Origin of the sequence: Pseudomonas sp. A2 (assembly GCF_023100865.1) — a bacterium.
GTDB lineage: Bacteria > Pseudomonadota > Gammaproteobacteria > Pseudomonadales > Pseudomonadaceae > Aquipseudomonas > Aquipseudomonas asiatica.
The window spans coordinates 5,242,791-5,300,461 of record NZ_CP039127.1; the positions used below are offsets into that span (position 1 = coordinate 5,242,791).

General features: G+C 62.3%; 41 protein-coding genes and 3 rRNA genes (2 of these 44 cut by a window edge). 17 read left to right on the top strand and 27 right to left on the bottom strand.

Annotated elements, in window-relative coordinates; translation table 11 throughout:
- The 18 genes from E5221_RS24315 to mrcB all read right to left on the bottom strand — a co-directional run.
- Positions 1 to 368: the 5' portion of an OmpA family protein gene (locus tag E5221_RS24315; RefSeq protein WP_247846567.1), read on the bottom strand. The gene continues 124 nt to the left of window position 1, outside the view; only the first 368 of its 492 coding nucleotides appear in the window; its start codon is at positions 366 to 368; its stop codon lies beyond the left edge, outside the window.
- Positions 369 to 372: 4 nt separating this feature from the next.
- The gene (locus tag E5221_RS24320; protein WP_247846568.1) at positions 373 to 1,644 is read right to left on the bottom strand and encodes a diguanylate cyclase; all 1,272 of its coding nucleotides are present in this window, start codon (positions 1,642 to 1,644) and stop codon (positions 373 to 375) included.
- On the bottom strand, positions 1,641 to 2,207 hold the full coding sequence (locus tag E5221_RS24325) for a YfiR family protein (protein ID WP_123085736.1): 567 nt from the start codon (positions 2,205 to 2,207) through the stop codon (positions 1,641 to 1,643). Before E5221_RS24325 ends, E5221_RS24320 begins: the two co-directional genes overlap by 4 nt.
- A gap of 195 nt (positions 2,208 to 2,402) precedes the next feature.
- On the bottom strand, positions 2,403 to 4,478 hold the full coding sequence (recD, locus tag E5221_RS24330) for an exodeoxyribonuclease V subunit alpha (RefSeq protein WP_247846569.1): 2,076 nt from the start codon (positions 4,476 to 4,478) through the stop codon (positions 2,403 to 2,405).
- Complete coding sequence (gene recB, locus E5221_RS24335; protein ID WP_247846570.1) at positions 4,475 to 8,152, bottom strand: exodeoxyribonuclease V subunit beta; 3,678 nt, start codon at positions 8,150 to 8,152, stop codon at positions 4,475 to 4,477. Before recB ends, recD begins: the two co-directional genes overlap by 4 nt.
- A complete protein-coding gene (gene recC / locus E5221_RS24340) occupies positions 8,149 to 11,631 on the bottom strand; it encodes an exodeoxyribonuclease V subunit gamma (protein WP_247846571.1) in 3,483 nt (1,160 codons plus the stop codon). Before recC ends, recB begins: the two co-directional genes overlap by 4 nt.
- Before the next feature lie 303 nt (positions 11,632 to 11,934).
- Positions 11,935 to 12,050, bottom strand: a 5S ribosomal RNA gene (gene rrf / locus E5221_RS24345).
- A gap of 131 nt (positions 12,051 to 12,181) precedes the next feature.
- A 23S ribosomal RNA gene (locus tag E5221_RS24350) occupies positions 12,182 to 15,073 on the bottom strand.
- Positions 15,074 to 15,390: 317 nt separating this feature from the next.
- Positions 15,391 to 16,927: ribosomal RNA gene (locus E5221_RS24355) — 16S ribosomal RNA — on the bottom strand.
- Together the 16S, 23S and 5S rRNA genes form the textbook arrangement of a ribosomal RNA operon.
- 681 nt (positions 16,928 to 17,608) lie before the next feature.
- The gene (msrQ, locus tag E5221_RS24360) at positions 17,609 to 18,220 is read right to left on the bottom strand and encodes a protein-methionine-sulfoxide reductase heme-binding subunit MsrQ (RefSeq protein ID WP_061551399.1); all 612 of its coding nucleotides are present in this window, start codon (positions 18,218 to 18,220) and stop codon (positions 17,609 to 17,611) included.
- Complete coding sequence (gene msrP / locus E5221_RS24365; protein WP_247846572.1) at positions 18,220 to 19,233, bottom strand: protein-methionine-sulfoxide reductase catalytic subunit MsrP; 1,014 nt, start codon at positions 19,231 to 19,233, stop codon at positions 18,220 to 18,222. The genes msrQ and msrP overlap by 1 nt, the downstream gene beginning before the upstream one ends.
- Positions 19,234 to 19,312: 79 nt before the next feature.
- Positions 19,313 to 20,164 (bottom strand): CDP-diacylglycerol--serine O-phosphatidyltransferase, encoded by an 852-nt coding sequence (pssA, locus tag E5221_RS24370; protein ID WP_009685387.1) that lies wholly within the window; start codon positions 20,162 to 20,164, stop codon positions 19,313 to 19,315.
- Between the two features lie 150 nt (positions 20,165 to 20,314).
- Positions 20,315 to 21,331, bottom strand: a complete 1,017-nt coding sequence (gene ilvC / locus E5221_RS24375) for a ketol-acid reductoisomerase (RefSeq protein ID WP_247846573.1) — start codon at positions 21,329 to 21,331, stop codon at positions 20,315 to 20,317.
- Positions 21,332 to 21,386: 55 nt separating this feature from the next.
- The gene (ilvN, locus tag E5221_RS24380) at positions 21,387 to 21,878 is read right to left on the bottom strand and encodes an acetolactate synthase small subunit (RefSeq protein WP_003250040.1); all 492 of its coding nucleotides are present in this window, start codon (positions 21,876 to 21,878) and stop codon (positions 21,387 to 21,389) included.
- 1 nt (position 21,879) lies between these two features.
- Positions 21,880 to 23,604 (bottom strand): acetolactate synthase 3 large subunit, encoded by a 1,725-nt coding sequence (locus tag E5221_RS24385; RefSeq protein ID WP_015271834.1) that lies wholly within the window; start codon positions 23,602 to 23,604, stop codon positions 21,880 to 21,882.
- Positions 23,605 to 24,012: 408 nt separating this feature from the next.
- Positions 24,013 to 24,345, bottom strand: a complete 333-nt coding sequence (locus E5221_RS24390; RefSeq protein WP_031324603.1) for a YqcC family protein — start codon at positions 24,343 to 24,345, stop codon at positions 24,013 to 24,015.
- Positions 24,345 to 25,163: a tetratricopeptide repeat protein gene (locus E5221_RS24395; protein WP_039615235.1), complete on the bottom strand. Its 819-nt coding sequence runs from the start codon at positions 25,161 to 25,163 to the stop codon at positions 24,345 to 24,347. Before E5221_RS24395 ends, E5221_RS24390 begins: the two co-directional genes overlap by 1 nt.
- Before the next feature lie 15 nt (positions 25,164 to 25,178).
- Positions 25,179 to 27,500: a penicillin-binding protein 1B gene (gene mrcB / locus E5221_RS24400; RefSeq protein ID WP_061551398.1), complete on the bottom strand. Its 2,322-nt coding sequence runs from the start codon at positions 27,498 to 27,500 to the stop codon at positions 25,179 to 25,181.
- A gap of 116 nt (positions 27,501 to 27,616) precedes the next feature.
- On the opposite strand from mrcB, the gene E5221_RS24405 reads away from it, so the two are divergent.
- Positions 27,617 to 29,179 (top strand): bifunctional aminoglycoside phosphotransferase/ATP-binding protein, encoded by a 1,563-nt coding sequence (locus tag E5221_RS24405; RefSeq protein WP_023661649.1) that lies wholly within the window; start codon positions 27,617 to 27,619, stop codon positions 29,177 to 29,179.
- A 177-nt stretch (positions 29,180 to 29,356) separates the two neighbouring features.
- Positions 29,357 to 29,635: a TfoX/Sxy family protein gene (locus E5221_RS24410; protein WP_013974260.1), complete on the top strand. Its 279-nt coding sequence runs from the start codon at positions 29,357 to 29,359 to the stop codon at positions 29,633 to 29,635.
- A gap of 178 nt (positions 29,636 to 29,813) precedes the next feature.
- Here the strand turns inward: E5221_RS24410 and E5221_RS24415 are convergent, their stop codons facing one another.
- The 4 genes from E5221_RS24415 to E5221_RS24430 all read right to left on the bottom strand — a co-directional run bounded on the left by E5221_RS24415 (position 29,814) and on the right by E5221_RS24430 (position 33,548).
- Entirely contained in the window at positions 29,814 to 30,695 is an 882-nt protein-coding gene (locus E5221_RS24415) for a ChaN family lipoprotein (protein WP_247846574.1), read from the bottom strand.
- A gap of 167 nt (positions 30,696 to 30,862) precedes the next feature.
- Entirely contained in the window at positions 30,863 to 31,630 is a 768-nt protein-coding gene (locus tag E5221_RS24420; RefSeq protein WP_182330300.1) for a heme ABC transporter ATP-binding protein, read from the bottom strand.
- Positions 31,630 to 32,613 (bottom strand): iron ABC transporter permease, encoded by a 984-nt coding sequence (locus tag E5221_RS24425; RefSeq protein ID WP_247847763.1) that lies wholly within the window; start codon positions 32,611 to 32,613, stop codon positions 31,630 to 31,632. The genes E5221_RS24420 and E5221_RS24425 overlap by 1 nt, the downstream gene beginning before the upstream one ends.
- Positions 32,614 to 32,663: 50 nt before the next feature.
- Complete coding sequence (locus tag E5221_RS24430) at positions 32,664 to 33,548, bottom strand: ABC transporter substrate-binding protein (protein WP_061551394.1); 885 nt, start codon at positions 33,546 to 33,548, stop codon at positions 32,664 to 32,666.
- A gap of 148 nt (positions 33,549 to 33,696) precedes the next feature.
- On the opposite strand from E5221_RS24430, the gene E5221_RS24435 reads away from it, so the two are divergent.
- Complete coding sequence (locus E5221_RS24435; RefSeq protein WP_061551393.1) at positions 33,697 to 34,014, top strand: Rieske (2Fe-2S) protein; 318 nt, start codon at positions 33,697 to 33,699, stop codon at positions 34,012 to 34,014.
- On the opposite strand, the gene sfsA is transcribed toward E5221_RS24435, so the two are convergent.
- Both sfsA and E5221_RS24445 read right to left on the bottom strand, forming a co-directional pair.
- Positions 34,004 to 34,717 (bottom strand): DNA/RNA nuclease SfsA, encoded by a 714-nt coding sequence (gene sfsA, locus E5221_RS24440; RefSeq protein WP_061303601.1) that lies wholly within the window; start codon positions 34,715 to 34,717, stop codon positions 34,004 to 34,006. The two genes, E5221_RS24435 and sfsA, sit on opposite strands and share 11 nt — an antisense overlap.
- Positions 34,717 to 35,889 carry a pyridoxal phosphate-dependent aminotransferase gene (locus tag E5221_RS24445; RefSeq protein WP_061551392.1) on the bottom strand — a complete coding sequence of 391 codons (1,173 nt, stop codon included), beginning with the start codon at positions 35,887 to 35,889 and terminating at the stop codon, positions 34,717 to 34,719. The genes sfsA and E5221_RS24445 overlap by 1 nt, the downstream gene beginning before the upstream one ends.
- A gap of 210 nt (positions 35,890 to 36,099) precedes the next feature.
- Between E5221_RS24445 and dksA the strand changes: the two genes are divergently transcribed.
- From dksA to E5221_RS24510, 13 genes are all read left to right on the top strand, one after another.
- Positions 36,100 to 36,543, top strand: a complete 444-nt coding sequence (gene dksA, locus E5221_RS24450) for an RNA polymerase-binding protein DksA (protein ID WP_003259209.1) — start codon at positions 36,100 to 36,102, stop codon at positions 36,541 to 36,543.
- Positions 36,544 to 36,608: 65 nt separating this feature from the next.
- Positions 36,609 to 37,496, top strand: coding sequence for a tRNA glutamyl-Q(34) synthetase GluQRS (gene gluQRS / locus E5221_RS24455; RefSeq protein ID WP_024087757.1), 888 nt, complete (start codon positions 36,609 to 36,611; stop codon positions 37,494 to 37,496).
- Between the two features lie 245 nt (positions 37,497 to 37,741).
- Positions 37,742 to 37,918, top strand: coding sequence for a hypothetical protein (locus E5221_RS24460; protein WP_003250005.1), 177 nt, complete (start codon positions 37,742 to 37,744; stop codon positions 37,916 to 37,918).
- Complete coding sequence (locus tag E5221_RS24465; RefSeq protein ID WP_023661523.1) at positions 37,902 to 40,877, top strand: sensor histidine kinase; 2,976 nt, start codon at positions 37,902 to 37,904, stop codon at positions 40,875 to 40,877. Before E5221_RS24460 ends, E5221_RS24465 begins: the two co-directional genes overlap by 17 nt.
- Before the next feature lie 4 nt (positions 40,878 to 40,881).
- A complete protein-coding gene (locus E5221_RS24470) occupies positions 40,882 to 42,324 on the top strand; it encodes a sigma-54 dependent transcriptional regulator (protein WP_061551391.1) in 1,443 nt (480 codons plus the stop codon).
- Between the two features lie 891 nt (positions 42,325 to 43,215).
- Complete coding sequence (locus E5221_RS24475; RefSeq protein WP_015271847.1) at positions 43,216 to 44,604, top strand: polynucleotide adenylyltransferase PcnB; 1,389 nt, start codon at positions 43,216 to 43,218, stop codon at positions 44,602 to 44,604.
- Positions 44,601 to 45,080: a 2-amino-4-hydroxy-6-hydroxymethyldihydropteridine diphosphokinase gene (gene folK, locus E5221_RS24480; RefSeq protein ID WP_013974273.1), complete on the top strand. Its 480-nt coding sequence runs from the start codon at positions 44,601 to 44,603 to the stop codon at positions 45,078 to 45,080. Before E5221_RS24475 ends, folK begins: the two co-directional genes overlap by 4 nt.
- Before the next feature lie 262 nt (positions 45,081 to 45,342).
- Positions 45,343 to 46,143, top strand: coding sequence for a 3-methyl-2-oxobutanoate hydroxymethyltransferase (panB, locus tag E5221_RS24485; RefSeq protein WP_061551389.1), 801 nt, complete (start codon positions 45,343 to 45,345; stop codon positions 46,141 to 46,143).
- The gene (gene panC, locus E5221_RS24490) at positions 46,140 to 47,003 is read left to right on the top strand and encodes a pantoate--beta-alanine ligase (RefSeq protein WP_013974275.1); all 864 of its coding nucleotides are present in this window, start codon (positions 46,140 to 46,142) and stop codon (positions 47,001 to 47,003) included. Before panB ends, panC begins: the two co-directional genes overlap by 4 nt.
- A gap of 227 nt (positions 47,004 to 47,230) precedes the next feature.
- Entirely contained in the window at positions 47,231 to 48,895 is a 1,665-nt protein-coding gene (gene pgi, locus E5221_RS24495; protein WP_061551387.1) for a glucose-6-phosphate isomerase, read from the top strand.
- A 198-nt stretch (positions 48,896 to 49,093) separates the two neighbouring features.
- A complete protein-coding gene (acs, locus tag E5221_RS24500; RefSeq protein WP_182330298.1) occupies positions 49,094 to 51,028 on the top strand; it encodes an acetate--CoA ligase in 1,935 nt (644 codons plus the stop codon).
- A gap of 42 nt (positions 51,029 to 51,070) precedes the next feature.
- Entirely contained in the window at positions 51,071 to 51,940 is an 870-nt protein-coding gene (locus tag E5221_RS24505; protein WP_061551385.1) for an oxygenase MpaB family protein, read from the top strand.
- Positions 51,941 to 52,018: 78 nt separating this feature from the next.
- Positions 52,019 to 54,955, top strand: coding sequence for a DUF748 domain-containing protein (locus E5221_RS24510; RefSeq protein WP_247846575.1), 2,937 nt, complete (start codon positions 52,019 to 52,021; stop codon positions 54,953 to 54,955).
- A 121-nt stretch (positions 54,956 to 55,076) separates the two neighbouring features.
- Here the strand turns inward: E5221_RS24510 and E5221_RS24515 are convergent, their stop codons facing one another.
- Positions 55,077 to 55,490 (bottom strand): VOC family protein, encoded by a 414-nt coding sequence (locus E5221_RS24515; RefSeq protein WP_010955354.1) that lies wholly within the window; start codon positions 55,488 to 55,490, stop codon positions 55,077 to 55,079.
- A 60-nt stretch (positions 55,491 to 55,550) separates the two neighbouring features.
- Here E5221_RS24515 and E5221_RS24520 point away from each other — a divergent pair, with 60 nt between their 5' ends.
- Entirely contained in the window at positions 55,551 to 55,853 is a 303-nt protein-coding gene (locus E5221_RS24520; RefSeq protein ID WP_061551382.1) for a putative quinol monooxygenase, read from the top strand.
- Between the two features lie 78 nt (positions 55,854 to 55,931).
- On the opposite strand, the gene E5221_RS24525 is transcribed toward E5221_RS24520, so the two are convergent.
- Positions 55,932 to 56,282, bottom strand: coding sequence for a BON domain-containing protein (locus tag E5221_RS24525; RefSeq protein ID WP_013974282.1), 351 nt, complete (start codon positions 56,280 to 56,282; stop codon positions 55,932 to 55,934).
- Positions 56,283 to 56,546: 264 nt separating this feature from the next.
- Positions 56,547 to 57,671, bottom strand: the 3' portion of a protein-coding gene (gene pnp, locus E5221_RS24530; RefSeq protein WP_013974283.1) for a polyribonucleotide nucleotidyltransferase. The gene runs 981 nt beyond the window's last position; the window shows 1,125 of its 2,106 coding nt (coding positions 982-2,106); its start codon lies off the right edge, out of view — the gene reads right to left on this strand; it ends in the stop codon at positions 56,547 to 56,549.

A 57,671-nucleotide genomic window follows, 5' to 3' on the forward strand; every position in this document is an offset into this window, starting at 1 on the left:
ACCCCGACCAGCGCCCTGGCAACGCTCTGTGCGCGGCGCTCGGACAGCTGCTGGTTATATGCCGCCTTGCCGGACGAGTCGGCATGCCCATCCACCCGCACCCCCTGGATGCCAACGCCGAGCAGCGCCTTGCCAATGCGTTCGACAATCGCCTGGCTCTGGCTGTTGAGGCTGTCCAGGTCGCTGCCGAACAGCACCTTGCCGGACAAATCGTAGGCCCAGCCTTCGTCGGTCGGGGTAAAGCCTTCACGCTTGAGCACGGCAATCTGCTCGGCGGACAGGCCTTTGGGCGGAGCGCTCTGGCAGCCGTTCAGCGCCAGCACGGCGAGCAACAAGGCCCAAAGGGGGAAACGCAAAGCCTGTATCACGGGTTCAACTCCTGTTCTTGATTTCGCTGGCGGACCGTTCCGTCTGCGCCACCTGCCAATGGCCACGGCGTTTGCGCTTGGCCTGGTACATCGCCGCATCGGCGGCATTCAGAAGACTGGCGGGGTCGGCGCCGTCATCCGGGTAATAGGCAATACCGACACTCAACGAGGTGGCGATGCTACGGCCACTGTCCAGCTGCACCGGCAACTTCATGCTGGCAACGATCTTCTCGGCAATGTGCTCGGCGTCCTGGCGCGAATGCAAAGGCGTCAGCAGCACGGCGAACTCATCGCCACCCAGGCGCGCCACAAGGTCGTGCTCGCGCAGTTGGGCACGAACGCGGTCGGCCACGCTGATCAGCACTTCGTCGCCCACCGCATGGCCGAGGGTGTCGTTGATCTGCTTGAAGTGGTCACTGTCGAGGAACAGCAGCGCCAGGTGATCCTTCTGCCGTTCGGCATTGCGCACGCTGCGGCTCAGGCGCCCCTGGAAGAAGGCGCGGTTGGGCAAGCCGGTCAGGCTGTCGTGGCTAGCCTGGTGGGCCAGGGTCTGGTTTTCGTTCTGCAGGTGGCTGTGCCATACCTCCAGCTCATCCAGCAGCGCGTTGAAGTCATTGCCCAGTTCGTTGAGCTCGGCAATCGGCGCCTCCGGCACGCGCCGGTCGAAACTGCGCTCGCGGCGGGCGGCGTGGGCAACACTGGCCAGGCCGCGCAGCGGGCGGACGATATCGCTTAGCAGACGCCGCGACAGGTACTGGGCAGCCAGGGCGCTGAGCACCGTGCAGAACAGGATGCCGGCCAGCCCGCTGAACAAGAACAGCAACAGGCTTCGCCCCTGGCCAACCAGCTCGATGCGCCCGACCTGCTGTTGCTGGTGCGTGATCGGCAGGTTGATCGGCTCATCCAGCAAGGCGGTGGCCACCTGTGCCTCCAGCCGCGCGAGCACGCCGGTATCACTGCGCTGCCAATGCGCCAGCTGCTCGCCTTCGTTGTTGAAGACCCTGGCTTCGGCCACTTCCTCGGTACTGGCAATCAGCGCCAGCGACTCATTGGCCGCAGCGCTGTCGTCAAACACCACCGCCGCTTCCACGGTGTAGCTGATCGAGCGGGCGATCAGGTGCAGGTTGTCGTTGGCGTAGACACGCAGGGCGAGCACGCCCAGCAGGGTCAGGGATATGCCGGCCAGGCCCACGGCGAGCAAGGCGACGCTGAGGTGGCCACGGCCCAGCACCGAGCGCAGGGTCGGGCGCACGCCGCGCTTGCGCGTTGGTTTCATGGTTGCACCGCCCGGCGCCGCGACAATTGCAGCACGCTGGGATGAATGTGCACGCCGGAGCGAGCCACCGAGTCCAGGTTGACTTCAAAGGCTACCTGCTGGTCGCTGACCCGCAAGCAGAACAGGCTACCGACCGTGCACGGGTCGTCTGCCTCGCTGATGCTCAGCACCGGGTGGCCACTGACGCGCTCGAACAGCCGGTCGCGCTGGCCCTGGTCGAGTTTGCCAATGTAGATGGCGTCGCAGGCCTGGGCGACCTGGCTATCGTCTGCCAGCAGCCGCCGCACCTGCAGCGGTCGGCCAGACTCCTGCACATGGCCTTTGATCAGGTCATCGGCGTATTCGGTCGGGCCGACCAGGCACAGGCGCAAGGGCGAAGGTTCGACGGGCCAGCGGGCGTAGCTGAAGATGCCCAGCACCACTTGGGTGACCGCCTTGGCACGTTGCTGCACCTGGGCGGCAGTCATGGCGGAGTCTGCCTGGGCCGGGCCTGCGGAAAGGAACAGGGCGGCCAGCAATAGCGAAAGCACACAGCTCGTCACTCGCCTTGCGGCCACGTTCATGTGGGAAATCTCTTAAGGCCCTTTCCGATATCGGCGCAACGATAGCACATGGCCGCATCAATGTAGGTACGAGCAGCTTTGTGCATGGGGATTGATGGCCCCATCGCCGGCAAGCCAGCTCCCACAAGGACTCCACAGCCCTTGAAAACTGCGCTGCACCTGTGGGAGCTGGCCGGCGATAGGGCCTTATCGGTCCTACACCTGCTCCAGCATCAACCCGGAAATACGCCGCACCTTGCGCGCCACCGCCTCTTCGAAAATACCCTGACGAGGCTCAACCAGGCTGAAGCAATGCTTGGCGCGGGTGATGCCGGTGTATACCAGCTCCTTGGTCAGCACCGGGTTGAGCGCATCCGGCAGCACCAGCGCGGTGTGGCTGAACTCCGAGCCCTGGGACTTGTGCACGGTCATGGCGAATACCGTTTCCACTTCGTTCAGCCGGCTGGGCAGGACGAAGCGCACGCCCCCACTGCCGTCGTTACGCGGGAAGGCCACGCGCAGTAAGGGTTCGCCGCGCTCGTCCGGCAGGCGCAGGGCGATGCCGATGTCACCGTTCATCAGGCCCAGGCCATAATCGTTGCGGGTTACCAGCACCGGGCGCCCTTCGTACCATGGCTGCTGGCTGTCGATCAGCCCGGCATTGTGCAGCACCCGTGCCACCCGCTCGTTGAGGCCTTCGACACCCCAGGCGCCGCGGCGTACCGCACACAGCAGCTGGAAGTCCTCGAAGCTGTGCAGCACCTTGCCCGCCCATTGCTCCCACGCGGGGTCGTCAACGGCGGTATCGAGTGCAGGGCGGAAGCGGCCAAGGGTGCGCAGGTAGCTGCGATAACCCTGCGGGCCGTCGCTGCCGCGATTCAGGCCGTCGAGCAGCAGGCGGTCGAAGGCGCGGTCCTGTTCGTGCTTCAGGGCCAGGCTATACACATCGGGCGGCGGCGCGGCCAGCAGGTTGCGCGCCGCATGGGAGTCCTGGCGGTTGACCAGCCGGGCCAGCTGGCCAATGCCGCTGCCTTCGCCGAAACGCCGCGAGAAGCGCAGCATCACCACCTGCTGGGCCAACGGGTTGCGTTGCTCATCGCCGGCCTTGAGGCCGCTGCCCGCCAGCGACTCGCCACCGATCTGCTCCAGCCATGCCTCGGTCGCCGACGAGTAACAGCCCTCCTCGGCATCCCGGCACAGGTCACCCAGTACCGCACCGGCTTCGACCGAGGCCAGCTGGTCCTTGTCGCCCAGCAGTACCAGACGTGCCCGTGGCGGCAGCGCATCGAGCAGGTTGGCCATCATTTCCAGGTCGATCATCGACGCTTCGTCGACCACCAGCACGTCCAACGGCAGCGGGTTGCCGGCATGGTGGCGGAAGTGCCGGGAACCGGGCCGGCTGCCGAGCAGGCGGTGCACGGTGCTGACCTCGGTGGGGATCTGCCCGCGCACCTCGGCGCTGACCTGCAGGCGCTCGACCTGCTGGCCAATGGATTCGGTCAGGCGCGCGGCCGCCTTGCCGGTCGGCGCGGCCAGGCGAATGCGCAATGGCCTGCCCTGCTCCACCGCCGGCGCCTGCAGCAAGGCCAAAAGGCGTACCACGGTGGTTGTCTTGCCCGTGCCGGGGCCGCCGGTGATGATGCTGAAGCCTGCGCGGGTGGCAAGGGCGCAGGCGAGTTTCTGCCAGTCCACCTGGCCAGCCGGCGTACCACCGTCAAACAGCTGCGCCAGGCGGCCACGCAAGTCGGCCGGGGGCGCCTCGGACTGGGTCAGGCGCTGGCGAAGTGTATGGTCGATGCGCCGCTCGTAACTCCAGTAACGGCGCAAGTACAAACGCTCGCCGCTTAGCACCAGAGGCCGCGCTTGCTGGCCCGAAGTATCGCCGGCGGCCACTAGCGGACTGGCGGCAATGCGCTGGCGCCAGGCGTGCAGGTCGAGGTTGGCGAGCAACTGCGAAGGCAGCAGCAAGGGGCCGGTCAAGGCGTCGCCTTCAGGCGGCAAGGACAGGGCGAAATCGGGCTCGGCCAGGGTCTGCTGCAGGTCCAGGCAGACATGGCCGTGGCCCAGTTGGTGGCTGGCCAGGGCAGCGGCCAGCAACAGCAGTGGGTCGCTACCGGGGGCTCGCTCCTCCAGGAACGATACGAACGCTCGGTCCAGGGCACGCAGCCAGCCGCGCTCTACCCAGCGGTCGAGCAGTTGCAGCAGGTCACCGCTGTCATGCTGCGGCGCCAATGCAAGCAGGTGCTCGGCGTGCAGCGGGGTGGGCAATAGGTCGACTAGGCTTCGGCTCATATCACGGCTCCGGCAAACAGGTCCTGCTGCACGGGCGGGTGCTCACCACGGAACAGCGCATCGAGGCTTTCGATCAGCTCACGCGGTGGCTTGGCGTGGTAAACGCCGTGGCCGCTGCTGCTGGCACCTCGCAGGAAGATGAACAGGGCGCCGCCGACATGGCGGTCGTAGTCGTAGTCAGGCAGGCGGGCGCGCAACTGCCGATGCAGGGCCAGCAGGTACAGCACGTACTGCAGGTCGTAGCGATGTTCGAGGATGGCCTTTTCCATGGCCGGGGCATCGTAGGCCTGAATGTCCGGGCCCAGCCAGTTGGACTTGTAGTCGGTCACGTAGTAACGCCCGTCCAGCTCGAAAGCCAGGTCGATGAAACCTTTGAACATGCCATTGAGCACGGTCGGCTGAGCCGCCGGGCGTGCCAGGCCGGGGTGGGTGTGGCGTGCCACCAGGCGGTCGAGCTGTTCGGCATCGACCTGGTGGCTGGCGAACCAGAACTCCATTTCGATCTGGTAGTGGCGCAGTTGCCCAAGCGTCACACCGAGGTCGTTGCCCGGCAACGGCAGCGCTTCGCCCAGCAGACGCTGCAGCCAGTGCGTCAGGGTGGGAATCCAGCCGGTCCAGTCGCGACGGTTGCAGCGCTGGCCAACGGTTCGCTCGATCAGCCGTGCATTGCCGCTGACCTGGCTGAAGCCCTCGCGGCCAACCCACTCCAACAAGCCATGCAGGAAGGTGCCGGGGTTGGGCCCGCGCGGGAAGCGGTGAATATCGCCACTGTCGGCCGGGACCTCGCGCAGCACCTGGGTATCGACCACTTCATCATCCAGTAACTGCTGGGCCTGGGAGCTGTCGGCACCGAGGGTCTGGTCGCCGACGCGCAGGGCACTGTACGAGGCAATCCACCAATGCTCGGCGCCCGCCGCGCGGCGCGGCTTGCGGGCAGGCAGCAGCTCATGCTCGGTGTGCGGCATGCGATATACCTGCTCATCTGCCGGCGGTAGGCCCGGGCAGCTGATGTGCGGGCAAGTTGCAGCCAAGGCCTGCAACCAGTCTGTCAGTTGTTGCGAGCCCGGCAGGGCGAGGCCGCCTCCCAGCAGATAGCCGAACGCCGAGCGGTGCAGTTGCGAGCTCTTCTGGTTGCCCCGCTTGAGGTCGGCGACACCCAGCCAGCAGGCATGCTGGGCACGGGTCAGGGCCACATAGAGCAGGCGCAGGTCTTCGGCCAGGCGCTCGTCGTCGGCGCGGTCGATCTGTTCCTGGTCTGGTGTGAGGGTGAGATGGGCGTTGCCCTGGCTATCATGCCAGGCCAGCGGCAGGCGGCTGCCGTCCACTGGTTTGCTGGTGCAGATGAACGGCAGGTAGACCAAGGGGTATTCCAGGCCCTTGGATTTGTGGATGGTCACCACTTTCACCAACTGCTCGTCACTCTCCAGGCGCAGGATCTGCTCTTCACCAGCCTGGCCGGAACTGGCCAGGTGCTCGGCCAGGTGGCGGATCAGCGCCTGTTCGCCGTCCAGTTCGCCGGCGGCCTGTTGCAGCAGCTCGGCCAGGTGCAGCAGGTTGGTCAGCACCCGCTCGCCATCGCTGCGGCGGATCAGCGTGCGCGGCAGCTGGAAGTCATGCAGCAGGTGCCGCAGCATCGGCAACACGCCCTGACGCTGCCAGGTGTCGCGGTAACGACGAAAACGCATGACCCAGTCTTCCCAGACCCGCTCGTCCTGGTTCAGGCGGTCCAGCGCAGCCAGCGACAGGTCGAGGGTAAGGCTGGCCAGGGCGGCCTTGAGCAGGCGCTCAGAGTCGGGTTCGGCACAGGCCTTTAGCCAGGCCAACAGGTCGTGGGCTTCCTGGGCGGCGAATACCGAGTCCTTGTCGGACAGGTACACACTACGCACCTCGCGCGCGGCAAGCTCGGCGCGGACCATCTGCGCTTCATGGCCATCGCGCACCAGGATGGCGATGTCCGATGGCAGGCACGGGCGTAGTTCGCCCTCGGCATTCTGGAAGCCAGCCGTGCCTTGCTGGCCGCCATTGAGCAAGGCGACGATATGGCTGGCGCAACTGGCTGCCAGCTGCTGCCGGTAAACGCTGCCGGAGACCGGCTCTTCGCTTTCCAGATGCCAGCATTGCAGGGCTGCGCAGGCTTCACCGTCGATCAACAGCTGTTCGCCACGGCCTTTGGCGCGGACCTCGATGAACGGCAGCGGGTTGTCATCAGCCTCGCGGAACAGGAATGCGCCACGCCCTGCCTCACGCGCCTCGGCCTGCAGGAACACCTGGTTGACCGCCGCGACCATGGCCTTGCTGGAGCGGTAGTTGGTGTCCAGGCTGTGCAGGCGACCACTGGTGGCACGGCGGGCAGCAAGGTAGGTGTAGATGTCGGCGCCACGGAAGGCATAGATCGCCTGCTTGGGGTCGCCGATCATGAACAGGCCGGTCTCGGCGCGGTTTTCGCTGATCTGGTAGATGCGCTCGAAGATGCCGTACTGCACCGGGTCGGTGTCCTGGAACTCGTCGATCAACGCCACCGGGAACTGTTCGCGGATCAGGCTGGCCAAGCGCTCGCCAGCCTCGCTGGCCAGGGCGTGCTGCAGGCGCAGGAGCATGTCGTCGAAGCCCATTTCCGCACGCCGACGCTTCTCCACTTCGAAGCGTGCCGCTACCCAGTTGGCGGCATGCTCGAGCAATGGGGCATCCGGGCTGTCCAGGGCCTGCAACTGTTGCTGCAAGCTCTGCATGGCATTGAGGGCGGGGTGCTCGGGGGGCTCGCCCTTCCAGGCTTCGGCCATGCCCGCTGGGGTCAGGCGGGTAAAGCCGGTGCCCAGGTCAAGTTCCACCAGTTGTTCGTCTGCGGCCCAGGCGCAGAGTTTGTCGAACCAGGGCTCGAAGTAACGGGCCTGCATCTTGCGGCCATCGACCTGTTTGGCGGCCAGTGCATCACGGCAGATCTGGCGCAACTCCTCGGCCCATTGCGCCCAAGGCGCCTTGAGCCGGGCCAACTGCTCGCCACGCTGCTGCAGCGATGCCTGGATCAGTGCCGCCGGCTCGGGCCCATCGTGCTGGACGCGCACGCGACCGAACAGCGGGCGGATCCGCGGCAGCAAGGCGTCGGGGCTGCCCCAGTGGCCACGCACCCAGGCCAGCGCGTCGCCTTGCATGCCGTAGCAGAAGCGCCGCCAGTAGTCGCGCATGACCTGACCCAGCAGTTCGCTGTGGTCTGTTTCCAGGGTCTGGGTGAACAGGCTGCCGCTGTCGAAGGCATGTTCGCGCAGCATGCGCTGGCACCAGCCGTGGATGGTCGATACCGCTGCCTCGTCCATCCACTGCACGGCGATTTCCAGGCGCCCGGCACAGCGTGGCCAGGCTTCTTCCGGATAGTCGTCACGCAGTTGGTGCAACAGCGGGTCGGCCGCCTCCAGCTCGCCACGGAAGAACCGCGCAGCTTCGGCCAGGCGGGCGCGAATACGTTCGCGCAGCTCTTTGGTGGCGGCGTCGGTGAAGGTCACCACGAGGATCTGCGGTGGTAGCAGCTCGCGGTTGAAGCCCTGCTCGCCACCGTGACCGAGGATCAGACGCAGGTACAGCGCCGAAATGGTGAAGGTCTTGCCCGTGCCGGCACTGGCCTCGATCAGCCGGCTGCCATGCAGGGGGAAACTCAGTGCCAGGGGACGGTCCTGGGTCATGCGCCTTTCTCCGGGTTGCCCAGGGTCTGCCACGGGGCGTTGAACAATGGGCGGTACAAGGCTTCGCACCAGCCTTCGAAGGTTTCATCAGCGGTGAGTGCGGCAAAGTCGCGGAACTGCCGGGCCAGGGCGATGCTTTCACTGCGCTCGCCGAAGCTGGTGCTCTGGTCGCCTTCGTAGGCGCGGGCGGCAGCAGCCAGGGCTTTGTCGCTATCGTCCTGGGCCAGCCAGGCGAACGCGGTCTTGGCCGCGACCGGCAACGGCGCATTCATCGCCGCCTGACGGGCTACCAGCAGGTCGCCCAGCAATTGCGCCGCCTGCGCTTGCGGCAGTGGCTCAAGCAGCAGGGTCAAGTCGCTGGCCACCAGCGCGCTGTTATAGGGGTAGCCCGCCGCGCAGGCCGCCAGGTGCGTGACCCAGGGCGCGATCAGGCGGTGCCACTTGAGGGCGTTACGCCCGGCACTGATAGTGTTGGGTACGGTGGTGATGCTGAGCAGGCTCTGGTCATCTGCCTGGAATACCCGCCCAAGCCACCCTTCGAGGCGGTGCGGGCCGTGCTCGAAATGCACGGGCAATGCCCCCTCGACCAGCTGCGGCCAGCGTTGCAATAGCTGGCGGTGGCGTTGCAGCAAGTCTGGCAGGGGCTCGATCAGCTCGCGCTGCAGCAGTTCGCCGAAGCCGGCCAGTGGCAGCACGCCACAGGCCTGCAAGCGCCGGGCTTGTGCCTGCAGGGCCTGTTCGGCATTGTCCGGCTCGGCCAGCGCTGCACCCAACAGGCTTTCACTGGCGCCGTATCGTTGCAGGGTATCGAGGACGAAGGGTTCCTCGTCCGGGGTCGGTGCTTCCAGCGCTTCGAAGTACACCTTCAGACGCTGGCTGAAGAAATGCCGCACCGGGTGGCGCAGGAAGTCATTCAGCTGGGTCAGGCTCAAGGCCTCCTCGTCATGGTATGGCGGCAGGACGTGGTCAGCCTGCTGGTCCTCCTGGCCCTGCTGGTGCAACACCTGCCATTCGTGGGCAAAGCTGAACAGCGGGCTGCCCTTCTGGAAGTAGCGTGAACTGAACGGTTGCAGCGGGTGCTCCTGGGTCAGTGCGTGCAGCAGTTGCTCGCCCGGTTCTGCCGGCTGCCCCTGCTCCGCGCCTGCCAGCTGCCAGCCGGCTGCAAGGTGATCGCGCAACTGGCCGATGAGCACCGAGGCCGGGCGTTCGCTGTTGTCGCGGATACTGCGCCCGACCCAGCTGACATACAGCTGGTCGCGGGCCGACAACAGCGCTTCGAGCAGCAGGTAGCGGTCATCCTCACGGCGCGAGCGGTCACCGGGGCGGTAGTCGCTGGCCATCAGGTCGAAGTCCAGCGGCTGCTGGGCGCGGGGATAATCGCCATCGTTCATGCCCAGCAGGCAGACCACCCGGAACGGGATGGCGCGCATCGGCATGAGGGTACAGAAGTTCACCGAGCCGGCGAGGAAGCGCTGGGACAACTTGCCCTGGTCGAGGCCCGACAGCCAGGCTTCGCGCACCACGGTCAGCGGCAATGAGTCTTGCAGGCCGACGGCCTCGCACACCTCAAGCCAGCTATCACGCAGATCCTGCAACTGCATCAGCAGGAACTCGTCGCGCTCGCCCTCGGCCAGGAAAAACACTTGCAGCAAGGCATGCAGGCGTTCCCCCCACTGGCTGACAGTGGCAGGCTCGGACAAGGCCTTGCTGGCTACTTCGAGGGCGTCGAGCAAGGCGACCAGCGGGCCGATCAGCGCCGCATCCAAGCCACCGATTTCATCGTAGGGTTCGATGCCGTCACAGGCCTCACCCACGCCGACGGCATAACCCAGCAGCATGCGCCGCAGGCCGAACCGCCAGCTGTTCTGTTCCAGCCCAGCGGGCAAGCCCAGGCTGGCCCGCTGCTCGGCATTGAGGCCCCAGCGGATGCCGGCCCCCTCGATCCAGCGGTGCAGCGTGGGCAGGTCGTTTTCGCGTATGCCGAAACGGGCGCGGACTGCCGGCACATCCAGCAGGTCGAGCACTTCGCTGACCGCGAAGCGGCTGTCCGGCAGCTTGAGCAGGTGTTCGAGGGCAATCAGCAAGGGTTCGCGGCCACGTTGGCCCTGGTCGGTCAGGGTGAACGGGATGTAGCGCGGATCGTTGCGCTGCAACTGGCCGAATACGGCGCGAATATGCGGCGCGTAGGTATCGATGGCCGGCAGCATGACGATCACGTCACGTGGGCGCAGGGTTGGGTCGGCGCTGAACCGGGCCAGTAGCTGATCGTGAAGGATCTCCACTTCGCGTTGCGGGCTATGGGCGATGTGGAAGCGGATCGAGCGGTCCTTCGCTGGGTCGACTGGATGCCACTGCTCACGAGTTTCGGCGAGCGGACGCAGTTCAAGGATGTCGTCCTGCAACTGGTTGAGCAGCGTGGTGGGCGAGCCCTCACTGAATAGGTCGATGCGACCGTCGCTGAACACGCCCTGGTAACTGCTGGGGTCATCGTAGCTGTCGAGCAGGTTGATGTAATCGCGGCCTTGTTTGCCCCAGGCGGCCAGCAAAGGGTGGGCATGCTGGTGCAGCGACTGGTCGTCCAGTTGCAAGGGCATGCCCTGCTTGCGTTGCTGGCGCTTGTACTGGTGGCGCAGCAGGTCCTTGTCGGCAACGATATCGGCCCAGTGGTGGCGGCAGGGGTTGTGCACGCACAGTAGCACCTGGCTGAAGCGTGCCAGGCCGGCCAGTGCCTCGAGGGCCTGGGCTGGCAGCGATGAGATACCGAATACGATCACCCGGGCCGGCAGACCGGCAGGTGCCTGCTCCAGGCTGTTGATCCGTTCGATGAAGCGTTGATGTACGCCGGCACGGCTCTGCGCCATGCCCTGCTCACCAACATCCTCCAGCAATGCACGCCACAACTCGGCCTGCCAGCGGTTGCCCGGGGGCAGCGCCTTGCGTTCACCGCGGGCGGTGTTGAGGATGTGCTCGCCAGCGGCCCAGTCCTTGAGCCAGTCGGCGCGGTAGACCTGATACTGGTCGAACAGGTCGGCCAGGCGCTCGGCGAGCTGATAGCGCTTGCGCAGGTCGCTGTCGTCGGTGAGAAAGCGTCGCAGCGGTTCGAAGTGAGGACGTTCGATCAAAGCCGGGAGCAGACGCATCAGACGCCAGGTCAGCGGTGCCTTGTCGAGCAGGGAGACTTCGGGAATTTCATCACGGCCCAGCACGCTGCGGTACAGCTGCCACATGAAGCTGCCTGGTAGTTGCACGTCGATGGCGGCGGCGATGCCACAGCCGCCCTGGTCATCGTCCTGAGGGTCTTCGGCAAGCGCCAGTTTGAGCCATTGGGCGATGCCATTGCTCTGCACCAGGGCGATTTCGTTTTCCAGAGGTGCCAAGGGATAGCGACGCATCCAGCTCACCACCAAGCTGCGCAGGTCGTCGAGGCGGTTGCCGTGGACGATCATGAAGCCGGGGTGAAGGTGGGTGGTGTTGGGCATCGGGAGGTCTCTGGCTGGCGCTGGGGGCTGAGGGGAAACGATATCACGCAGGTACGATACGGAGAGTATGGCGCAGTGCCATTAGCCGATTGACAAGGCATCGGTGGAACCCTGTTAGCGGCCTTGCGCCGTCCCTGTGGGAGCGGCTTTAGCCGCGAAGCAAGCGACGCGGTGGATGGCACCGGCTTTGCCGGCATTCGCGGGTGAACCCGCTCCCACAGGGACTGCGTATGCCCGGGAATTTTTGCGCCACAAAGACAAAACCCCTACCTGCATGCGCAGATAGGGGTTTTGCGAAATGAATCTTGACGATGACCTACTCTCACATGGGGAAACCCCACACTACCATCGGCGATGCATCGTTTCACTGCTGAGTTCGGGATGGGATCAGGTGGTTCCAATGCTCTATGGTCGTCAAGAAATTCTGTTGCCAGAATGTCCAGATGGACAGCCCAGCGAATTCGGATATGCGATATTTGTGATGTTGCGAACTTTCGGTTGTTTCGTCTTCACCACCGCAATCTGCGCTAGCAAATTGCTTGGGTGTTATATGGTCAAGCCTCACGGGCAATTAGTATTGGTTAGCTCAACGCCTCACAGCGCTTACACACCCAACCTATCAACGTCGTAGTCTTCGACGGCCCTTTAGGGGATTCAAGATCCCAGTGAGATCTCATCTTGAGGCAAGTTTCCCGCTTAGATGCTTTCAGCGGTTATCTCTTCCGAACATAGCTACCCGGCAATGCCACTGGCGTGACAACCGGAACACCAGAGGTTCGTCCACTCCGGTCCTCTCGTACTAGGAGCAGCCCCTCTCAAATCTCAAACGTCCACGGCAGATAGGGACCGAACTGTCTCACGACGTTCTAAACCCAGCTCGCGTACCACTTTAAATGGCGAACAGCCATACCCTTGGGACCGGCTTCAGCCCCAGGATGTGATGAGCCGACATCGAGGTGCCAAACACCGCCGTCGATATGAACTCTTGGGCGGTATCAGCCTGTTATCCCCGGAGTACCTTTTATCCGTTGAGCGATGGCCCTTCCATACAGAACCACCGGATCACTAAGACCTACTTTCGTACCTGCTCGACGTGTTTGTCTCGCAGTCAAGCGCGCTTTTGCCTTTATACTCTACGACCGATTTCCGACCGGTCTGAGCGCACCTTCGTACTCCTCCGTTACTCTTTGGGAGGAGACCGCCCCAGTCAAACTACCCACCATACACTGTCCTCGATCCGGATAACGGACCTGAGTTAGAACCTCAAAGTTGCCAGGGTGGTATTTCAAGGATGGCTCCATGAGAACTGGCGTCCTCACTTCAAAGCCTCCCACCTATCCTACACAAGCAAATTCAAAGTCCAGTGCAAAGCTATAGTAAAGGTTCACGGGGTCTTTCCGTCTAGCCGCGGATACACTGCATCTTCACAGCGATTTCAATTTCACTGAGTCTCGGGTGGAGACAGCGCCGCCATCGTTACGCCATTCGTGCAGGTCGGAACTTACCCGACAAGGAATTTCGCTACCTTAGGACCGTTATAGTTACGGCCGCCGTTTACCGGGGCTTCGATCAAGAGCTTCGCTTGCGCTAACCCCATCAATTAACCTTCCGGCACCGGGCAGGCGTCACACCCTATACGTCCACTTTCGTGTTTGCAGAGTGCTGTGTTTTTAATAAACAGTCGCAGCGGCCTGGTATCTTCGACCGGCATGGGCTTACGGAGCAAGTCCTTCACCCTCGCCGGCGCACCTTCTCCCGAAGTTACGGTGCCATTTTGCCTAGTTCCTTCACCCGAGTTCTCTCAAGCGCCTTGGTATTCTCTACCTAACCACCTGTGTCGGTTTGGGGTACGGTTCCCAGTTATCTGAAGCTTAGGAGCTTTTCTTGGAAGCATGGTATCAACCACTTCGTCGCCTGAAGGCAACTCGTCATCAGCTCTCGGCCTTGAAATCCCGGATTTGCCTAAGATTTCAGCCTACCACCTTAAACCTGGACAACCAACGCCAGGCTGGCCTAACCTTCTCCGTCCCTCCATCGCAATAACTGGAAGTACAGGAATATTAACCTGTTTTCCATCGACTACGCTTTTCAGCCTCGCCTTAGGGACCGACTAACCCTGCGTCGATTAACGTTGCGCAGGAAACCTTGGTCTTTCGGCGTGCGAGTTTTTCACTCGCATTGTCGTTACTCATGTCAGCATTCGCACTTCTGATACCTCCAGCAAGCTTCTCAACTCACCTTCACAGGCTTACAGAACGCTCCTCTACCGCGTCATCAAAGATGACACCCGTAGCTTCGGTGCATGGTTTGAGCCCCGTTACATCTTCCGCGCAGGCCGACTCGACTAGTGAGCTATTACGCTTTCTTTAAAGGGTGGCTGCTTCTAAGCCAACCTCCTAGCTGTCTAAGCCTTCCCACATCGTTTCCCACTTAACCATGACTTTGGGACCTTAGCTGACGGTCTGGGTTGTTTCCCTTTTCACGACGGACGTTAGCACCCGCCGTGTGTCTCCCATGCTCGGCACTTCCAGGTATTCGGAGTTTGCATCGGTTTGGTAAGTCGGGATGACCCCCTAGCCGAAACAGTGCTCTACCCCCTGGAGTGATACATGAGGCGCTACCTAAATAGCTTTCGAGGAGAACCAGCTATCTCCGAGCTTGATTAGCCTTTCACTCCGATCCACAGGTCATCCGCTAACTTTTCAACGGTAGTCGGTTCGGTCCTCCAGTCAGTGTTACCTAACCTTCAACCTGCCCATGGATAGATCGCCCGGTTTCGGGTCTATACCCAGCGACTAAACGCCCTATTAAGACTCGCTTTCGCTACGCCTCCCCTATTCGGTTAAGCTCGCCACTGAATATAAGTCGCTGACCCATTATACAAAAGGTACGCAGTCACCTAACAAAGTAGGCTCCCACTGCTTGTACGCATACGGTTTCAGGTTCTATTTCACTCCCCTCTCCGGGGTTCTTTTCGCCTTTCCCTCACGGTACTGGTTCACTATCGGTCAGTCAGTAGTATTTAGCCTTGGAGGATGGTCCCCCCATATTCAGACAAAGTTTCTCGTGCTCCGTCCTACTCGATTTCATTGACAAGAGATTTTCGTGTACGGGGCTATCACCCACTATGGCCGCACTTTCCAGAGCGTTCCACTAATCTCAAATCAACTTAAGGGCTGGTCCCCGTTCGCTCGCCACTACTAAGGGAATCTCGGTTGATTTCTTTTCCTCAGGGTACTTAGATGTTTCAGTTCCCCTGGTTCGCCTCTTGCACCTATGTATTCAGTACAAGATACTCAGCTTATGCTGAGTGGGTTCCCCCATTCAGAGATCTCTGGATCACAGTCTGTTTGCCGACTCCCCAAAGCTTATCGCAGGCTACCACGTCTTTCATCGCCTCTGACTGCCAAGGCATCCACCGTATGCGCTTCTTCACTTGACCATATAACCCCAAGCAATCTGGTTATACTGTGAAGACGACATTCGCCGAAAATTCGCATGTTGCTCTTTCGAGCAGAACTCACAAATTTTACCTTAGCCTGATTAACCAGCAGTGAAACTGGCCATCAGTCTATATCTATCACATATCCAAATTTTTAAAGAACGATCTGACAAAAGTCAGAAATCAACATTCGATGCGAATGCTCATTTCCAAGTTCTGACCAGGAACAACACAAGACCCATACAGGATCTTGATCGTCTTCAACCATGAATCAAGCAATTCGTGTGGGAGCTCATCAGTAGGCTGATGTCGTCGATTAAGGAGGTGATCCAGCCGCAGGTTCCCCTACGGCTACCTTGTTACGACTTCACCCCAGTCATGAATCACACCGTGGTAACCGTCCTCCCGAAGGTTAGACTAGCTACTTCTGGTGCAACCCACTCCCATGGTGTGACGGGCGGTGTGTACAAGGCCCGGGAACGTATTCACCGCGACATTCTGATTCGCGATTACTAGCGATTCCGACTTCACGCAGTCGAGTTGCAGACTGCGATCCGGACTACGATCGGTTTTGTGAGATTAGCTCCACCTCGCGGCTTGGCAACCCTCTGTACCGACCATTGTAGCACGTGTGTAGCCCAGGCCGTAAGGGCCATGATGACTTGACGTCATCCCCACCTTCCTCCGGTTTGTCACCGGCAGTCTCCTTAGAGTGCCCACCATAACGTGCTGGTAACTAAGGACAAGGGTTGCGCTCGTTACGGGACTTAACCCAACATCTCACGACACGAGCTGACGACAGCCATGCAGCACCTGTGTCAGAGTTCCCGAAGGCACCAATCCATCTCTGGAAAGTTCTCTGCATGTCAAGGCCTGGTAAGGTTCTTCGCGTTGCTTCGAATTAAACCACATGCTCCACCGCTTGTGCGGGCCCCCGTCAATTCATTTGAGTTTTAACCTTGCGGCCGTACTCCCCAGGCGGTCAACTTAATGCGTTAGCTGCGCCACTAAAATCTCAAGGATTCCAACGGCTAGTTGACATCGTTTACGGCGTGGACTACCAGGGTATCTAATCCTGTTTGCTCCCCACGCTTTCGCACCTCAGTGTCAGTATCAGTCCAGGTGGTCGCCTTCGCCACTGGTGTTCCTTCCTATATCTACGCATTTCACCGCTACACAGGAAATTCCACCACCCTCTACCGTACTCTAGCTCGCCAGTTTTGGATGCAGTTCCCAGGTTGAGCCCGGGGCTTTCACATCCAACTTAACGAACCACCTACGCGCGCTTTACGCCCAGTAATTCCGATTAACGCTTGCACCCTCTGTATTACCGCGGCTGCTGGCACAGAGTTAGCCGGTGCTTATTCTGTCGGTAACGTCAAAACAGCAAGGTATTAACTTACTGCCCTTCCTCCCAACTTAAAGTGCTTTACAATCCGAAGACCTTCTTCACACACGCGGCATGGCTGGATCAGGCTTTCGCCCATTGTCCAATATTCCCCACTGCTGCCTCCCGTAGGAGTCTGGACCGTGTCTCAGTTCCAGTGTGACTGATCATCCTCTCAGACCAGTTACGGATCGTCGCCTTGGTGAGCCATTACCTCACCAACTAGCTAATCCGACCTAGGCTCATCTGATAGCGCAAGGCCCGAAGGTCCCCTGCTTTCTCCCGTAGGACGTATGCGGTATTAGCGTTCCTTTCGAAACGTTGTCCCCCACTACCAGGCAGATTCCTAGGCATTACTCACCCGTCCGCCGCTGAATCAAGGAGCAAGCTCCCTTCATCCGCTCGACTTGCATGTGTTAGGCCTGCCGCCAGCGTTCAATCTGAGCCATGATCAAACTCTTCAGTTCAATACTGCTTGGGTTTTTAAGAAACCCTAAACTTGGCTCAGCAATCTCAAATGACTATGTGATTTCTCGCATGGCCACTTGTGATGCTGATAATCTTTGTGACTATCAGTCCGTACTCACAAGCACCCACACGAATTGCTTGATTCGATTTGTTAAAGAGCGTTTGGTTAAGAGCGTTTCGTCTCAACCGAGGCGCGCATTCTACGCTTCCCTCATTTGCTGTCAAGCGTTTATTTTGAAGTTTTTTGCGAGAAACTCGTTTAGCTTCAAACACTTGACTCGCTGCGATCTCTCGTAGCGGGAGGCGAATCATACAGCGTTTAGAAGCGCTGTCAACCATCATCTCAACCGCTGGCGATCATTTGATCGTAGCCCTTTCAACTCTTTCTGAACAACCTAACTTGTTGAATTTCAAGAAGTTTGTCGTTCCGATGTCGCTGGAAGTGGGGCGCATTATAAGGGGATTCGAGAGGGCGTCAACCTTTAATTTCATTTATTTGAAATGTTCCAGGCGAAGACCTTATCAAGGCTACCAAGTGCTCGCCACAACACCTTCTGCGCCTATGAGACCGAGCGCCGCCCGCGCGGCGCTCGATCTTGTAGGCGCCAGAGAACCTAAGGCGGGCACATTTCAAAGCCAATACCATCCCAAGACAGGCCCCTGGCTGCCCCACCCCACTCTCAAACCACCCTCCCCTGCCTCCGACCAACCCTGGGCAGCACCCGCGAAACCGCGGGAACCCGCAACACCATCAACACAGCCCCAATAACCGCATAAATCGCCCACTCCCGCAAATCCGAGCGCACGATCCACAGAAAATGCAGCAAACCCAACCCAAGTATCACGTACACCAACCGGTGCAGCTTCTTCCAACGCATACCCAGGCGCCGCTGGCTATACCGATTCGAGGTAACCGCCAAAGCCACCAACCCAAGAAACCCAAGCGCACCCACAATTATGTATGGCCGCTTGCGCAACTCCACCGCCAACTGCCCCCAGTCCAACCCAAGGATGAAGAACAGGTAAGCCAGGATGTGCAGCACGATATAGGCAAACACCCACAACCCCAGTTGCCGGCGCACCACGATCCAGCCCGACCATCCCGTCAGCTTCTGCAGCGGCGTCATGCCCAAGGTAACCAGCAGGAAGGTCAGCGCCCCGAGCCCAAGCCGGTCCATCATGATCTTTCCGGGATCAGGCCCTAGCAGATTCATCGCCGCCTCATACAACCACCAGACTGGGAACAGGCATCCCACGATGAAGATGGCCAGACGAAACCAGGGGTAACGCATCAGTAGTTCTTCCGCAGATCAAGCCCGGTATACAGCGACGCCACTTCATCGGCATAGCCATTGAACAACTGGGTTTCCCGCACATTGGGACTGAACAGCCCGCTGGGCAGCCGCCGTTCACGCGCCTGGCTCCAACGCGGGTGGTCGACCGTCGGGTTAACATTGGCATAGAACCCATATTCATCCGGCGCCAGCCCTTCCCAGGTGGTGCCCGGCTGCTCCGCCACCAGGCTGATACGCACGATCGACTTGATGCTCTTGAAGCCATACTTCCACGGCACCACCAGCCGCAACGGCGCGCCATTCTGGTTGGGCAGCTCCCGGCCATACATCCCGACCGCCAGGATCGCTAAAGGATGCATTGCCTCATCCAGGCGCAAGCCTTCTCTATAAGGCCAGTCGATCAAGGCGAACCCCGAACGCTGCCCCGGCATGTGCTCCGGGTCTTTCAGGGTTTCGAAGCGCACATAACGCGCCTTGGATGTCGGTTCGACCTGCTTGAGCACCTGCGCCAACGGGAAGCCCAGCCACGGAATGACCATCGACCACGCCTCCACGCACCGCAGCCGGTAGATGCGCTCCTCGAGCTGGTACGGTTTGACGAAGTCCTCCAGCGCATAGCGGCCGGGCTTACCCACTTCGCCATCGACCACAACGCTCCACGGTTCGGTCTTCAGGCTGTCGCCATTGGCCGCCGGGTCGCCCTTGTCAGGCCCGAACTCGTAGAAGTTGTTGTAGTGGGTGGCATCCTTGAACGGCGTGATTGCCTCACCCTTGACCGTTACTGCCTGCCATCGAGTAGCTGCGAGCTTTTCATTGAACCAGCCAGGCGCCCTGCCCGCCTCGACATCGGCGTAACGGCTGGCTTCAGCTGCGCGCGCCATGCTCGGCAAAGCGCCCAGGGCCAGGCCAGCCAACGAGCCACCCAGCAGGGTACGACGGGAGAGGTAGATGCCTTCGGGGGTGATCTCCGACGCCTTGCACTCGGAAGACCTGGGAAGCTTGATGAGCATGAGCGGCTCCACAGCACTGGATAACGGATGTACCAGTAAGACTATGGAGCCGGCGGGTTATTCCAGCATTAAATGATTGTCACGCTTTGCGACGGCGTGACTTCAGCAGGAACTGAATCGGGCCCGAAGCCGCATAGGCGAGGAAGATCAGCAGCAGGATACGCGGCGGGTCGCTGAACACCACGGCAAACACCAGCACCACGGCCAGGATAGCCACGAACGGCACACGCCCCTTCAGGTCCAGCTCCTTGAAGCTGTTGTACTTGATGTTACTGACCATCAGCATGCCGGCAGCAGCCACCAGCAGCGCCACCAGGAACGACAGCTTGGAGCCCTGGATGCCGTAGTCGCTGAACGCCCACACGGTACCCGCGACCACACCCGCAGCAGCAGGACTGGCAAGGCCGATGAAGTAGCGCTTGTCGGCGGTGCCGACCTGGGTATTGAAGCGTGCCAGGCGCAGTGCTGCACCGGCCACATAGATGAAGGCAACCATCCAGCCAACCTTGCCCATGTCGCCCAGCGCCCAGCCAAAGGCCAGCAAGGCCGGAGCGACACCAAAGGCAACCATGTCCGACAGTGAGTCGTACTCGGCACCAAAGGCGCTCTGTGTGTTGGTCATGCGCGCGACACGGCCATCCAGGCCGTCGAGCACCATGGCCACGAAGATGGCGATCGCAGCGAAGGCAAAGTACTTGCTCGCCTCGCGGGGGTCACCGGCACTCAGGGCGCTCTGCGCGCTCATCGAGCTGATGATGGAATAGAAACCGGCAAACAGGTTGGCGGTGGTAAACAGGTTGGGCAGCAGGTAGATGCCACGATGGCGTACCTTGCGCCCTTCGGCGTCATGCCCTTCTTCAACGTGCTCATCGACAGGTAGCAGGCTTTCGGCGTCGGAGGGCTTGTTCGGCTCTTCGGGACGTTCGCTCATGGAGGGTACCTTGCAACAGGATGGAAAATGTTCGACACGGGCCTGCAAAACAGGTTCTGACGGCAGGCCACTGGTCTGCTTTATACCAGAAGCTGACTGTCAGAACGAAAAAACGCGGCCGAAGCCGCGTTTTTCATCTTTCGATAAGACTTAGTTCTTGGTCTTGTCGACGATTTTGTTAGCCGAGATCCACGGCATCATCGAGCGCAGCTGCTCGCCGATGATTTCGATGCCGTGAGCGGCGTTGTTGCGGCGCTTGGCGGTCATCGATGGGTAGTTGGTAGCACCTTCGGAGATGAACATCTTCGCGTACTCGCCGTCCTGGATGCGCTTCAGGGCGTTGCGCATGGCTTTGCGGGATTCTTCGTTGATGACTTCCGGACCGGTTACGTACTCACCGTACTCGGCGTTGTTGGAGATCGAGTAGTTCATGTTGGCGATGCCGCCTTCGTACATGAGGTCAACGATCAGCTTCAGCTCGTGCAGGCACTCGAAGTAGGCCATTTCCGGCGCGTAGCCAGCTTCGACCAGGGTTTCGAAACCGGCCTTGACCAGCTCTACGGTACCGCCACACAGAACAGCCTGCTCACCGAACAGGTCGGTTTCGGTCTCGTCCTTGAAGGTGGTTTCGATGATGCCGGTACGGCCGCCGCCTACGCCCGAAGCGTACGACAGGGCAACATTCTTGGCGTTGCCGGAGGCGTCCTGGTAGATGGCGATCAGGTCAGGGATACCGCCGCCCTTGACGAACTCGGAGCGAACGGTGTGGCCCGGGGCCTTCGGCGCGATCATGATCACGTCGAGGTCGGCACGTGGAACAACCTGGTTGTAGTGGATCGAGAAGCCATGGGAGAAGACCAGGGTAGCGCCCTTCTTGATGTTCGGCTCGATTTCCTGCTTGTACAGTTGGCCCTGGAATTCGTCCGGGGTCAGGATCATGACCAGGTCGGCAGCAGCTACGGCAGAGGCAACGTCGGTCACTTTCAGGCCATGGGCTTCTGCCTTGGCAACGGTGGCCGAACCTTTACGCAGACCGATGGTGACATCTACACCGGAGTCCTTCAGGTTGCACGCCTGAGCGTGGCCCTGGGAACCGTAACCGATGATGGCGACTTTCTTACCCTGGATGATGGAAAGGTCGCAGTCTTTATCGTAGAAAACTTTCATGAAATTACCCCTGGTTATATCTCGGCCCCTGCGGAGCCATCGCTAATTTTTGAATTCAGATGCTGAGCACTTTGTCGCCACGGGCAATGCCGGTAACGCCGCTGCGCACGGTTTCGAGAATCGATGCAGTGCCGATCGCCTGGATGAAGCTGTCCAGTTTGTCGCTGGTGCCGCTCAGCTGCACGGTGTACACGCTGGCAGTCACATCGACGATCTGGCCACGGAAGATATCCGTGGTGCGCTTGATCTCGGCGCGCTGGGCACCGGTGGCCTTGACCTTGACCAGCATCAGTTCACGCTCGATGTGAGCGCTTTCCGACAGGTCGACGAGCTTGACCACTTCGACCAGCTTGTTCAGGTTCTTGGTGATCTGTTCGATCACTTCGTCATGGCCAACGGTGGTCAGCGTCAGACGCGACAGGGTCGGGTCTTCGGTCGGCGCCACGGTCAGGCTTTCAATGTTGTAGTTACGCTGGGAGAACAGGCCGACCACGCGGGACAACGCACCTGGTTCGTTTTCCAGCAGCAGGGAGATGATGTGCCGCATATCAGGTACGCTCCGTCTTGCTCAGCCACATGTCACGCATCGAGCCATCCTTGATCTGCATCGGATAGACGTGCTCACTGCGGTCAACCGCGATGTCGATGAACACCAGACGGTCCTTCATCGCAAACGCTTCTTCCAGCTTCGGCTTGAGGTCCTTCAGGCTGGTGATGCGGATACCCACATGGCCATAGGCCTCGGCCAGCTTGATGAAGTCAGGCAGCGACTCGACGTACGAGTGCGAGTGACGACCGTTGTAGGCCATGTCCTGCCACTGACGGACCATGCCCAACACACCGTTGTTCAGGTTGACGATCTTCACCGGCAGGCCGTACTGCATGCAGGTGGACAGCTCCTGGATGTTCATCTGGATGCTGCCTTCGCCGGTCACGCAGGCCACGTCCTGGTCCGGGAAGTTGAGCTTGACGCCCATCGCCGCCGGGAAACCGAAGCCCATGGTGCCCAGGCCACCGGAGTTGATCCAGCGGTTCGGCTTGTTGAAGCGGTAGTACTGCGCCGCGAACATCTGGTGCTGGCCCACGTCGGAGGTGACGAAAGCATCGCCATTGGTCACTTCGCACAGGGTCTCGATGACCTTCTGCGGCTTGATGACATTGCCGTCACCCTTGTCGTAAGGGAACAGCTCGCCATTGCCACGCCATTCGTCGATCTGCTTCCACCAGGCATCCAGCGCCGCCTTGTCAGGCTGCTCGCCGATTTCCTTGAGGATGCCGAGCATTTCGCTGAGCACGCTGTCGACCGGGCCGACGATCGGCACGTCGGCCTTGATCATCTTGGAGATCGACGCCGGGTCGATGTCGATATGGATGATCTTGGCATTCGGGCAGAACTTGGCCGGGCCGTTGACCACGCGGTCGTCAAAACGGGCACCGACGGCGAAGATGACGTCGGCATGGTGCATGGCCATGTTGGCAGTGAAGCTGCCGTGCATGCCGAGCATGCCGAGGAACTGGCGGTCGGTACCCGGGAAGCCACCCAGACCCATCAGGGTATTGGTGACCGGCAGGTTCAGCGACTTGGCGATTTCGGTCAGGGCTTCGGAGCCACCACCGAGGATCACGCCGCCACCGGAGTAGACGATCGGGCGCTTGGCCGCCAGCAGCATCTCTGCAGCCTTGCGGATCTGGCCGGAGTGGCCGCGTACCGCTGGGCTATAGGAGCGCAGCTTGACCTTTTTCGGGTAGACGTATTCGAACTTCTCGGCCGGGTTGGTCATATCTTTTGGAATGTCGACCACGACCGGACCTGGGCGACCGGATTGCGCCAGGTAGAATGCTTTTTTCAGAACTTCGGGGATTTCGCTGGCATGTTTGATCATGAAGCTGTGCTTCACGATCGGCCGCGAAATACCGATCATGTCGGTTTCCTGGAAGGCATCGGTACCCACCATGGTGCTAGGCACCTGGCCGGACAGGATGACCATCGGAATCGAATCCATGTAGGCGGTGGCAATACCGGTAATGGCATTGGTCGCGCCCGGGCCGGAGGTTACCAGCACCACGCCGGCCTTGCCGGTGGCGCGGGCGTAGCCGTCCGCCATATGGGTAGCTGCCTGCTCATGACGAACCAGGATGTGCTCGACTTCCGGTTCCTTGAACAGCGCGTCGTAAACATGCAGGAGAGCACCACCAGGGTACCCGTAGATGTGCTTAACGCCTTCGTCACGCAAGAAGCGCACGACCATCTCAGCGCCAGATAAAAGCTCCACGTTGTTCACCTCTAAAACGCCAGAATACCGCCCTCACTGGACGGGTCTTAATAGGTTTACTGCCAAGCAGAGCATGAGCGAACGTCAGCACTGACTGAGCAAGTATTGGGAGCGCCCCAGAGTGTTGCGGGGTTTTCCCACCCAGCGCGAGGTAACGCGTTGCGGGGTGTAACAGGTCGGCGCGGGTGTGCGCCTCATGATCTGCTTAGCGGGTCTGCTTCTGGCAGTCCCTCTACAGCGGAGATTGGATTCTTCTGATTCGGCGCCAACAAGTCAAGAAAAATTATTGCCAATTTTTCCCCAAGATGAATTCCTGCCACCACTAAAAATCGCTTCAGCAGCAGAATAAATAAGATTTCCACAAAAAAGGGCCACAATCTGCGGCCCTTGAAGGAAAAACTGAAGAAATCAGGCGGAAGGAGCAATCAATTGGTCAAATGCTGCCAACAGGCGGCGTAGCTCACGACTTTGCTCTGGCCGGTCGGTAAATACCGTTTCAGCCATTACCAGGATGCCGGACGCATTAGGCAGCGGGTGGCCCAGCTCGATGATGATCTTCATCCGCGGCAGGAAGATCCATTGGAGCCACTGCTCGAAACTGAGGGTATCGACTGCGAAAGGCACCGTGCTGGCCAGTGCCTCATCGCTTGGCGGCTCGTCATCCCACCAGCCTTGCACCTGCAGCTCACGTTCGATCAGCAGCAGGTGGTCGGCAACATCCAGAATGCGCTGCTCGATCATCAGGAATTGACCCGTGCCTTTTGCCGGGCCAGTGCGGCACCAGCGCTGTCACCCTGCTTCTCGCGAGCCTGGGCGATGGTGTTCCACAGCTCGGCCTGCAGGCTCGGGCGGCCGTTGGCGTAAGTCAGGGCACGACGCGCCAACTGCTCGGCCTGCGGTGCATCACCTTGCGACAGGCGTACCTGGGCCAGACGGTACAGTACCTGTGGCTCGCGCGGGGCAATGCGCTGAGCACGCTCCAGGCTCGATGCGGCACCGTTGAAGTCACCGCTGCCCTGCTGGGTCTTCGCGGTGGTCAGCAGCGCCAGCACCGGGCCGTCCAGCTGCTCGTCGGCCGACAGGCCACCGGTAGCAGCACCGCTACGCGGAATACCGGTTGGCGCGCTGGTGCTTTGCGGGGCGCTGTTCATCGCCGCGATGTCGAAGGGTTCGTCGGCGATCGGGTTTGGATTGGTGGTCATTGGTGCCGAAGTGACCGGACCAGTGGTAATTGGGCCTGGGGTGATCGGCCCCGGGGTAATCGGCGAGGTGCTGATTGGCGCCGCGCCATTGGCCGCCGGGAACGTCTGGATGCCCGAAGCGCCAGCGCCCTGTGGGATCATCACGGTCACGCCGGAGTCTTCAGGCAGCGTTTGAGCCTGCGCGGTACCCGCGTTATAGCCACCCGCAGAGCGATTGGCCGTCACGCGTTCGCTGTTGGACACCCGGGTGCTCGAGTCGACCACCGGAATATTGCCGCGCGGGACGCTGGCGCACCCCTGGAGCACAGCCAGCGCCGTCACGGCAGGAAACAGCCACTTGTTCACGTCACACCTCATCAATGCAGCCTGTGCTTAATTCATCCAGCCCTTGACCCAGTCCATGACCGATTCAACTGGATCCTGCTCGCCGCCACAGGTCGCGCCGGCGGGCGGTTCACTCCCGCGAATATACGGCATCTGCACCGCTCCCGGACAGCTGCCATCAGACCCATGGCCACTGTACGGGTCAATCCAGGCCTGCACCACGTTGTCCGGTTGCGGCATGTCCAGCGGCAGCGGGTCGGCCTTCTTCATGAAGCTGGTCCACACCTGCAGGGCGCCGGTGGCACCAGTAAATGGCGTCTTGCCGTTGTCGTCACGACCCATCCATACCACGGCCAGCAGGTCCTGACTGAACCCGGAGAACCAGCTGTCGCGCGAATCGTTACTGGTACCGGTCTTGCCCGCCAGGGTGAGATTGCGCGGCAAAGTGTTGTACACCGAGCGGCCGGTGCCTTCGCGCATCACCCGCTGCATGGCGTTCTGCACCAGGTAGATAGCCCCCGGATCGAAGGTTTGCTGGATCTGGAACGGGTAGCGTTTTAGCGGCTCGCCCTCGGCGGTGAGCACGCTGCGGATACCGCGCATCGGGGTATTGAAACCGCCGTTGGCGATGGTCTGGTACATCGTCGCGACCTGCATTGGCGACATGCCGCCGGCACCCAGCAGCATGGCCGGGAAGGCTGGCCAGTCAACGTTCACTCCCAGCCGGCCAATGGTCTTGATCACGTTGGGCACACCCACTTCCAGGCCGATCTTGGCAGTCGACAGGTTGTAGGAGTTGGCCAGCCCCTGGTACAGGTAGATGGTGCCATGCGGGCGACGATCGTAATTCTGCGGGCGCCAGACCTGGCCGTCGGCACCTTTGACCGAGAACGGCTCGTCCTGCACCCAACTGGTCAAGGTGTACTTGGTCGGTTGTTCCAGCGCGGTCAGGTACACCGCCGGCTTGACCAGCGAACCGATCGGCCGCACGGCATCAATGGCGCGGTTGAAGCCGGCGAAGCCGGCCTGGCGGCTGCCGATCAGCGCCTGCACCTCACCGGTTTCCGGATTGGTCACGACCATCGCCGACTCAACCTCGTCCGCCCCCTTGCGCCCCGCGAGGCGCTTGAAGGTCTCGCTCATCGAGGTTTCGGCCTTCATCTGCAGGATCGGGTCGAAGCTGGTGAAGATGCGCAGCCCTTCTTCGGTCAAGTCTTCATCGCGGTAGTCCTGGCGCAGCTGACGCTTGACCAGGTCGAGGAAGGCCGGGAACGAGCTGTCTGCCAGGCTGCCGCGCTTGGTCACGCCCAGCGGCATCTTCTTCGCTGCATCGACTTCTGCCTGGCTGGCCACGCCCTGCTCGGCCACCAGGTCGAGCACCAGGTTGCGGCGGGCCAGGGCGCGGTCCGGATAGCGACGCGGGTTGTAGTAGGACGGCCCCTTGACCATGCCCACCAGCAAAGCGATCTGGTGCAACTTCAGCTCAGACAGCGGTTGGCTGAAGAAGAACTGGCTGGCGAGGCCGAAGCCGTGCACCGCACGCTGACCATCCTGGCCGACGAACACCTCGTTGAGGTAGGCCTCGAGGATCTCGCGCTTGTCGTAGTGCAGCTCCAGCAATACGGCCATCATCGCCTCGGTCAGCTTGCGGCTGAGGCTGCGCTCGCTGGTGAGGTAGAAGTTCTTCACCAACTGCTGGGTCAGGGTGCTGCCACCCTGGCGCATGGAACCTGCCGAGGTATTGACCCACATGGCTCGGGCGATGGACTTGGGCGACACCCCGAAGTGGCTGTAGAAATCGCGGTCTTCCGTCGCCACCAGGGTTTCGAGCAGGTACGGCGGTACCTGGTCGATCTTGATCAGGATGCGGTCTTCGAGGTTTTTCGGGTAGATGCCGCCGATCATCAGCGGCTCCAGGCGCACTACGTCGAGCGTCTTGCCGTTGGCGCCGGAAAGGCCCGCCACGTAATCGCCGGAGAAGCGCACACGCACGAACTGCGCCGGCTCCATGCCCTCGTAGAACTGGAAGCCACGGGTATTGAGCTCGACGGTGTTGCCGTTGACTGCCGCCGCGCCCGGGCCGTTGGCCGCGCTTTCACGCCGGTAGCCGAGCGCGTCCAGCTCGGTGAGGAAGTCGTTCTTGCTCAGCTTCTGGCCGGAGAACAGCTCCAGCGGCCGGGCATACACCTTGGCCGGGATGGTCCAGCGCTTGCCGGAAAACTTTTCCTGGACAACGGCATCGAGGTAAACCGCGAAGCCGGCGACTATCACCAGGCCGACCAGGCTGAGCTTCAAAGCCCAGCCCAGCCAGGCGCGGGAGCGGCCGGTCGGGCGTTTCTGAGGGGTACGGGGATTTCGAGTTCGGGTCATGGCGGCGGATTATACGCACTTTATAAAGGCTGGGCAGACGCCCACGGCGGTAGGCAGGGACGGCACCATTGACCATAATGGCGCATTCGAATTCCCTGCCCCCGGAAGGATTTCCCGTGAGCCAAGCCCTTATCACTGCGTTGCAGAACCCAGCCCTGTACCCTCACCCCGTGGATGGGTTCCAGCTCATCGAGACGCATATCTCCTGGGTCCTGCTCACCGGCGAGTATGCCTACAAGATAAAGAAGCCGATGAACTTCGGCTTCCTCGACTTCACCGGCCTGGACCAGCGCCGACATTTCTGTAACGAAGAATTGCGCCTGAACCAGCGCCTGACCGACGGCCTGTACCTTGAAGTGTTGCCGATCACCGGTAGCGTCGATGCGCCGCAGATCGGCGGTGAAGGCGAAGCCATCGAGTACGTGCTGAAGATGCGTCAGTTCCCGCAGGGGCAGATGCTCAACACCCTGCAGGCCAATGGCGAACTGAACGCCGCGCACATCGACCAGATGGCCCGGCAGATCGCCGAGTTCCACCTGCAGGCCCCACGCGTGCCGGTGGAGCACCCACTGGGCACGCCGGACAGCGTGATGGCACCTGTGGAGCAGAACTTCGAGCAGATTCGCCCGTTCCTCAGCGACAAGGCCGACCTGCAGCAACTCGACGCCCTGCAGGCCTGGGCACGCAGCAGCTTCGAGCGCCTACATGGCCTGCTGGAAAAGCGCAAGGCCAATGGTTTCATCCGTGAGTGCCACGGTGACATCCACCTGGGCAACGCCACCCTGATCGACGGCAAGGTGGTGATCTTCGACTGCATCGAGTTCAACGAACCGTTCCGCCTGACCGATGTGTACGCCGATACCGGCTTCCTGGCCATGGACCTGGAAGACCGCGGCCTGAAATGCCTGGCCCGCCGCTTCATCAGCCAGTACCTGGAACTGACCGGCGACTACGAAGGCCTGGAACTGCTCAACTTCTACAAAGCCTACCGCGCGCTGGTGCGGGCCAAGGTTGCACTGTTCAGCATGCCAGCCGATGCCGATGGCGTGCAGCGCGCCACCACTCTTCGCACCTACCGCAACTATGCCAACCTGGCAGAAAGCTACAGCGCCATCCCGTCGCGCCTGCTGGCCATTACCCACGGTGTTTCGGCTGTGGGCAAAAGCCACGTGGCCATGCGCATGGTCGAAGCCCTTGGCGCCGTCCGCGTGCGTTCGGATGTGGAGCGCAAGCGCCTGTTCGGTGAACAGCAGCAGGCTGAGGCTGGCCAGCTGAGTACCGGCATCTATGATCAGGACGCCAGTGTCGCGACCTACCAGCGCCTGCACGAGGTGGCAGCGACCGTACTGCGGGCCGGCTTCCCGGTGGTGCTGGACGCCACCTACCTCAAACGTGATCAGCGCCAGGCCGCAGCGGACATCGCCAGCCAGACGGGCGTGCCGTTCCTGATCCTCGACTGCCATGCGCCGGATGCGGTCATCGCCAGCTGGCTGGAGCAGCGCCAGGCAGAAAATACCGACCCGTCGGATGCCACCCTGGAAGTGGTCAAAGCCCAGCAGGCCAGTCGTGAACCACTGGATGCACAGGAGCTGGTGCAGAGCACCCGCGTCGATACCCAGAGCGCCGGGAGCATGGACCAGGTGATCGAACAGATTCGCCAGCGCTTGCCTGGGCTGTAAGTTCAGCGTTTTCCTGGACCGGCCCATTCGCGGGTTAACCCGCGAATAGGCCGGCACAGGACATCTCGTCGCCCCCTATGGCAAAAGGCCGCGCATTTCCTATCCCCCGCTACACTCCTCTCTGACCTGCTCGCGATTTATCCCCCAATCCCCGTTCAGCCATCGCAAGGAGGCTCGATGAACGATGAATTGCAGCATCTGAAGAACCTTGGCAAGACCTCTGCGCAGTGGCTGCATGCAGCCGGCATCCACAGTGCATCGGATCTGCGCCGCCTGGGCGCGGTAGGTGCGTACCAGGCCGTGAAGACACGAGGGTTCCGCGCATCGAAGGTGCTGTTGTATGCCATTGAAGGCGCCCTGCTGGACATGCACTGGAACGATTTGCCGCTGGAGCGCAAAGAAGCGCTCAACCAACAACTGGATGCGAAAAGCCCTGCGCAAAAAAATCAGAAATAATCTCGGGAAAGGGATTGACGTCGAAATGAGAATAGTTATGATTATCACAACTGGTCGCGAGACTGGTTGGATAAGCTAAGAGCCCCTGGTTCGGACTCTCAGATTATCTCCTCATCAGGCTAATCACGGTTTTTGACCCGGCAATTTGCCGGGTCTTTTTTTGCTTTTTACTGCCCCGTCACCGCAGTTGCGCGCAATAGTCCTGCTCCGGCATCGCTGCCGTATACCACACAAAATCAGCCTCGCCTGCCTCGACCTGCTCACCAACCTCAGCTAGCAGTAGCACCTTGCTCTCCCCCTGCGTTTGCAGGTCAGCCAAGTGCAACGGTACACCCAGGTCCTTGCGCACGTGATAGGCCCCGGCCAGCAGCAGTGCTGGCTGCGGCGCCGCCAGCAAGCGCTCGGCCATGCGCCGGTCGCGCTGCTGCTGCACGGCCAGCATCGCCGGCAACTGGCTTTCTGGCAGCATCCCGCAATGCCCGGCACGCACATGCTCCAGCAAGGCGGCCTTGACCGTCGCCGCATTGGAGCGTTCGCCCGGTAACGAAGCCGGCTGACGATAGGCCTGGCGCATCTCGCCGGGCGAGAGGTTGGCGGCCAGCACAGGCACCCGCTGCTGCAACGCCTCGGTCACGATTGGCCCGTACAGCTGCCAATCCCAGCCGTCCTGCCAGGCCAGGGCCTTGGGCAGGTCTGTCGGCAAAGGCCGCCCCGCGAGCTTGTCCAACAGCGGTTGCTGTTCAGGCTGCAGCATTTCCAGCAGCAGGCTGCCCTGCACACGTTGGCCTTGCAGGGCGCGCAGCAGCCACAGCTGCAGTGCGTGATGGTCAGGGTTGTCGTGTTTCTCGCCGACAAGCACCCGGGGGGCGGCAGACAGGTGCTGCACCAGTTGCTCAGGGCTGATCAGCTGACCATCAGCAAGATCGACGATATGCCCCAGCTCGGCATGGCTGCGCCCCTCACTGCTCTGCCAGGCGGGCGGCGGTGGCAGGCTGGCCTGGCAGCCACCCAGTACCAGCACCAGGCACAGCGAGAAAGCGGACAGCAGCGGATGTCGCATGGGCAGTACCTCCATTCATGGCCTGCACGAGCCCTTGTAGGAGCGGCCTTGTGTCGCGAAAGGGCCGCAAAGCGGCCCCAGATTTTCAGCAGTGATACACAAATTGCCGGGGCTGCTCTGCAGCCCTTTCGCGACACAAGGCCGCTCCTACAAAGATCGCGCCGGCGTTAGCGGGTGATGATCAGCGGATGCCCACGCTCCGGGTGCGCCTGTACCAGTACGTCGATCCCGTATACCGCCTTCAACGCCGCCGGCGTCAGCACTGCTTCGGGTGCGGCAAAGGCATGGCAGCGCCCCTGCTCCAGCAGCAGGATACGATCACAGTAGCGCGCCGCCAGGTTCAGGTCATGCAGGATCACCAGCACCGCGGCGCCACGGTCGGCAAAGCGGCGCATGGCTTCGAGGGTGGTGTGCTGGTGCAACGGGTCGAGCATCGAGGTTGGCTCGTCCAGCAGCAGCGTTGTACCCGCCTCGCCCGGCCACAGCTGCGCCAGCACCCGAGCCAGGTGCACTCTTTGCCGCTCGCCGCCAGACAACGCCAGGTAACTGCGCTCCACCAGGTGCCAGGCATCCGCTGCCCGCAAGGCCGCTTCGACGATTTCAGCATCGCGCCGCTGCCCGGTGCCATGGGGCATGCGCCCCATGCCCACCACTTCCTCGACCCGGAACGAGAACCCCAGGCTGGACACCTGCGGCAACACCGCCAGGCGCCTGGCCCGTTCCTGCCCTGCCCAGTCCGCCAGTGGCCTGCCCTGTAGCATCACCCGCCCGTGATCGGGCGCCAGCTCACCACACAGTACTCCTAGCAGGCTGCTCTTGCCGGCACCGTTGGGGCCGAGCACGCCCACCACCTGCCCCTGGCTCAGCTGCAGATGAATGTCATGCAGCACTTCGTTGCTGCCCCGCCGCAAGTACAGCCCCTCGGCTTGCAACATCAACTGCGCCCTCGTATCAGCAGGAACAGGAAGAACGGTGCGCCGATAAAGGCCGTGACGATGCCGATCGGCAGCTCGGCAGGCGCCAGCAGCAGCCGCGCCGCCAAATCGGCGAACAGCATCAGCGCACCGCCAGCCAACAAGGAGGCTGGCACCACCACACGGTGATCAGGCCCGGCCAGCAGGCGCACCAGGTGCGGCACCACCAGGCCGATGAAACCGATCAGCCCTGCTGCCGCCACCGCCGCACCCACGCCCAGCGCCGTGCAGAACACCAGTTCGCGCTTGAGCCGCTCCACGTCAATGCCCAGGTGACGCGCCTCCGATTCACCAAGCAGCATGGCATTCAACGCCTTGGCCCGACGTGGCAGCCACACTGCCACGCCCGCAGCCACCAGCAGCAAAGGCCACAGCCGCTGGTAACTGGCACCATTGAGGCTGCCCAAGTTCCAGAAGGTCAGCGTGCGCAGCGTGGCGTCGTCGGCCAGGTAGGAGAACAACCCCACGGCAGCACCGCCCAGCGCGGTCATGGCCACACCGGCCAGCAGCATCGTGGCGACGTTGGTCTGGCCGTCGCGTCGCCCCAGACGATAAACCAGCGCAGTCACGCCCAGCCCGCCGATGAAAGCGCACAGCGACAACAGGTAAGGGGCAAGCACATCCGGCATGCCGCCCAGCCAACTGCCGCCAACGATGGCCACCGCCGCGCCCACCGCTGCTCCGGCGGCAACCCCTACCAGCCCGGGGTCGGCCAGAGGGTTACGGAACAGCCCCTGCATGGCCACACCAGACAGCGCCAGCACCGCGCCCACCGCCAACCCCAGCAAGGTGCGCGGCAGGCGGATCTGGCCGAGGATCATCTCGGCCTGCTGCAGGCCGTCAGCGGCAATGGGCAACCCCAGCAAGCGCAGACCGGCACGCAAGGTATCGAACAACGGCAGGCTGACCGGCCCCAAGGCCAAAGACAACCACACCGCCAACAGGCACAACAGGCCCAGGCAAACGAACAGTGTGCGTGGCTGGACCCGTTGTTTCATTGGTAGAGGCTGATCTTGGCGGCCGGATAGAAGGTAGCCGCAAGCAACCGAAGTGTTGCCGGCAGGCGTGGCCCGAGCCCGCCGACTAACAGTGTCGGGTCAAGCGATACCAGGCGTTTCTCTCGCACGGCGCGCGAGGTCGCCAGCGCGGGGTTTTCTTTCAGCAACGCCTTCAAGGCTTGGTCATCGGCCAGCGCCCGGTCGGAAAACACGATCACATCCGGGTCCAGCGCAGCCAGTGCTTCGCTGGAAAAATTCTTGTAGCCCTGATGTTCTGCCAAGTTGCGCCCGCCTGCCTGGCTCAGCAGCCAGTCGCCGGCGGTACCCTGCCCGGCGATCAGCGGCTTGGCACCCGCATGCCCGACCAGCAGCAACACTCCTGGCGTCTTCTGCCCGGCCTGGGCCTGCCTGACCCTGGCCTGCAAGGCATCGAGCTGCTGGTGGTAACCCGACGCCAAGACCGCGGCCTGCTCTTCTGCGCCCAGCAATTGCCCCAGATGCTTGAGGTTTTCATCCACCGCCGCCACCTCGGCTTTGCTGGAGAACAGTTCGACCCGCACGCCAGCCTTGCGGATTTGCGCCAGTACCGGTGGCGGCCCCATTTCTTCGGTGCCCACCAGCACATCCGGGCGCAGGCTGAGAATGCCTTCCGCAGACAACTGCCGCTGGTAGCCGACGCTAGGCAGTGACTTCAGCGATTGCGGGTGCTGGCTGGTGGTGTCCACACCCACCAAGCGCGCTTCACCGCCAAGTGCGCTGATCCATTCGCTCAGTGCGCCACCAGCGCTGACCCAACGCTGCGGCAGCTCGGCCGCGAGGGCCTGGGTGGACAGCACAACGCTCGCGCACAGAGCGAGCAAGGCGACAGGACGGCGCATCATCGGGTTCCTTCTGCAGGCGAGCCGCGCGCCTTGTGGCGAGCGACGGAACTGCGCACCATAGGCAGCCGGGCGCAGCGAATATGGACAATTTGATAATTATTCGCATTGAAGCGTCAAGCCATCACTTGTTCCACGAGTCGTCCTTGCCATGCACTTCCTTTGTACCTCCCACGGCCTGGCCGAAGGCCATAGCCGAGCCTTCAGCGTAGACGGCATCGAACTGTTCGGCGTGCGCCGCCAGGGCCAGGTGTACCTCTACCGCAACCGTTGCCCGCACCGCGGTATCCCGCTGAACTGGGTGGAAGATGCGTTTCTCGATGACAACGCCAGCCTGATTCACTGCGCCCATCATGGCGCGCTGTTCCTGATCGAAAGTGGAGAATGCGTGGCCGGGCCGTGCGAGGGCGAGCAATTGCAGGCCCTGGGCTGCCACGAGGACAGCCAGGGCATCTGGCTCAAGGGGTAAGCAGCACCGGCAGGCGGCGGTCGATGACAATGCCTTCGGAGTCCAGGCGTGCGCCGTAGGCCAGCACCTCCACGCCATCTGAAACTGCCGCGCGCAGGGCCTGGGCATAAGCCGCATCGATTTCCTCGGCCGGGCGCACCGCGTCGATACCGGTCAGGTTCACACAATACAGCTGCACAGCCCGCACGCCCTGCCTGGCCAACTTCGCCAGCTCTCGCAGGTGCTTGGCGCCGCGCTGGGTCACCGCATCAGGAAAGGCCGCGACCGTGCTGGCTGGGTAGCCCAGCGTCACGCTCTTCACCTCGACATAGGCCGGGGCACCGTCGAACTCCAGGCGAAAGTCGATGCGGCTGCCTTCCTCGCCGTAGGCCACCTCACGCCTTAGCGCACTGAAGCCGGCCAGTTCGGCGATGATGCCGGCATGCAGTGCCTCTTCTACCAGCGCATTGGCCCGCCCAGTATTCACACAGGCCAGCCGCCCCTGCGGGGTTTCGCTGATTTCCCAAGTGCCCGGGAGCTTGCGCTTGGGGTCGTTGGAGCGGCTGAACCACACCTGCCCGCCTTCACGCATGCAGTTGAGCATAGAGCCGGTGTTGGGGCAGTGGATGGTGAGTTGTTCGCCGCCGGGCAGTTCGATATCCGCCAGAAAGCGTTTGTAGCGGCGCAGCAGGCGGCCCTGTTCGAGTGGGGGATGGAACTGCATCAGCCTTGCCAGCTCCGCAGGCCGCGGGCAATCCGCTGCACCGCCTCTTCCAGGCGCGGCAGGCTCTGGGTGTAGGCAAAGCGCACATGGTGGCCGGCCAGGTGACGGCCGAAGTCCAGGCCCGGGGTGAAGGCCAGGTGCTCGGTCTCCAGGAAGTGCCGGCAGAAGGCGAACGCGTCACCGCCAAAGGCACTGATGTCGGCATACAGGTAGAACGCCCCCTGCGGCTCGACGGCAATGCGGAAACCCAGTTCGCGCAGGGCGGGCAACAGGTAGTCGCGGCGGCGGGCGAACTCGGCGCGGCGCTCCTCGAAAATGGCCAGGGTTTCGGGCTGGAAACACGCCAGCGCGGCATGTTGGGCCATGCTTGGCGCACTGATGTACAGGTTTTGTGCCAGCTTCTCCAGGTCGGCCACCGCGCCAGGAGGCGCCACCAGCCAGCCGAGGCGCCAACCGGTCATGCCGAAATACTTGGAAAAACTATTCAGGACGAATGCCGAGTCGTCCACTTCCAGCACGCTGGGCGCGTCCATGCCATAGGTCAGCCCGTGGTAAATCTCGTCCACAACCAGATGGCCATGCCGTTCACGGGTGGCGCGGGACAGACTGGTCAGCTCGTCCCGCCCCAGCACCGTGCCCGTCGGGTTGGCCGGCGAGGCGACCAGGGCTCCGACCGTGTCCTTGTCCCAGTAGCGGTCGACAAGGTCGGCAGTCAGCTGGTAATTCACGTCCGGACCCACCGGCACAAGCTGCGCCCCGCCCTCGACCAGGCGCAGGAAGTGGCGGTTGCACGGGTAGCCTGGGTCGGCTAGCAGCCAATGTTTGCCTGGGTCGACCAGCAGACTGCTGGCCAGCAGCAGCGCACCGGAGCCCCCTGGGGTGATGAGAATGCGTTCAGGGTCGACACTCAGGCCGTAACGCTGGCCATAGAACCCGGCAATGGCTTCGCGCAGTGCCGGCAGGCCGCGTGCGGCGGTGTAGCGGGTGTGCCCGGCGGCCAGTGCTGCCTGGCCGGCGGCAACGATGGGCGCGGCCGTGGTGAAGTCCGGCTCGCCGATTTCCAGGTGGATCACATCGTGTCCGGCCGCCTGCAGCTCGTTGGCCCGGGCCAGCAGCGCCATGACGTGGAAGGGTTCGATGGCGCGGCTGCGCGCACTGTAGGGGTGGGCCATGACCTTCTCTCAATTGGGTCTAAACTGGAGATTCTACCTCTGCACGCCACCGAACGTGCGGCTCAGGCCGCTGTCAATTACCAGGATCGGGCGGGGTAGCGCACCCCCGATCTATCTGGTAAGTTCGGCGGCTCGCAGTCGCAGGGCCGGCGGGTGCCGGAGATGGAGCAGCCTGCGCATTGGATCAGATGAGTGAGAGGCGGTCTATTCATGTCCACCGTAGAAAAGCAAAAAGCCCAGACCATGTACGGTGTCGAGCCCTACGTAGAATCCAAAGGTGAAGAGTACATGGGCGAGCCCATGAAGAAGCACTTCACCAAGCTTCTCGGCGCCTGGAAGCAAGAGCTGATGACCAGTGTGGACCGCACTGTGGACCACATGAAGGACGAGGCAGCCAACTTCCCCGACCCGGCCGACCGTGCCAGTCAGGAAGAAGAATTCGCCCTGGAGCTGCGCAACCGCGATCGCGAGCGCAAGCTGATCAAGAAAATCGACAAGACCCTCGACAAGATCAAGGCCGACGAGTACGGCTGGTGCGAATCGTGCGGCATCGAGATCGGCCTGCGTCGCCTGGAGGCCCGCCCTACCGCCGACCTGTGCTTCGACTGCAAGGAAATCGCCGAGAAAAAGGAAAAGACGGTCGGCAAAGGCTGATCTTTCTTTCCACCTGAACGGGGCGCATCATGCGCCCCGTTTCATTTTATATGCCCAGCCTGACCATGACCCACTCAAGCTACATCGGGCGTTTCGCCCCCACCCCCAGCGGCTTCCTGCACTTCGGCTCGCTGGTCGCCGCCCTCGCCTCCTGGCTCGATGCCCGCGCCGTGAACGGCCGCTGGCTGCTGCGCATGGAAGACACCGACCCGCCTCGGGAAATGCCCGGTGCTCGCGATGCGATCCTGCAGACCCTGGAGCGCTACGGCCTGGAGTGGGACGGCGAAGTGGTGTTCCAGAGCCAGCGGCACGATGCCTATGCCGCGGTAGTCGACCGCCTGTTCAACATGGGCCTGGCCTACGCCTGCACCTGCTCGCGCAAGCAGCTTGAGGGTTACAACGGTATCTACCCGGGCCTTTGCCGCAATGCCGGGCATGCTAGGGATGGCGCGGCGATCCGCCTGCGCGTGCCAGAGCTGATCTACCGCTTTACCGACCGCGTACAGGGCGAATTCCAGCAGCACCTGGGGCGTGAAGTGGGCGATTTCGTCATCCAGCGCCGCGACGGACTGTATGCCTACCAACTGGCGGTGGTACTGGACGATGCCTGGCAAGGTGTTACCGACATCGTGCGTGGCGCCGACCTGCTCGACAACACCCCGCGCCAGCTGTACCTGCAAGAGTTGCTGGGCTTCTCGCAGCCGCGTTACCTGCATATTCCGCTGATCGTGCAGCCGGACGGGCACAAGCTGGGCAAGTCGTACCGCTCGCCGCCGCTGCAGGCGGACCAGGCGACACCGCTGTTGCTGCGGGCGTTGCGGGCGCTGGGGCAGAAAGCCGACCCCGAGTTGCTGCTGGCAACGCCGGCGGAGGTATTGGCGGTAGCTCGCAAGCAGTGGCGGCCCGAGGCGATTGCACAGCGGACCACGGTGCCAGAGGCTGATTTGCGTTGAGGCAGGCCCGGCCCTTTCGCGGGTAAACCCGCTCCCACAGGGCCCTCACCACACCTGAGGAAAGCGCATTACCTGTGGGAGCGGGTTCACCCGCGAAGAGGCCGGCACAAGCAACCCACCCCTCAAAAACAAAAGCCCAATAAATTCAACCTCTTGGCGAACACTATGGATTCCCGCTAGCATCCCCCCAGCCATTTGCGCCAATAATAAGTCCAAGCCCGCAGCGCCCAACCATCGAGGCCAGCATGTACATCTATCGTTTGGTCCTGCTTCTGGTCGTGGGGATCTACCTGTTCTCCCCGGCCATCATGGACTGGTGGATCGAACCGACCGGAGCCTGGTATCGCCCTTACCTGCTCTGGCTGATCCTGATCGTCGTCACCTTCATCCTGCAGAGCCAACGAGATGCCGATGAGCTTTAGCCTGACCCAGATGATCCTGATCAGCGCCGCGTACCTCATGGTGCTGTTCGGTGTGGCCTGGATCAGCGAGCGGGGGTTGATCCCGCGCTCGATCATTCGCCACCCGCTGACCTACACCCTGTCGCTGGGCGTATACGCCAGTGCCTGGGCCTTCTATGGCTCGGTGGGCCTGGCCTACCAGTACGGCTACGGCTTCCTTGCCTGTTACCTGGGGGTGTCCGGCGCGTTCCTGCTGGCGCCAGTGCTGCTCTATCCGATCCTGAAGATCACCCGTACCTACCAGCTGTCCTCGTTGGCCGACCTGCTGGCGTTCCGCTTTCGCAGCACCTGGGCCGGGGCGCTGACCACCATCATCATGCTCATCGGCGTTCTGCCCTTGCTGGCCCTGCAGATCCAGGCGGTAGCCGACTCGATCAGCATCCTTACCGGTGAGCCGGTCAAGGCACGTGTGGCCTTCGCCTTCTGTACGCTCATCATCTTGTTCACCATCTTCTTCGGCTCGCGGCACATCGCCACACGCGAAAAGCACGAAGGGCTGGTGTTCGCCATCGCCTTCGAGTCGGTGATCAAGCTGCTGGCCCTGGGCGGTATCGGCCTGTATGCCCTGTATGGCGTGTTCGGCGGCCCGCACGAACTGGAAGTGTGGCTGCTGCAGAACCAGACCGCCCTGGCCGCTCTGCATACGCCGCTGCAGGAAGGCCCATGGCGCACCTTGCTACTGGTGTTCTTCGCCTCGGCCATCGTCATGCCGCACATGTACCACATGGCCTTCACCGAAAACCTCAACCCGCGCTCGCTGGTCAGCGCCAGCTGGGGCCTGCCGCTGTTCCTGCTGCTGATGAGCCTGGCCGTGCCGCTGGTGCTGTGGGCCGGCCTGCGCCTGGGCGCCACCACCAACCCCGAATACTTCACCCTGGGCCTGGGGCTTGCCGCCAACAACCAGGCACTGGCGCTGCTGGCCTACATCGGCGGCTTGTCGGCCGCCAGCGGGCTTATCATCGTCACAACCCTGGCGCTGTCGGGCATGGCCCTCAACCACCTGGTGCTGCCGCTGTACCAGCCGCCGGCCGAAGGCAACATCTACCGCTGGCTGAAGTGGACCCGCCGCGCGCTGATCGTCGCCATCATCACCGCCGGCTTCATGTTCTACCTCACCCAGAACAACCACCAGAGCCTGGCCAACCTGGGCATCGTCGCCTTCGTGGCCACATTGCAGTTCCTGCCGGGCGTGCTGTCGGTACTGTACTGGCCGACTGCCAACCGCCGTGGCTTCATCGCCGGCCTGCTGGCCGGCACCCTGGTGTGGATGGTGACCATGCTGCTGCCATTGCTGGGCAACCTGCAGGGCTTCTACATCCCGCTGCTGGACATGATCTACGTGCTGGACGACACCAGCTGGCACATGGCGGCCATCGCCTCGCTGGCGGCCAACGTGCTGTTGTTCACCCTGATCTCGCTGTTCACCAACGCCAGCAACGAAGAGGTAAGCGCCGCCGAAGCCTGCGCAGTGGACAATGTGCGCCGCCCGCAACGCCGCGAGCTGCACGCCGCCTCGCCACAGGAGTTCGCCACCCAACTGGCCAAGCCGCTGGGCGCCAAGGCCGCACAGAAGGAAGTGGAACAGGCCCTGCGCGATCTCTACCTGCCGTTCGACGAGCGCCGCCCCTATGCCTTGCGCCGCCTGCGCGACCGCATCGAGGCCAACCTGTCCGGCCTGATGGGGCCGAGCGTGGCCCAGGACATGGTCGAGACCTTCCTGCCGTACAAGTCCGGTAACGAAAACTACGTGACCGAGGACATCCACTTCATCGAAAGCCGCCTGGAAGACTACCACTCGCGCCTGACCGGCCTGGCCGCCGAGCTTGACGCCCTGCGCCGCTACCACCGCCAGACCCTGCAGGAACTGCCCATGGGCGTCTGCTCGCTGGCCAAGGACCAGGAAATCCTGATGTGGAACAAGGCCATGGAAGAGCTCACCGGCATCGCCGCCAAGCACGTGGTCGGCTCGCGCCTGGTCACCATCAGCGAACCCTGGCGCGGCCTGCTGCAAGGCTTCATCAACGTGCCAGACGAGCACCTGCACAAGCAGCGCCTGGCGCTGGACGGCCAGCCGCGCTGGCTGAACCTGCACAAGGCGGCCATCGACGAGCCGCTGGCCCCGGGCAACAGCGGCCTGGTACTGCTGGTGGAGGATCTTACCGAAACCCAGGCCCTGGAAGACAAATTGGTGCACTCCGAACGCCTGGCCAGCATCGGCCGTCTGGCCGCCGGCGTGGCCCACGAAATCGGCAACCCGATCACCGGCATCGCCTGCCTGGCGCAGAACCTGCGCGAAGAGCGTGAGGGCGATGGCGAAATCATCGAGCTGTCCAGCCAGATTCTCGAACAGACCAAGCGGGTATCGCGCATCGTCCAGTCGCTGATGAGTTTCGCCCATGCCGGCGGCAGCCACCAGAACAGCGAAGAACCGGTATGCCTGGCCGAAGTGGCGCAGGACGCCATCGGTCTGCTGGCGTTGAACCGGCGCAATTTCGAAGTACAGTTCTTCAACCTCTGCGACCCGGAGCACTGGGCCGAAGGGGACCCGCAGCGCCTGGCCCAGGTGCTGATCAACCTGCTCTCCAACGCCCGCGACGCATCAAAGCCCGGCAGCGCCGTGCGCGTGCGCAGCGAAGTCAGCGAGCACACCGTCGACCTGATCGTCGAAGATGAGGGCAGCGGGATCCCGAAGAACATCATGGACCGCCTGTTCGAACCCTTCTTCACCACCAAGGACCCGGGCGAAGGAACCGGACTGGGGCTTGCTCTGGTCTATTCCATCGTGGAAGAGCATTATGGGCAAATCACCATCGACAGCCCGGCCGATATCGAACGGCAACGTGGCACCCGGATCCGCGTGACCCTGCCCCGGCATGTCGTAGCGACGTCCCCTGAAATTCGAGACCGTCGAGAGAATTGAATCAATGCCGCACATTCTGATCGTCGAAGACGAAACCATCATCCGCTCGGCCTTGCGTCGCCTGCTCGAACGGAACCAGTACCAGGTCAGCGAAGCCGGCTCGGTGCAGGAAGCCCAGGAACGCTTCAGCATTGCCACCTTCGACCTGATCGTCAGCGACCTGCGCCTGCCAGGCGCACCCGGCACCGAACTGATCAAGCTCGGCCAAGGCACCCCGGTGCTGATCATGACCAGCTACGCCAGCCTGCGCTCGGCGGTAGACTCGATGAAAATGGGCGCGGTGGACTACATCGCCAAGCCCTTCGACCACGACGAGATGCTGCAAGCGGTGGCGCGTATCCTGCGCGACCGGCAGAACGCTCCGGCTGCCGCACCGGCGGCCGAGCCACGCGCCACCAATGGCAAGGCCGCCCCGGCCGACAAAGGCAGCGCGGCAGCCGCCAATGGCGAAATCGGCATCATCGGCTCGTGCCCGCCGATGCAGGACATGTACAGCAAGATCCGCAAGGTCGCGCCCACCGATTCCAACGTGCTGATCCAGGGCGAGTCGGGCACCGGTAAAGAGTTGGTCGCACGCGCCCTGCACAACCTGTCGCGTCGGGCCAAGGCACCAATGATTTCGGTGAACTGTGCGGCCATTCCCGAGACACTGATCGAGTCCGAGCTGTTCGGCCACGAGAAAGGCGCGTTCACCGGCGCCAGCGCCGGGCGCGCTGGCCTGGTGGAGGCTGCCGATGGCGGTACCCTGTTCCTCGACGAAATCGGCGAACTGCCGCTGGAAGCCCAGGCCCGCCTGCTGCGCGTGCTGCAGGAAGGCGAGATTCGCCGGGTGGGTTCGGTACAGTCGCAAAAGGTCGATGTACGCCTGATCGCCGCGACCCACCGCGACCTGAAGAACCTGGCCAAGGCCGGCCAGTTCCGTGAAGACCTGTATTACCGCCTGCACGTGATCGCCCTGAAATTGCCTGCCCTGCGCGAGCGCGGCAGCGACGTCAACGAGATTGCCAGCGCCTTCCTAGCCCGCCAGAGCGCGCGCATCGGCCGCGACGACCTGCACTTCTCGGCCGAAGCCGAGCAGGCCATTCGTCACTACAGCTGGCCGGGTAACGTGCGAGAGCTGGAAAACGCCGTTGAGCGCGCGGTGATCCTCAGCGAGAGTGCGGAAATTTCCGCCGACCTGCTGGGCATCGACATTGAGCTGGGTGACCTGGAAGAGGACGAAATCCTCGATAACGCCCTAGTCGGGGCCAGTACGGCCAATGCCAGCCATGAGCCTACCGAGGACCTGTCGCTGGAAGATTACTTCCAGCACTTCGTGCTCGAGCACCAGGACCACATGACCGAGACCGAGCTGGCCCGCAAGCTCGGGGTCAGCCGCAAGTGCCTGTGGGAACGCCGCCAGCGCCTGGGTATCCCGCGGCGCAAGAGCAACGCTACCAGCGAGTAACCGCGCTGCCTGGGCGGGAGGTTCCTCCTGCCCTGATCCCTCTCTATCTGCCGTTCCGGCCTCTTCGCGGGTGAACCCGCTCCCACAGAAATCTCACTGCCCTCAAGGGTGGTGCAATCCTTGTAGAAGCCGGCTTACCGAGATTTAGCGAAACCTGCGCAGTCTCTGTGGGAGCGGGCGTGCCCGCGAAAGGGCCAGCAAAGCCAGCGCACACACCCCGGTAACACATCAGCCCCCGCAAAAATCTGTTACCCAAGCTTTCCGCCGTAACAGTTCCCGAGGCGTACGGTAACGAAATTTCGACATTTTCGACCGCTGAAAAACTGCTCGCCACCTCCAACCCCTTGATTTTACTGAGTTTGCAAAAGTTGGCACGGCACCTGCTATATGTCTGGTACAAGAACAATAACAAGCACTGCAACTCAGAATAAGAACAAGACGAAACGGCTCACGCACAATAAAAACAAGACGGCGGAGGCGCAGCTAACTGATTCTTTTGGAGAGGATGCGTGTTTGGGGCTTGCCCCACAACCAGGCAGAGAACAATAAAAACTGCACTAAAAAGCAGCGCCTGAACTGGTTGGATCGACAGATCAACGTGACATCAGCGACCAAAGCAATCCGTTTGCTCTTAACCCCTGGATTGGGGGTCGTCCACAAGCTTCGAGATTTGTGGACAGGGCACTCAACAAAAACAAGAAGCCCAGCAGAAAAACAATAAGAGCACGCAACGACTTCTTGGGGAGCTTAGGCTCCCCTTGTCGTTTCTACCCTTCCGGCAGGCATCCTGCTACCCGCCTACACCATTCCTTGAGTAAATGCTAGAATCCCCGCCCATCATGCGGCCATTCTCCTATTCTTGGCCGAACATTCCTTCAAACAGTGCATCCCATGCTGAAGAAGCTGTTCCAGTCGTTCCGCCCGCCCGTACCGGGCCCGCACCACAGGCGCACCACGCCTGAGGTGATCAACAAGAGCCAGCACTCGCTGCAACGCCACCAGTTCAGCCGCCATGCGGTGAACATCGTGGAACGCCTGCAGAGCGCCGGTTACCAGGCTTACCTGGTCGGTGGCTGTGTCCGCGACCTGATGCTGGGCATCACGCCGAAAGACTTCGACGTCGCCACCAGTGCCACCCCCGAACAGGTCCGTGCCGAGTTCCGCAACGCGCGCATCATTGGCCGCCGCTTCAAGCTGGTCCACGTGCATTTCGGCCGTGAGATCATCGAAGTCGCCACCTTCCGCGCCCACCACTCGGAAGACGACCAGGGCGACAGCCACCGTTCGTCGCACAATGCCAGTGGCCGCATCCTGCGTGACAACGTCTACGGCACCCTGGAAGAGGACGCGCAACGTCGCGACTTCACCATCAACGCCCTGTACTACGACCCGGTCAGCGAGCGCATCCTCGACTACGCCAACGGCGTGCACGATATTCGCAACCGCCTGCTGCGCCTGATCGGTGACCCTACCCACCGCTACCAGGAAGACCCGGTGCGCATGCTGCGCGCGGTGCGTTTCGCCGCCAAGCTCGACTTCGGCATCGAAAAGCACACGGTCCAGCCGATCCGCGAGCTGGCCCCACTGCTGCGCGAGATTCCGCCAGCGCGCCTGTTCGAAGAGAGCCTCAAGCTGTTCCTCTCCGGCCAGGGCGCCATCGTCTTCGAGATGCTGGTCGACCTGCAGTTGTTCGAGCCGCTGTTCCCGGCCAGTTCGCATGCCCTGGACGAGCGCCCGACCTACACCCACACGCTGATCAGCCAGGCGCTGAACAACACCGACCTGCGCGTGAAGCAAGGCAAACCGGTAACCCCGGCCTTCCTCTTCGCCGCGCTGCTGTGGCCAGCCCTGCCGGCCCGCGTGCTGCACCTGCAGAACCAGGGCGTGCCGCCGATCCCGGCCATGAACGGTGCGGCCCACGACCTGATCGCCGAGCAATGCGCACGCATCGCCATCCCCAAGCGCTTCACCCTGCCGATCCGCGAGATCTGGGACATGCAGGAGCGCCTGCCCCGCCGCAGCGGCAAGCGCGCCGACATGCTGCTGGACAACCCGCGCTTCCGTGCCGGCTACGACTTCCTGCTGCTGCGCGAAAGCGCCGGGGAAGAAACCGACGACCTCGGCCAGTGGTGGACCGACTACCAGGATGCCAACGACAGCGAGCGCCGCGAGATGATCCGCGAGTTGGGCAGCCGTGACGAAGGCACCGGTGCCGGCCCGCGCAAACGCAAGCGTAGCGGTGGCAAGCGCAAGCGCAGTGGCGACGAGGCGTTCGAGTGAGTACCCGCGCCTATATCGGCCTGGGCAGCAACCTGGACGCACCTGCCGAGCAGCTGCGCAGCGCCTTGCAGGCCCTCGACCAGGTCGAAGCCACACGCCTGGTGGCGGCCTCGGCCCTGTACACCAGCGATTCGCTGCTGCCCGGCCAGCCGCGCTACACCAACGCCGTCGCCGCCCTGGACACCGCCCTGCCACCGCTGGCCCTGCTCGATGCACTGCAGGCCATCGAGAACGATCAGGGCCGCGTGCGCAAGGAACGCTGGGGCCCGCGCACACTGGACCTGGACATCCTGCTGTTCGGCGACCAGGTGCTTGATGAGCCGCGCCTGAAAGTACCGCATTACCACATGCATGCCCGGCCTTTTGTGCTGTACCCGCTGGCGGAACTGGTACCGGGCGATTTCCGCCTGGCCGACGGCCGCGCCCTTGCGCAACTGCTTGACGACTGCCCGTTCGTCGGCCTGGAACGCCTGTAAACCGGGCGTTCCAGCCTTGCACACTGGCGCGGTAACGCCAGTAACACCCTGATCGTAACAATGCGGTAACAGGGTGATTGACTTCCCCCACCTCGCTCACGACTATAGGCGTCCCGTGTGGCACCAAAGTGCCGCATACCCGTATTTAGGCCCGGACGGACCTGTGCCCGAACATCACGCGCGATGATGTGCCGCTCCGGAAAATGACTACACGCGTTGAATGCAGTCGTTTCTTACAGCGCCTGAACGAGGAATTTCCTACATGCCTGAAGTAACCCTGACCACCCTCAATGGCCTCAAGGCCAAGGGTGAAAAAATCACCATGCTGACCTGCTACGACGCGACCTTCGCCAAGGCTGCCAGCCAGGCCGGTGTCGAAGTGTTGCTGGTGGGCGACTCGCTGGGCATGGTCCTGCAAGGCCACGACAGCACACTGCCGGTGACCACCGCAGACATGGCCTACCATACAGCCAGCGTCAAACGTGGCAACGACGGTGCGCTGATCCTTGCCGACCTGCCGTTCATGGCGCACGCTACACCAGAGCTGGCCTTTGCCAACAGCGCCACGCTGATGCAGGCCGGCGCCCACATGATCAAGATCGAAGGCGCTGCCTGGCTGGCCGAGACCATCCGCCTGCTGGCCGAGCGTGGCGTGCCAGTATGCGCGCACATGGGCCTGACACCGCAGACTGTCAACGTGATGGGCGGCTACAAGGTCCAGGGTCGCCAGGAAGCCCAGGCCCGGCAGATGCGCGCCGACGCGATCGCCCTGGAACAGGCCGGTGCAGCCATGCTGCTGCTCGAATGCGTGCCCAGCGAACTGGCGGCGGAAATCACCAGTGCCGTATCCATCCCGGTGATCGGCATTGGCGCCGGCAGCGGCACCGATGGCCAGGTCCTGGTCCTGCACGACATGCTCGGCCTGTCGCTGAGCGGCCGCGTACCGAAGTTCGTGAAGAACTTCATGCAAGGCCAGCCGGATATCCACAGCGCCCTCGTCGCTTACGTCGAGGCGGTCAAGCAAGTCAGCTTCCCAGGCAGCGAACACGGGTTCAGTGCATGAATACAGTCAAGACCGTCCGTGAACTGCGCGCCGCAGTCGCCCGCGCCCGCGGTGAAGGCAAGCGCATCGGCTTCGTGCCTACCATGGGCAACCTGCACAGCGGCCATGCCGCCCTGGTGACCAAGGCTGCACAGCGCGCCGATTTCGTGGTCGCCAGCATCTTCGTCAACCCGCTGCAGTTCGGCGCCAACGAAGATCTCGACAAGTACCCGCGCACCCTGGCCGCCGACCAGGAGCGCCTGCTCCAGGCTGGCTGCAATCTGCTATTCGCGCCCAGCGTCGAAGAGATGTACCCCGACGGCATGAGCGTGCAAACCCGCGTCAGCGTACCCCACCTTTCCGAAGGCCTGTGCGGCGCCAGCCGGCCCGGTCATTTCGAAGGCGTGGCCACCGTGGTCAGCAAGCTGTTCAACATGGTCCAGCCCGACCTTGCCGTGTTCGGTGAAAAGGACTTCCAGCAGCTGGCGGTGATCCGCGCCATGGTGCGCGACCTGAACATGCCGATCCAGATCATCGGCGAGCCCACCGTGCGGGCCGAGGACGGCCTGGCGCTGTCGTCGCGTAACGGCTACCTCACGCCGGAGCAGCGTGCTACGGCACCTGCGCTGTACCGCACGCTACAGCATATCGCTGGGGCCATCCGCCATGGCCAGCGGGACTTTGCCGCACTGGTTGCCGAAGGCAAGGCGCAGTTGACCGCCGCGGGTTTCCGCCCGGATTACCTTGAGGTGCGTCATGCGGTAAGCCTGCGACCCGCGATGATCGATGATCGTGATCTGGTGGTGATTGCGGCGGCTTACCTGGGTAACACACGGTTGATCGACAACCTGTACCTTCATCTGGAAGAGAAGACCGCGTAACGGCCCGGGGCTGCCTTGCAGCCCATTCGCAGCACAAGGCTGCTCCTACAGAAACCACCTTCTTCTGTAGGAGCAGCCTTGTGCTGCGAGTGGGGCGCAAAGCGCCCCCAAATTCCCCCGCCATACCCATTCCCTGCAAGTGGCCTTTGCCTATAATGGTGCCAGCCTGAACCCGGCAATGAGTGCCGTGTCCAAGGTCTCACCACGCACCAAGGGAACCCCGCGCAATGGCGTATTACCGTACACCCCACGATGTCACGGCCCTGCCCGCCTGGCAGGCGCTTCAGCAACACCGCGACGCCATGCAAGGTTTCAGCATGCGCGAAGCCTTCGCCGCCGATACCAAGCGCTTCGACCAGTTCTCCCTGAGCTCCTGCGGCCTGTTCCTCGACTACTCGAAAAACCTGATCACCGAACAAAGCCGCGACCTGCTGGTGAACCTGGCCAACGAAGTGGGCCTGCAGGACGCCATCAAGTCGATGTTCAGCGGCGAAATCATCAACGCCTCCGAAGGTCGCCCGGTGCTGCACACCGCCCTGCGCCGGCCGGTAGGCGACAAGCTCAGCGTCAACGGCGTGAACGTCATGCCGGAAGTGCACAAGGTACTCAACCAGATCACCGAACTGGTCGGCCGCATCCACGACGGGCTGTGGCGCGGCTACAGCGAAAAACCGATCACCGACGTGGTCAACATCGGCATCGGTGGCTCGTTCCTCGGCCCCGAGCTGGTGTCCGAGGCGCTGCTGCCCTACGCCCAGCGCGGCGTGCGCTGCCACTACCTGGCGAACATCGACGGCAGTGAGTTCCACGAGCTGTCGGCCAACCTGCGCGCCGAAACCACCCTGTTCATCGTCTCGTCGAAGTCGTTCAACACCCTCGAGACCTTGAAGAACGCAATGGCCGCGCGTACCTGGTACCTGGCCCAGGGCGGCTCGGAAGCCGAGCTGTACCGCCACTTCATCGCCGTTTCCAGCAACAAGGCCGCCGCCGTGGCCTTCGGCATCCGCGAAGAAAACATCTTCCCGATGTGGGACTGGGTGGGCGGGCGCTACTCGCTGTGGTCGGCCATCGGCCTGCCGATCGCCCTGGCCATCGGTACCGCCAACTTCAAGGAACTGCTGTCCGGTGCCTACACCATGGACCAGCACTTCCAGACCGCGCCGTTCGACAAGAACATGCCGGTGCTGCTGGCCCTGCTGGGCGTGTGGTACGGCAACTTCTGGGGCGCCCAGAGTCACGCGATCCTGCCGTACGACCACTACCTGCGCAACATCACCAAGCACCTGCAACAGCTGGACATGGAGTCCAACGGCAAGAGCGTGCTGCAGGACGGCACCCCGGTGAAGACCGACACCGGTCCGGTTATCTGGGGTGGCGTCGGCTGCAACGGCCAGCATGCCTACCACCAGCTGCTGCACCAGGGCACTCAGCTGATTCCGGCCGACTTCATCGTGCCGGTGGTGAGCTTCAACCCGGTGGCCGACCATCATCAGTGGCTGTACGCCAACTGCCTGTCGCAGAGCCAGGCGCTGATGTTGGGCAAAACCCGCGAGGAAGCCGAGGCAGAGCTGCGTGGCAAAGGCCTGAACGAAGCGGACATCGAAAAGCTGGCCCCGCACAAGGTGATCCCGGGCAACCGCCCGAGCAACACCCTGGTGGTGGAACGCATCAGCCCGCGCCGCCTGGGCGCGCTGGTGGCGATGTACGAGCACAAGGTGTTCGTGCAGAGCGTGATCTGGGGCATCAACGCTTTCGACCAGTGGGGCGTGGAGCTGGGCAAAGAATTGGGCAAGGGCGTTTACCAACGCCTGGTCGGCAGCCTGGAAGACAGCGCCGAAGATGGTTCCACCCAAGGCCTGATCAACTACTTCCGCGGCCGTCACCGCGGTTGATCTGAAACCTTCGCCAACTTCTTCGCGGGCTCGCCCGCTCCCTCAGGTACCGTACAGGCCTCAAGAACTGTTCAGTACCTGTGGGAGCGGGCGAGCCCGCGAAGAGGCCGGCTCAGGTTGAACACCTCTCCCAGCTACACTGTCCTATCGAATAGCCGTTGCAGTCCATCGCCCCTTACAAGAGCAGGACCACCCGCCATGTTCGATATCCGCAACTACCCCCAGGCCCTGGCCGTCAGCCAGTCCGCCGCCCTAACCCCCGACGAGTACCGCCGCCTCTACCGCCAGTCGGTGGATGACCCCGACACATTCTGGGCCGAACAGGCCAAGCGCCTGGAGTGGTTCAAGCCCTGGTCGAGCGTGCAGCAATGCGACCTGAAGACCGGCAGCGCCCGCTGGTTCGACGGCGCCCAGCTCAACGTCAGCTACAACTGCATCGACCGCCACCTGGCCCGACGCGGCGAACAGACCGCCCTGCTGTGGGAAGGCGATGACCCCAAGGATTCCAAGACCATCACCTACCGCGAACTGCACCGCCAGGTCTGCCGCCTGGCCAATGCATTGAAAGCACGCGGGGTGAAGAAAGGCGACAGGGTGTGCATCTACATGCCGATGATCCCCGAGGCCGCCTTCGCCATGCTTGCCTGCACCCGCATCGGTGCCATCCACTCGGTGGTGTTCGGCGGCTTCTCGCCCGATGCCTTGCGCGACCGTATCCTCGATGCCGACTGCCGTACGGTGATCACCGCCGATGAAGGTGTGCGCGGCGGCAAACGCATCCCACTGAAGCAGAACGTCGACAAGGCCCTGGCCAGTTGCCCCGCGGTCAGCAGCGTATTCGTGGTGCGCCGTACCGGCGGCGATATCGTCTGGGCCGAAGGCCGTGACCTCTGGTACCACGAGGCAACGGAAAAGGCCGGCGACGACTGCGTTCCCGAGCCGATGGGTGCAGAAGACCCGCTGTTCATCCTCTACACCTCCGGCAGCACCGGCAAACCCAAAGGCGTGCTGCACACTACCGGCGGCTACCTGCTGCAGGCCACCCTCACCTTCAAGGTGGTGTTCGACTACCGTGACGGCGAGGTGTTCTGGTGCACCGCCGATGTCGGCTGGGTAACCGGCCACAGCTACATCGTCTATGGCCCGCTGGCCAATGGCGCGATCTCGCTGATGTTCGAAGGCGTGCCCAACTACCCGGACACCTCGCGCTTCTGGCAAGTGGTGGACAAACACAAGGTGAACATCTTCTACACCGCCCCGACCGCCCTGCGCGCGTTGATGCGCGAGGGCTCCGCGCCGCTGCAGAGTACTTCACGCCAGAGCCTGCGCCTGCTGGGCAGCGTCGGCGAGCCGATCAACCCGGAAGCCTGGGAGTGGTATTTCGAAGAAGTCGGGCTAAAGCGCTGCCCCATCGTCGATACCTGGTGGCAGACCGAGACAGGCGGCATCATGCTCACCCCGCTGCCCGGCTCGCAGTCGCTCAAGCCCGGCTGTGCCACCCAGCCCATGTTCGGCGTACAACCAGTGCTGCTGGACGAAAAGGGCAAGCTCATCGAGGGCCCCGGTGCCGGCCTGCTGGCGATCAAGGCCAGCTGGCCCGGGCAGATCCGAAGTGTCTATGGCGACCATCAGCGCATGGTCGACACCTACTTCAAGCCGATGCCCGGCTATTACTTCACCGGCGACGGTGCCCGCCGCGATGCCGATGGAGACTACTGGATCACCGGGCGTATCGATGACGTGATCAACGTTTCCGGTCATCGTATCGGTACCGCCGAAGTGGAAAGCGCGCTGGTGCTGCATGACAGCGTTGCCGAAGCGGCGGTGGTCGGTTACCCCCACGACCTCAAGGGCCAAGGCGTTTACGCCTTCGTCACACCGATGAATGGTGTAACACCGGACGACGCGCTCAAGGCCGAGCTACTGGCCCTGGTCAGCAAGGAAATCGGCAGTTTCGCCAAGCCCGAGCTGATCCAGTGGGCTCCGGCGCTGCCCAAGACACGCTCAGGCAAGATCATGCGGCGTATACTGCGCAAGATCGCCTGCAACGAACTCGACAACCTGGGCGATACCTCGACCCTGGCCGACCCCAGCGTGGTGCAGGGCCTGATCGACAAACGCCTCAACCAGTAACCGGCGGCCGTTGCCCATGGCCGCCCTGAACCACAGGTCGCCATGGAAGCCCTTCGCCGCCGCATCGAAACCCAGGTCATGAGCCTTACCGGGCTGGCCCTCGGCCAGCTCGACCTGGAATCGCCCAAAGGTGACCCCGGGCTGTTCGGCCCGCACAGCATCAGCTGGCGGATACATGGCGACTTCCCGAGCATGCTGGTCGGTGGCATCAGTGCCCTCATGCTGCAGTTGCTGCACCCGCTGGCCCTGGCCGGGGTGTGGGACCATTCCAACTTCCGTGAAGACCTGCTCGGTCGCCTGCGCCGCACCAGCCAATTCATCTCGGGCACCACCTTCGGCGCCACCCGCGATGCCGAGTGGCTGATCGACAAGGTGCGTACCATCCACCTGCAGGTAACCGGCACCGCGCCGGATGGCCGCCCGTATGCGGCCAGCGACCCGGACCTGCTGACCTGGGTGCACGTGGCGGAAGTCAGCAGCTTTCTCGCCGCCCACCTGCGTTACCGCAACCCGCACCTTGCGCGCGCCGAGCAGGATGCCTACTACGCAGAGATCGCATTGATTGCCGAGCGCCTTGGCGCCCGCGACGTGCCGCGCTCGTGCCAGCAGGTCGAGGACTATCTGCAGCGCATGCGTCCGCAGTTGCACTGCGACGCACGCAGCCATGAGGTGGTCGGCATCCTGCTCGATGCCCCCGCCCCCAGCCGCTTGGCACAGCCGGTGGGCAAGCTGATGCTGCACGCCGGCGTCGACCTGCTGCCGGGCTGGGCCCAGACCATGCTCGGGCTACAGCACGGTCCGTTGCAGCGGCGCATGATCCGCCTGGGCCTGCAACGCACTGCGCCAGTACTGCGCTGGGCGATGCGTGACGGCTCGGCGCACCGGGCCAAACGGCGCATGGGTATTGAATGAGGTCAACTGGTCACCTCAGCGGAACTGATTTAACGTGCCATACTCCAAGCTCTCCTGCTTAGACAGACGAAGCGACACATGTACAAAGGATTGACTCGCGCCGCTGGCGCACTGCTGGCCCTGGTAGCCCTCTACAGCCTTCTTGGCTTTTTCGTTCTCCCCGGTGTCGCGCTGCGCATCGCCAACCAACAGTTGGCCCAGTACGCAACCGTGCCTGCCCACCTCGAACGGATCGAATTCAACCCCTTCAGCCTCGAGCTGACACTGTGGGGCCTGCAGATCGGCGAGCCTGGCAAGGAGCAGGTCGGCTTCGACCGGCTGTACGCCAACCTTTCGCTCGACAGTCTATGGAGCGGTGCCCTGCACCTGGACGCAGTGGAACTGGTCAAACCGCGCAACGAAGTGCTGTTCGCCAAGGACGGGACTCTCAACCTGACCCGCCTGTTCAAACTGCCAGCCAGCGAAGCCAAGCCTGACGAGCCACCCAGCGACCCGTTCCCACTACGCATCGGCAGCATCAAGCTCAGCGATGGCTACCTGCACTTCGAGGACCTGCGCCCGAGCGAGCCGATCGAGTTCCTCTACGACAACATGAACCTGGAGCTGAAAAACCTCAGCACCCTGCCCAACGACAATGCCGACATGACCCTGGTGGCCATCGGCCCCAACGGCGGGCGCATCGACTGGAAAGGCACCCTTAGCCTGGCGCCAATCGCCTCTGAAGGCACACTGAAGATCACCGAAGGCAAGATGAAGGCATTCTGGCCCTATGTGCGCGATTCCGTGCCACTGGTGCTGGAAGACGGCGTGGTCAGCCTCGACACCCACTACAAGCTCAACCTCGCCAAGCAGACCGAACTGTTGCTGGACAACGCGTCGGTGCGCATCGCCCCGTTTGCCATCAAGGCCCCGGATGGCCGCCCGCTGGCACGCCTGGCCAGCCTGGAGGTAAGCGAAACCTCGGTCGACCTGGTCAAGCAGTTGGTCACCGTGGGCAAGATTCGCAGCGAAAAACTGGAAACCTGGGCTGCGCTGGAAAAGGACGGCCAACTCGACTGGCAGAAGCTGTTCGCCAGCCAGCCGGCCAAGGCCACGCCGAAGGAAAAGGCCGAGCCGGCAGCCGCCGAACCCACGCCCGAACAGCAAGCCGCCAAGGAGCCGAGCAAACCCTGGCAGGTGCTGCTCAAGGACGTGCAACTGCGTAACTACCTGGTGCACCTGGCAGACCGTACTCAGAAGGAGCCGGTGGCCCTCGACGTCGGCCCGCTCAACGCCGACCTGCAAGGTTTCGACAGCCTCAATAAATCGCCCTTCACCCTCAAGCTCGATACCGGCGTGGGCAAGCAAGGCAAACTGCAAGCGGCCGGCCAGGTAAACCTGGCGCCCATCTGGGCCAAGCTGGACGTGAGCACCCGCGATATCGACCTGCGGGTGGCCCAGGCCTATATCAGCCCGTTCATCCTGCTGGAGCTGCGCAGCGGCATGCTCGCCAGCGACCTCAAGGTCGACCTGAAAAACACTGCACCGCTGGCCTTCAGCGTTACCGGCAAGGCGCAGGTCAGCCAGCTGCACACCCTCGACACCATCAAGAGCCGTGACTTCGTCAAATGGCAGCAGGTGAACGTCGACGGCCTGTCCTACGTGCACGGCGATGCGCTGTCGATCGACAAAGTGACCCTGCTGCAACCCTATGCGCGTTTCATCATCAACGAAGACCGCACGACCAACATCAACGACCTGCTGATCCCGCAGCCGGCCGGCGCCCCGGCGACCAGCCAGGCCAAGCCGGCCTCCGCCGGCAACGACAAGCCGCTGGGCATCCACATCGGCCAGATCGACATCAACGACGGCTCGGCCAACTTCGCCGACCTATCCCTCACCCCCAACTTCGCCACGGCCATCCAGCAGCTGAACGGCCGGATCGGCACCATCGACAATCGCAAGCCGGTGCCGGCCAAGGTCGACGTCAAGGGCAAGGTCGACCGCTACGCGCCGGTCACCATCAAAGGCGCCCTCAACCCGTTCAACCCGCTGGCCAGCCTGGATATCGCCACCAGCTTCAAGCGGGTCGAGTTGACCACACTCACACCCTACTCCGGCAAGTTCGCCGGCTTCCGTATCCGCAAGGGCCGGCTCAACCTCGACCTGCATTACCTGATCACCAATGGCCAGCTGAAGGCCGAGAACAAGGTGGTGGTTGAGCAGTTGCAGTTGGGCGAGAAGGTCGACAGCCCGGACGCAGTGGACCTCCCTATCCGCCTGGCGGTGGCACTGCTGAAGGATACAGAAGGCAAGATCTCGATCGAGCTGCCGGTATCCGGAGACCTCAACAACCCGCAGTTCAGCGTGATGCCGATCGTCTGGCAAACACTGCGCAACCTGGTGTTGCGTGCGGCGCAGGCGCCGTTCAAGTTCATTGGCGGGCTGGTTGCCGGCGGTGGCTCGGAAGATCTGGGCAATGTGTCCTTCGCCCCGGGCTCCAGCGAGCTTAGTGGCGACGCCCAGGCATCGTTGGACAAATTGGCGTCGGCCCTGAAGGAACGCCCGGAGCTGCGCCTGGAAATCGAAGGCACCAGCGCCCAGGCCAGCGACGGCCCGCTGATCGCCCAGCAGCGCCTGGAGCGTGAGTACCAGGCCACCTGGTACAAGATCCTGCAGCGCCGCGGTGACAAGGTGCCGGCCAATGCCTCGATGCTGGTGGTCGACGACAGCGAAAAACCGGCGATGCTCGAAGGCATCTACCGTAACCGCCTGAAGCAACAGCCGCCTGCGGAATGGGAACAACTGGGCCGCGACGAGCGCACCGCCAAGCTGCGCGAGGCGGTGATCAAGTCCTGGGCCGAAAGTACTGCGCTGCTGCGCACACTTGGCCAGGAGCGGGCCAGCAGCATCAAGGATTACCTGGTAGACAAAGGCCAGCTGGAAGATGACAGGGTGTACTTCATCGATACCAACCTGGGCCAGGCCGAGAGCGATGGGCGGGTGGTGACGCCGATGCATCTGGATGCCGAGTAACTTCTACTAGCAGGGCTGGCCTCTTCGCGGGTAAACCCGCTCCCACAAGGTATGCGCCGGCCTTGAGCTGTGCGCGATCCCTGTGGGAGCGGGCAAGCCCGCGAAGAGACCGGTACAGGCCTCACACCAACCGCTGCCCCGACACCGCCGGGTGGTACAACGGCTGCACCTTGTTCCCTGCCGGGTCCAGCAGGTGGAAGCTGCGCGCCCCGTCACCATGGTTGAACGGCCGGTCCAGCAGGGTCACGCCATGGGCCTTGAAATACTGGTACCAGGCCTCCAGCTCCTCCACGCTATCGACGATGAACCCATAGTGGTCCAAGGTCTGCAACCCATTGGCCGCCCCAGCCCCGCGCCCCAGCGACAGGTTGTCGTTACCACAAGTGAGATACACCAGGTCTTCGTTGGCGCGGTTCAGCACTTCCATGCCCAGCACATCGACGTAGAAGCGTTCGCACTCCTCCAGGTTGGGCACCAACAAGGCAATATGGCGCAGGCCGTTCAGGCGGCCAGGGCGTGCAGGCAATTCGGACATTGGCGAGGCTCCATTTTTGTATACAATTCACAATAGAATTTAAAACAAAAGGAGAGCCTTGTGTATAGTCTGTTCATCAAGACCCGTGTGAAGTCCGGTTGCGCCGAGGATTTCCTGACCGCGATCAAGGTCAATGCCGCGGCTTCCGTCTCCACCGAACCTGGTTGCCTGGTGTTCGATGTGTCGCAGGACCGCGTCGACCCGGAGGTGATCTACCTGTACGAGATCTACCGCGACGATGCAGCCTATGAAGCGCATACCCAGACCGCGCACTTTCGCGATAGCCGGCCATTGGTCGAGCCGCTGATCGTCGAGCAAGAATGCTTCGAGAGCGATGTGATCGCGCGTAACCCGGTGTACTAGCCGCCAATGAAAAGCCCCGGCAAATAGCCGGGGCTCGGAGCGAAGGTGGCCAAATCCGTTTGGCCGACGGGACATTCCTTATTCGGCTTTCAGGCCGTCAGACATGACGCTTTTCACGCCCTTGATGTTCTTGGTGATGCGTACTGCTTCTTCTTTCTGGGATTGAGTGATCGCCACGTCAGACGACAGCGAGACGACGCCTTGGCTGGTCTCGACTTTGATGTCGCTGCCTGGAATACCTTTTTCAGTCAGCAAGTCCGCTTTCACCTTGGTAGTGATCCAGGTGTCGGAACCTTCCTGCTTGGCGTTATCCACGGTGTTGGCAGCCAACATGACTGGAGCCTGGGTTGGCTCCGCAGCGAATGCGCCGTTAGCCATGGTCAGGGTCAGGGCGGTAGCAGTAGCGGCAGCAATGGCGAACTTCTTCATGTGAGTCACTCCTGTTTTTTCGAAAGGTCTGCGCCGTATGTCCTGGCGTCAGATATGGAGGTAGTTGCATGCGCTGTGCCAGCTTTTCCGTCTCGACTTTTTCCTTTAAAATCAATAAGTTAGCGAAAAACCAGCATTCCCGTCGTCGTGCATTTTGCAATCTGCACGGTAAACCTGCATGCAAGATGCAAGTCCGCAAAAGGTTCCCTTTCGCCCATGAAAAAAGGGCCCCGAAGGGCCCTTTTCCTGTTGCGTGGCGGTCGCTTAGACGCCCGAGGCCTTGGCCGCGGCAACGTCCTTGATCGACAGCTTGATACGGCCGCGGTTATCCACGTCCAGTACCAGTACTTCGACTTCCTGGCCTTCTTTCAGGATGTCGGTGACCTTCTCGACGCGAGCATCGCTCAGCATGGAGATGTGCACCAGGCCGTCCTTGCCAGGCAGGATGTTTACGAACGCACCGAAGTCGACGATGCGCTCGACCTTGCCGACGTAGATCTTGCCGATCTCGGCTTCGGCGGTAATGCCCAGGATGCGTTGCTTGGCAGCATCTGCCGCTTCCTTGGTTTCGCCGAAGATCTTGATCGAGCCATCGTCTTCGATGTCGATCGAAGCCTTGGTCTCTTCGCAGATGGCGCGAATGGTGGCGCCGCCTTTACCGATGACGTCACGGATCTTGTCGGTGTCGATCTTCATCGCGATCATGGTCGGGGCGTTGGCCGACAGCTCGCTACGCGACTGGGCGATGATCTGGTTCATCTGGCCGAGGATATTCAGGCGCGCTTCCAGGGCCTGGCCCAGGGCGATCTCCATGATCTCTTCGGTGATACCGTTGATCTTGATGTCCATCTGCAGCGCGGTAACACCCTTGGCGGTACCGGCTACCTTGAAGTCCATGTCGCCCAGGTGGTCTTCGTCACCCAGGATGTCGGTCAGGACGGCGAACTTGTCACCTTCCTTGACCAGGCCCATGGCGATACCGGCAACCGGTGCCTTCATCGGTACACCAGCGTCCATCAGGGCCAGGGAAGCACCACAGACCGAAGCCATGGAGCTGGAACCGTTGGATTCGGTGATTTCCGATACCACGCGGATGGTGTACGGGAACTCGCTGTCGCTCGGCAGCATGGCCTGCACGCCACGACGGGCCAGGCGGCCGTGGCCGATTTCACGACGGCCAGCGCCGCCCATGCGACCGCACTCACCCACCGAGAATGGCGGGAAGTTGTAGTGCAGCATGAACGGGTCTTTTTTCTCGCCTTCCAGGGTGTCCAGCAGCTGGGCGTCACGGGCAGTACCCAGGGTCGCAACGACCAGGGCCTGGGTTTCGCCACGGGTGAACAGCGCCGAACCGTGAGTCTTCGGCAATACGCCGACTTCGATGTTCAG

What these genes read in the sequence shown, in the direction of transcription:
- gluQRS (WP_024087757.1), top strand. Translation starts at nt 36,609, where the DNA reads ATGACCCACTCAAGCTACATCGGGCGTTTCGCCCCCACCCCCAGCGGC.
- E5221_RS24465 (WP_023661523.1), top strand. Translation starts at nt 37,902, where the DNA reads ATGCCGATGAGCTTTAGCCTGACCCAGATGATCCTGATCAGCGCCGCG.
- ilvN (WP_003250040.1), bottom strand. Translation starts at nt 21,878, where the DNA reads ATGCGGCACATCATCTCCCTGCTGCTGGAAAACGAACCAGGTGCGTTG.
- msrP (WP_247846572.1), bottom strand. Translation starts at nt 19,233, where the DNA reads ATGCTCATCAAGCTTCCCAGGTCTTCCGAGTGCAAGGCGTCGGAGATC.
- ilvC (WP_247846573.1), bottom strand. Translation starts at nt 21,331, where the DNA reads ATGAAAGTTTTCTACGATAAAGACTGCGACCTTTCCATCATCCAGGGT.
- E5221_RS24390 (WP_031324603.1), bottom strand. Translation starts at nt 24,345, where the DNA reads ATGATCGAGCAGCGCATTCTGGATGTTGCCGACCACCTGCTGCTGATC.
- pgi (WP_061551387.1), top strand. Translation starts at nt 47,231, where the DNA reads ATGGCGTATTACCGTACACCCCACGATGTCACGGCCCTGCCCGCCTGG.
- panB (WP_061551389.1), top strand. Translation starts at nt 45,343, where the DNA reads ATGCCTGAAGTAACCCTGACCACCCTCAATGGCCTCAAGGCCAAGGGT.
- E5221_RS24420 (WP_182330300.1), bottom strand. Translation starts at nt 31,630, where the DNA reads ATGTTGCAAGCCGAGGGGCTGTACTTGCGGCGGGGCAGCAACGAAGTG.
- E5221_RS24470 (WP_061551391.1), top strand. Translation starts at nt 40,882, where the DNA reads ATGCCGCACATTCTGATCGTCGAAGACGAAACCATCATCCGCTCGGCC.
- msrQ (WP_061551399.1), bottom strand. Translation starts at nt 18,220, where the DNA reads ATGCGTTACCCCTGGTTTCGTCTGGCCATCTTCATCGTGGGATGCCTG.
- E5221_RS24320 (WP_247846568.1), bottom strand. Translation starts at nt 1,644, where the DNA reads ATGAAACCAACGCGCAAGCGCGGCGTGCGCCCGACCCTGCGCTCGGTG.
- E5221_RS24395 (WP_039615235.1), bottom strand. Translation starts at nt 25,163, where the DNA reads ATGAGGTGTGACGTGAACAAGTGGCTGTTTCCTGCCGTGACGGCGCTG.
- recD (WP_247846569.1), bottom strand. Translation starts at nt 4,478, where the DNA reads ATGAGCCGAAGCCTAGTCGACCTATTGCCCACCCCGCTGCACGCCGAG.
- E5221_RS24435 (WP_061551393.1), top strand. Translation starts at nt 33,697, where the DNA reads ATGCACTTCCTTTGTACCTCCCACGGCCTGGCCGAAGGCCATAGCCGA.
- E5221_RS24430 (WP_061551394.1), bottom strand. Translation starts at nt 33,548, where the DNA reads ATGATGCGCCGTCCTGTCGCCTTGCTCGCTCTGTGCGCGAGCGTTGTG.
- mrcB (WP_061551398.1), bottom strand. Translation starts at nt 27,500, where the DNA reads ATGACCCGAACTCGAAATCCCCGTACCCCTCAGAAACGCCCGACCGGC.
- E5221_RS24460 (WP_003250005.1), top strand. Translation starts at nt 37,742, where the DNA reads ATGTACATCTATCGTTTGGTCCTGCTTCTGGTCGTGGGGATCTACCTG.
- panC (WP_013974275.1), top strand. Translation starts at nt 46,140, where the DNA reads ATGAATACAGTCAAGACCGTCCGTGAACTGCGCGCCGCAGTCGCCCGC.
- E5221_RS24510 (WP_247846575.1), top strand. Translation starts at nt 52,019, where the DNA reads ATGTACAAAGGATTGACTCGCGCCGCTGGCGCACTGCTGGCCCTGGTA.
- E5221_RS24410 (WP_013974260.1), top strand. Translation starts at nt 29,357, where the DNA reads ATGAACGATGAATTGCAGCATCTGAAGAACCTTGGCAAGACCTCTGCG.
- recC (WP_247846571.1), bottom strand. Translation starts at nt 11,631, where the DNA reads ATGCCCAACACCACCCACCTTCACCCCGGCTTCATGATCGTCCACGGC.
- recB (WP_247846570.1), bottom strand. Translation starts at nt 8,152, where the DNA reads ATGACCCAGGACCGTCCCCTGGCACTGAGTTTCCCCCTGCATGGCAGC.
- E5221_RS24525 (WP_013974282.1), bottom strand. Translation starts at nt 56,282, where the DNA reads ATGAAGAAGTTCGCCATTGCTGCCGCTACTGCTACCGCCCTGACCCTG.
- E5221_RS24415 (WP_247846574.1), bottom strand. Translation starts at nt 30,695, where the DNA reads ATGCGACATCCGCTGCTGTCCGCTTTCTCGCTGTGCCTGGTGCTGGTA.
- dksA (WP_003259209.1), top strand. Translation starts at nt 36,100, where the DNA reads ATGTCCACCGTAGAAAAGCAAAAAGCCCAGACCATGTACGGTGTCGAG.
- E5221_RS24325 (WP_123085736.1), bottom strand. Translation starts at nt 2,207, where the DNA reads ATGAACGTGGCCGCAAGGCGAGTGACGAGCTGTGTGCTTTCGCTATTG.
- E5221_RS24515 (WP_010955354.1), bottom strand. Translation starts at nt 55,490, where the DNA reads ATGTCCGAATTGCCTGCACGCCCTGGCCGCCTGAACGGCCTGCGCCAT.
- pssA (WP_009685387.1), bottom strand. Translation starts at nt 20,164, where the DNA reads ATGAGCGAACGTCCCGAAGAGCCGAACAAGCCCTCCGACGCCGAAAGC.
- acs (WP_182330298.1), top strand. Translation starts at nt 49,094, where the DNA reads ATGTTCGATATCCGCAACTACCCCCAGGCCCTGGCCGTCAGCCAGTCC.
- E5221_RS24505 (WP_061551385.1), top strand. Translation starts at nt 51,071, where the DNA reads ATGGAAGCCCTTCGCCGCCGCATCGAAACCCAGGTCATGAGCCTTACC.
- sfsA (WP_061303601.1), bottom strand. Translation starts at nt 34,717, where the DNA reads ATGCAGTTCCATCCCCCACTCGAACAGGGCCGCCTGCTGCGCCGCTAC.
- E5221_RS24445 (WP_061551392.1), bottom strand. Translation starts at nt 35,889, where the DNA reads ATGGCCCACCCCTACAGTGCGCGCAGCCGCGCCATCGAACCCTTCCAC.
- E5221_RS24475 (WP_015271847.1), top strand. Translation starts at nt 43,216, where the DNA reads ATGCTGAAGAAGCTGTTCCAGTCGTTCCGCCCGCCCGTACCGGGCCCG.